Origin of the sequence: Micromonospora sp. C31, from assembly GCF_018070575.1 — a bacterium.
In the GTDB taxonomy this organism is placed as follows: domain Bacteria; phylum Actinomycetota; class Actinomycetes; order Mycobacteriales; family Micromonosporaceae; genus Micromonospora.
The window spans coordinates 1-57201 of record NZ_JAGPXN010000021.1 but is presented as its reverse complement, the minus strand read 5'-3'; the positions used below and the strand labels follow the sequence as shown (position 1 = coordinate 57201).

The following is a 57201-nucleotide window of genomic DNA, read 5'->3' as shown; positions in this document are numbered from 1 at the left end:
GGCCGGGGCGCCGTGCCGGCCGGCGCCGGCGGCGAAGCGGGCCGCCCCGGCCGACGCGTCGGCGGCCAGCGACTCCGTGCCGTACGCCAGCTCGACCTCCAGCGCCGCCGGTTCCGGCAGGCCGGCGCCGGCGAGCACCGCGGCCCGGTCGTTGCGCAGGCAGGTCTGCGGGTGCCGGGCGATCTCGGCCGCCAGCCGCTCGGCCGCCGCCCGGGACCCACCCGGCGCGACCAGCCGGTTCACCAACCCCATGGCGTACGCCTCCTCGGCCGGCACCGGCCTGCCGGTGAGGATCAGGTCCATCGCCCGGCTCTCGCCGATCAGCCGGGGCAGCCGCACCGTGCCCCCGTCGACCAGCGGCACCCCCCAGCGGCGGCAGAACACCCCGAACACCGCGTCGGACTCGGCGACCCGCAGGTCGCACCAGAGCGCCAACTCCAACCCGCCGGCCACCGCGTGACCGGAGATCGCGGCGATCACCGGCTTGCCGAGCGTCATCCGGGTCGGGCCCATCGGGCCGTCCCCCTGCGCCTCGACCCGGTTGCCGCTCGGCGTGCCGAAGGCCTTCAGGTCGGCCCCGGCGCAGAACGTGCCGCCGGCCCCCCAGAGCACCGCCACGGAGGCGTCGGGGTCGGCCTCGAAGGCCCGGAACGCGTCGGCCAGCGCCCGGGCCGTCGGCCCGTCGACCGCGTTGCGGGCCGCCGGGCGGTCCAGGATCACCGTGGTCACCGCCGCGGCGCGTTCGACGCGTACCCCCATTCCGACAGCATGCCCCCGGCGGTGCCGGCGGCGCCAGGGGCGTCAGTGCGGGGCGGACCGGGCCGGACGGACCAGGGTGGCGCCCAGCGCGGCGCCGACCACGCAGGACACCCCGGCCGCCTGCGGCCAGGCCAGCAGCTCGCCCAGCAGCACCAGCCCGACCAGCGCGCCGATCGCCGGCTCCAGGCTGAGCAGGATCGCGAAGACCCGGGCCGGCATCCGGCGCAGCGCCGCCATCTCCGCCGAGTACGGCAGCACCGACGACAGCAGCGCCACCGCCGCGCCCAGCGCCAGGGTCCACGGGTCGAGCAGGGCCGTGCCGCTGCCGGCGACGCCGAACGGCAGCACGGCCAGCGCGGCGACGGCCATCCCCAGCGCGAGGCCCCGGCTGCCCGGTACCCGGGCGCTGACCGCCTTGCCGAGCAGCACGTAGCCGGCCCAGCCCACCGCGACGGCCACGCAGCACAGCAGCCCCACGCGGTCGATGCCCGTCCCGCCGAGCCCGCTGATCAGCAGCACCCCGCCGCCGGCCAGCGCCGCCCACGCCACGTCGGCGAGCCGGCGGCTGGCGGCGAGCGACACCAGCAGCGGCCCGGCGAAGCCGATGGTGACCGCGACGCCCAGCGGCACCCGTTCCAGGGCCGCGTAGAAGGCGAGGTTCATCACCGCCAGGGCCAGCCCGAACGCCCCGACCAGCCCGGCGGTACGCCAGCCCAGGCGCAGCCCGGGCCGGGCCAGGAGCAGCAGGATGAGCGCGGCGAAGCCGAGCCGCAGCGTGGTGGTGCCACCCGCACTGGTGCTGCCGAAGAGCTGCTTGGCGACGGCCGCCCCGACCTGGGTGGAGAACATGCCGAGCAGCATCAGCAGCGGGGGCGGCACGGCCCGGGGCTGCCCCAGCGCGAGAGTCAGTCGGGTCGCCGGCCGACCGGCCGGCAGCGGGCGGGAGGAGAGTGCGTACACCCGGACCACACTGCTCCCGGAACGGGCGGCCCGCGACCGGATTTCCACTGCGTGCGGGCGCGCTGCGCCGCCCGCCGGACCGGGGCGGGCCGGGCGGCGCTACCATCGCCGCGGCACGATCATGTGAGGTGCCCCGCGCGAGCGGGGAGAATCGGGAAGCCGGTGCGAATCCGGCACGGGCCCGCCGCGGTGACCGGGGAGCCACCGTCCACGCGTACGCGCAGCCACTGGCCCGCCCGGGCCGGGAAGGCGGACGGCCAGGCATCGATCCGGAAGTCCGAAGACCGGCCTCGCGTCCGGTGCCCGCGTCCGGTGTGGCGTGGGCCGAGCGCAGCGGGAGCCTGCCTTGGATCTCTACGACGTCGTCCACCGCCGCCGGGACGTACGCGCCCAGTTCACCGGGGCGCCGGTGCCCGAGGAGACGCTGCACCGCGTGCTGTCGGCGGCGCACGCCGCGCCGAGCGTCGGCTACTCGCAGCCCTGGGACTTCGTCGTGGTACGCGACGCGGAACTGCGCCGCCGGTTCCACGAGCACGTCCACACCGAGCGGGACACCTTCGCCGCCACGCTCGACGGCGAGGCGGCCGAGCGGTTCGCCCGCATCAAGATCGACGGCGTCCTGGAGTCGACGCTGTCGGTGGTGGTCACCCACGACCAGGCCCGGGGCGGCCCCGCCGTGCTCGGCCGGCACGCCATCGCCGACACCGGGCTCTACTCGACCTGCCTCGCCATCCAGAACCTCTGGCTCGCCGCGACGGCCGAGGGGCTCGGGGTGGGCTGGGTGTCGTTCTACCGGGAGCCCTGGCTCGCCGAGCTGCTCGGCATCCCCGACGGGATCCGGCCGGTGGCGTGGCTCTGCCTCGGGCCGGTCACCCACTTCGAGTCGGTACCCGACCTGGCCCGGCACGGCTGGCGGCAGAAGCGCCCACTGGCCGAGGCGATCCACCACGACCGCTGGACGGCGCCAACGCACTGACCGCGCTGGCCCACCGGTCTCGCCGGCGTGCGTTGACCTCGTTCGTTCGCGCTGACCTCACCGGGGGCGCTGAGCTCGCTGCCGGGGCGTCCCGTTACGGGCCGGCGGCGGCCTCGTCACGTACCGCTGCGGATCCGTCACCGCCGCCCGGTTTGCGACGGCTCCTGCCGGGAAGTCGGTACGGGTGCGAGCACTCTTGACGAAGATCGAGCAGGCATCCGGTCTGGACCGGATCGGCGACCGGTTGCAGCGCGCCGTCCAGGCCACCCTCCGACCGCAGCGGGTCCGCGACCTGCTGCACGGTGTCTGGCTGGGCCATCCGCTGCACCCGGCGATGGTGCAGGTGCCGGTCGGCGCGTGGATCAGCACGGCGGTGCTGGACCTCATGCCGGGGCAGCGCCGGGCCGCCACCACCCTGTGCGTGGTGGGCACCGTCAGCGCCCTCCCGGCCGCGGTCGCCGGCCTCAACGACTGGGCGGCACTGGCCCGCGACCAGCGCCGGGTCGGCCTGGTCCACGCCGCGTCCAACAGCGTCGGCCTGGCGTTCTACGCCGGCTCGGTGGCCGCCCGGATGACCGGCCGGCACAACCTCGGCCGTACGCTCGGCTACCTCGGGCTCAGCGCCGCCAGCATGGGCGCGTACATCGGCGGGCACCTGGCGTACAAGCAGGGCGCCCAGGTCAACCAGAGCATCTCCGAGCTGCACCGGATGAGCGACGGCTGGCACTCCCTCGCCGACATGGCCGCCCTGCCGCAGCGCCAACTGATCACCCGGGAGGTCGACGACGTCTCGGTGATCCTCTACCGGCACGGCGACGAGGTCACCGTCATGCTGGAGCGCTGCCCGCACCAGAGCGGCCCGCTGGGCGAGGGTGAGGTGCAGGAGATCGACGGACACGCGTGCGTGGTCTGCCCGTGGCACGGCAGCGCGTTCCGGCTCAACGGGGGCGAGGTCGTGCACGGCCCGTCCGGCAACGACCAGCAGGTCCTGCCGACCCGCATCGTCGACGGCGTCCTGGAGACCCGCCTCCCCTGACCGGCGCTCCCCCTCCACCCGGCCTCCGGCCCCTCGGGCCGGGCCTCCGCTGCCGTCCCGCTCTCCGGCCGTGCCTCCGCTGCCGGCCCTCGGGCCGTGCGGCCGTCCGGCCCTTCGGGCCGCGCCTGCGCTGTTGATCAAGAGGTTTGGGTCGACTTCGATCTCTGTGGCTTGACCAAACCTCTTGATCACCGGGTGCGGGTGCGGGTGGGCGATGGGGCGGGGTGGGTGGTCAGGGCGGGGCGGGGTGGGTGGTCAGGGGCGGCGGTGGCGGCCGATCGACCCGTCCGTGCCCGCGCGACCATGGCCGGCGGGGTGCGCGGAACCGTGACCGGTCGGGTGAGCGGAATCCTGGGCACCGGTGGCCGTGCCGCCCGGGTCGACCCTGATCGCGCTGCCTCCTCGGGCGTCGCCGGCGCCCCGGTGCCCCGTGCCGCGTCTGGTCGTGGTGGTGCCCCGGCGAGCGAGGGTGCCACCGCGGGCGGCCGAGGTGGTCCGACCCGCGCCGGCCGGTACGTGGCCCGGGCGGCGGCGCAGGCCCAGGACCGCGCCGATCTGCGCGCCGACGATGCTCGCCACCGCCAGGACGGCGGAGACCGCGAGGGGCCGGTTCACCCGATCTGGCTCGCCGGCCCGGGCGGCTCCCACCGTCACGGTGGGGGCCTCACCGGCGTTCGTCTTCGCCGGGGGCGGCACCGGGGCCTCGGCCGCTGGCGGGGGCGGGATCGCCCGGTCCGGAGCGGCCTGCCCGGGCGCCGGTTGTGGGGCCGGTCGAGCGGGTGCGGGTGGGGTCGGGCGGGCGACGAGGCGGCCGGTGGCGTGCCGGCGGGCACCCCCGTCCTCGGCGTTCCCGGGCAGCTTCAGCAGTTGACCCGGGTGGATCCGGTCGGGGTCGCCGAGCCGGTTCAGCGCGGCCAACTCCCGGTAGTCGGCGAACTCGTCCAGGTAGCGCTGGGCGACGGCGCCCAGGTGGTCGCCCCGGGCCACCCGGTAGACCGCCGTACCCTCGTCCGAGGTGGCCGCGGCATACGAGGCCACCGACGAGGCGGCCGGCTGGGCTGCGGTGGCCGACGGGGACGAGGCGGTCGCTGCCGGCCACGCGACCTCGACAGTCGTCGGGGGCTGAGCAGGCAGCGCGGCCGACAACGGGCGGGCGGCCGAGGCGGGCCGGGCGACCTCGACCGCCGGGGCGGCCCAGGCGGTGTGCGCCGCCGCGCCCGGCCAGGCGGCCTCCACACCGGTCGCGGCCGGTGCCGCCGGCAGGGCGTACGGGCCGCTCATCGCCGTCGCCGCGCTCGCCGCCGGGCTGGCCGCGAGGATCAGCGCGACCGAACCGACCAGCGCGGCGGCGGCCCGCTGCTGGCGACTCATCCCCGGCAGCCGGGGCGCGGGCCGGCGCAGCACCTGCGCGCAGAGTTCGAGCAGCACGGAGAAGGCGAACGTGGCCCAGCCGAACCAGCCGGCCAGCGCCAGCGCCCGCAGGAAGAGCCGCCCGTCGTCGCGGCTGGTCAGCGTCGAGCCGACCTCCGCGACGGTGGGCAGGTGGTCGGGCAGCGGGTTGCCGGCGAGGGCGAGCAGCGCCACCGGCGCTCCGACCAGCACCGCGCAGAGCACGACGAGCGCGCCGAACCCGGTCAGGATTCGTCCGGTCCGCCGTACGGCGGAACGCCCCGATGCGGCCATGGCTGCCTTCCCTTCCTACGGTGCTCCGGTGAGCGGTCGCGCGGTCGCCTCGCCGGAGACGGTGACGGTCTCGTCGAAGCCGAACAGGCCGAGCATGGATCTGCGGTGCGTGACGGTGACGCGTACCCGGACCCGGGTCTCCCCGTCGACGACCGGGAAGCTGACGGTGTGGCCGGCGGCGCCGGCGGCGGCGAGGTAGCCGGCGACGGCCCGGCGGGCCTGGGGACGGTTGATCCGGGTCGGCCCGCCCTCGATGGCGGTGGCCCGGTCGATGGCCTGGCCGCCGGCGCGGGCGGCCTCCGCCGCGAGGTTGTCGGCCCGCTGCAACGTGCGCAGCTGGCCCGCGCCGTCGAAGGCCATGCCGATCACGGCGAGGACGCCGGTCATCGCCACCGCGAGGAAGATGCTCACCCGGCCCAGCTCGTGCCGGCCGGCGACGGCGGTCATCCCCGGCTCCGGTAGCGGTCCAGCGGTGACGTGAAGCTCGCCGACACACGCTTGCCCCCGGGCATCCCCGGCAGGACGGACAGGTGCAGGTCGCCGTACGAGACCGTGCACGCGATCCGGACGGTCACCGAGGCGTCCTGCCCGACCGAGCTGCGGAACGCCGCGTCGAAGCTGGTGGGGGCGCCGCGTACCGCACCGCTGAACGTCACCTCGGGAGTGCCGGCGCAGTTCAGGCCGCGCCAGTCGAGCTGCCGGCGGGCCGCGTCCCGGGCCTCGGCGCGGGCGGTGCGGGCGTCCCGGGAGATCGAGGCGGCGCGGGCGGCGTCGTGGGCGGCGGCGTCGATCGCCTCGGCGGCCACGGCGGTACGCCCGGCGACGCCGGCCAGGACGATCAGCGCGATGAAGGCGGGGGCGAGCACCGCCACCTCGATCGAGACCGAGCCCCGCTCGGCGGTACGGCTCACGGCGTGGTCCACCGTTCCACGGTTCCGTGGGCGGTCTGGCGCACCGGGAAGCTGACCCCGGGTACGACCGACAGGGACCGCCCGCGCACCGTGCAGGTCACCTCGGTCGCGGCGGTCTGGCAGCTCGGTGCGGGATCGTCCCAGCCGACGAGCCAGCCGCCCGAGGCCCGCAGGAACCGGACGGCGCGGGCCTCGCCGGCCCCCGACGGTGCCTGGTGCAGCCGCTGCGCGTTGACCCCGCTCTGCGCGGCGTTGAGCGCGGTGGAGCGGGCGACGAACCAGGCGGCGGTCTGGATCGAGGCGAAGAGCAGCAGCATGATCGCCGGCATGGCCACCGCCAACTCGACCGGGTTGGCTCCCCGGTCGGCCCCGCCAGCCGCGAGCCGCCGGACGACGGCCGGACCGAAGCGCCGGACGCCGGTCGGACCGAAGCGCCGGACGCCGGTCGGACCGGGGTGTCCGGTGGCGGTCGGACCGGGGTGCCGGGCGGCGGTGGCCGCCCGGCGTCCCGGGACGGAGTCTGCTCGGCGCACGGCCCGGCGTTACTTCGGGGCCTGGTGGGTGGGGATGTTCTTCATCCAGTCGTTGGCGGCGCCGAGGGCGGCGGCGGTGACCGCCATCGCGACGGCGACCAGACCGAAGATGATCACGGCGGTGGGTACGGGGCTGTCGCCCCGCTCGCCGTTCTCGCGCAGCTCGGCCAGACGTGTCGTCAGCGCGACGTGCAGGCGGGTGATGACGGACATGACGTGCTCCTTCTCTCGGGGCGGACCACAGGGGTCGGATCACAGGCGGGCGATGAACGGATAGACGGCGAAGCCGAGCAGGACGAAGACCAGCAGCGCCCCGGGGATGTCGAGCCGGCTGGTCACCCCCTCGGCCCGGGCCAGGTTGTCGGTGCGGATCTGGTCGCGCAGCGAGTCGGCGCGGCTGCGCAGGGTCTCGTGCACCTGCGCGCCCTCGCTGCCCGAGACGCGCATGATCGCGCCGACGTCGCCCAGTTCCGGGATACCGATCCGGTCGGCGAGGTCGCGCAGCTCGTCCCACGGCGAGTGCATCTGCATCTGCGCGATCCGCAGTGACTCGGAGATGCGGTCGAAGACCCAGCCGTCACAGACCGCCGCCGCCCGCTCCAGCGACTGCACCGGCCCGTGCGCGGCGGAGAGTTGCAGGGCGACCAGGTCGAGGTAGGCGCAGACCGCCTGGCGGAACTCGTCGCGCGCCTTGTCCGCCCGGTCCAGCACCGACCGGTGCGCGATCAGGGCGCAGAGCAGCGCCAGCCCGAGGCTGCCCAGCACGGGTACGACCACCGGCAGCCGGACCCCGACGACGAACAGGGTGACGCCGAGCAGCGTCGGCGCGGCGAGCCCGATCAGCGTCGAGAGCAGCATCGACAGGGCGTACTGCTCGGGCGTGCGGTCGATCAGGGCGAGCTGCCGGTGCGGTGGCCGCAGCCAGCGGGACAGCCCGGTGAGCCACTCCAGCCGCCGGTCGGCGGGCGCGGCGAGCTGCCCGACGCCGGCCGGTTGGTGCAGCCGGCGCAGCGCGGGCCCGAGCGCGGGGGTGGCCGGCACCAGCTCGCGGACCACCAGGAAGACGCCCAGCCCGACCGTCGCCCCGCCGCAGACGGCGACCGCGAGCTGCCAGTTGAGGACCACGGAACCGATCACGCGAGCACCTCCTCCGGGTCCGGGGCGGGCAGGAAGCGCGCGGGCCGGCGGGGCTGGCTCATCGACCGCACCCAGGCCAGCAGCCCGACGAAGGCCGCGCCGAGCGCCGCCATCACGAGCTGCCCGAAGGGCGTGCCGTACGGGCTGATGTACTCGGTGTTGAGCAGCCCGTACGCGACGGTGGCCAGGGTCATGCCGGTGAGGAAGCGGACCGCGAAGCGGGGCTGGGTGCGCTTCGCCTCGATCTCGCGGCGGGTGGCCACCTCGGCCGCCGCCGCCTGCGCGATCGAGCCGAGTACGTCGCCGAGGCGCTCACCCCGGTCGGTCACGTGCAGGATCAGCGCGGCCACCGCCTGGTCGCAGACGGGGTCGCCGATCTCGTCGGCGAAGGCGAGCAGCGCGGAGCGGGCCAGCCAGCCGGCCTGGAGGCGGGCGGCGAGCAGCCGTACCTCCTCCTGGATCTCCTCGGGCGCGGTGGCGACCGTACCGATGATCGTCTGCTGGAGCCCCTGGCCGGTGGCGGAGACGTCCTTGAGTCGGCGCGTCCACTCGCCGACCGCCTCGATGCGGGCGATGGCCCGCTGCTCGGCCTTGCCGACGGAGAACAGCCAGGGGGTGCCCGGTACGGCCACCGCGACCAGCAGGCCGACCACCGGCAGCCCGGTGACCAGGAAGGCCAGCGCGCCCGCGACCAGGGCGCCGACCAGCAGCGCCTGGTGCGCCCGCTGCTCGCGCGGGTTGGCGCTCGGGCCCTTCCACAGCCGGTCCAGGCCCCGGCCCGTGCCGGGCCGGCCGCCGGGCGGCCGGCGGGTGCCGACCAGCGCGACGACCGCCAGCAGCAGCCCCGCGACGCAGGCGGCCCCGGAGACCACCGCGACGAGTTCGACGTTGTCCAGCATCGACGTCACCGCCGTCCGAGGCGGGTGTGCCGGGGCCGCCGCCACGCGCCCGTCCCGGCCTCGATCCACCGGCTGAGCAGCCGGGCGTCGTAGCCGACCCGCAGGAGCTGGGCGCGCACCCGCTCGGGCAGGTGCCGGGGCACGGCCCGCCCGTCCGGCCCGGGCCCGAACACCTGGGTGGTGGTGATCCGGTTGCCGTCGCCGACGCCGATGACCTCCTCGACGTGCGAGACGAAGCGGTGCTTGCGCCCGCCGATCGCGGTCTCGTCCTCGACGGTGACGTAGACGATCAGGTCGAGTGCGTTGCCGGCCATCCGGCGGGCCTGGTCGACGGTCATCTCCCGGCCGTGCGCGAGCGCCAGCTCGATGATCCGCTCGCTCACCCCGGCGGGCGTACGCGCGTGGATGGTGCACATCGAGCCACGGCTGGTCGTCATGGCCTGGAGCATCGGGACGATCTCCCGGGACCGGACCTCGCCGACGATGATCCGCAGCACGCCCATGCGCAGGGAGAGCGGGATCAGGTCGGCGATGCTCACCTCGCCGGCCGGGCGGCCGTCCGCCCCGCGTTCGCCGTGCCCCTCCCGGGCCTCGAAGCTCATCACCGCCCGGTGCTTGAGCCGGCGGCGGGCCGGCAGCAGCTCCCGGCTCTCCTCCAACAGCACGTACGGCTCGTCGGCCGGGATCTCGTCCATCAACGCCCGGATCACCGTGGTCTTCCCCGCACCCGCGAGCCCGGCCACCATGATGTTCAGCCCGGCGCGCATGGACGCGCGGAGGAAGTCGCGCACCAGCGGGTCGATCATCTCGTCCAGGTCGCCCCGGCTCCCGGCGAGGTCGTCGAGGCTCACGTCCAGCGTGTTGTGCTTGCGGATCACCGCGTACGGGCGGTGGCTGACCAGGAACACCGCCGCGAGCCGGCTGCCGTCGGGCAGTTGCAGGTCGAGGGTGGGCTTGGAGGTCGACAGCGAACGCTCGGTGGCCCCGGCCCGGCGGGCCGCCGCCTGGAGGATCTCCACCAGCTCGTCGTCGCTGTCGGCGATCGGCTCCACCCAGTCGACCCCGCCGCCGTGCCGGGTGACGCGCACCTGGTCGCAGCCGAGGATGTGCACCTCCTCGATGGTGTCGTCGACCAGCAGCGTCTGGAGGCGGCCGAGCCCGGCCAGCTCGGCGGTCACCTGGTCGAGCAGGATCCGCTCCTCGCCGGCCGCCATCGGGGTGCCGGCCCGGCGCACCGCGTCGGCGTACTCGGCCACCACCGTCACCGCGAGCCGGGCGCGCTCGGTGTCCTCCTCGTCGACGGTGAACTCCCGGCCGCGCTGCCACAGGGCGAGGCGCTCGCTGAGTTCCCGGCGCAGCTCGCGGACCACCTGGAAGTCGACCCGGGGCCGGGGCGTCGGCTCGGGCCGCGGCGCGATGGCCGGCACCGGCACCGGCAGCGCGGCGGAATGGTGCCGGCCGTTGGCCGGGGCGAGCGGCGGCGCGGTGGAGGTGGCGCCGGGTGGCTGCCGGCGCGGATCGCCGGAGACGGGTTCAAACCGCATCCGGCACCCCCTGCGGCACGGGCCAGGCCAGCCGGGCACGCCGGCGTTCCAGCAGCGCCCCGACGGGCACCTCCAGGGCCCCGGCCGCGCGCATCAGAGGCCGACCGGCGCGCACCGTGCCGCCGAGGCCGAGCACCTCGGCCGTACGCGGATCGTGCGGCAACCGGGCGACGACCGGCAGCCGCAGCGCCTTGCTGACCTCGCCGCTGCCGTGGCCGTCGCCGACCAGCAGCAGCCGCAGGGTGCCCGGCGGCACCCGGTGCTCGGCGAAGTCCCGTTCGATCGTCCTGACCATCGCCCGGGTCCCGGAGAGGTCGGGGAGCCGGGCGCCGCTGACCAGCAGCACCACCGAGGCGGCGCGCAGGAGGGGCCACGGCGGCCCGACGACGTGCAGCCGCCCGCAGTCCACCAGCACGTCGTACGGCGGGTCGCCGCCCTCCAGGCTGCCGAAGAAGTCGGCGAACCGCTGCCAGAGCGGGGTGACGCTGCCGGCCTGGGCGGGATCGACGACGCCGGGCAGCAGCAGCCGCTCCCGCTTCGGCGCGTCCAGGTCGACCAGCTGCGACCAGAACGCCGACTCCAGGTTGCCGTCGCGCAGCTCGCCGACCGCCAGCTCGCCGATGCCCCGGGGGCCGTCGAGCGCGCCGCCCAGGTAGCCGGCGAGGATCGACCCGCCGGCCGGGTCGCACTCGGCCAGCACCAGCCGCCGGTGCCAGGTCAGGGCGCAGGCCAGGGCGGTGGTGGTGACGCCCGGGGAGCCCTTCGCCGACACCAACGCGATGATCGCCATGCTCAGGCCGCCTCGGTCAGTACGAGGGCGAGCCGCTCCTGGCTGGACAGGGCGACGACGGCCGGCACGTCCCGGACGGCGAGCGCCAGGTAGACCACCACCTCGTCGTTCTTGTCGGACGTGACGGCGTCGATGACCGTCGCCTGGAACCGGGTGGCGGCACCGGCCGGGCGGTCGTCGTTGCCCTCCGGCGTGCTGACGAGCAGGACCTTGTCGCCGGGGTGGAGTTTGCGGGCGGGCACCTCGGCGGGGCCCAGCCCCAGCGCGAGTTGCTGCTGGCCCGGCCCGAGCAGCGGGTCGTCGGTGAGCTGGGCCATCGTCAGCAGCGTGCCGGGGGTCAGCGACACGGCGGCCCGCTTGCCGACCACCTCGTCGAGCCGGTCGGCGGGCACCGGGGACAGCCCTCGACCGCCGGCCACCTGCACCGGGACCAGGTCGTCGGCGCTGACCTGCCGGCCGACCTCGACCGGTCGGGCCACCGCCAGGTAGCTGCCGGTGGCGCGTACCGAGGTGACCGCGAACGCCGCCCCCAGGCCGCCGAGGGCGATCAGCAGCACGGCCAGACCGAGCAGCCCGGGCCGCATCCGGCGCTGCCGGACCACCCTGGGCGGGGCGACCGGCGCGTCCACCGGCGGAGTTCCGTTGCGGGTCGCCACACTCACTGGGCCATCTCCGTTCGCGACTGCGGGGCTCGCAGGACCGGCTCACTCCTCGCGCTCACTGGGCCACCACCTGAAGTTCGTTGATCCGGACCGGCACCGTGCCCGTGGTCCGGTTGACGGGGATGACGCCGCTCTGGCCGCCGCCCTGCCAGGTCACGATCCAGTACGTCGTGGCCCGCACCCGGTAGTCGCCGGCCTTCGGGTAGCCGCTGTCGTAGCCGCAGTCGGGGGAGCGGCCGCCGGCGAACCTGCCACCGGCCTTGTACTCGGTGCCGGCGCCCTTGCAGGTCTCCTTGTGGCCGTTACCCATGTCCCAGACGATCCGGTCGAACGTCGCCGTGATCCGTACGGTCAGGCCCCGCTCGCTCTCCGACGCCTCCTGGGTCGGCCCGAAGTACTTCGCGTCGTTGTTGCTGCCCCACATCCAGACCGGCAGCCCGACCAGGCCGGGGCCCTTGCTGCGGCGGGGGGCGACCGCGATCCGGGGCGCCGCGATGGTGATCTTCGCCAGCGCCCGCCGGGCGAGTTCCTCCGGGTCGGGCGGGGCGCCGAAGCCGGGCGGCGGGGCGTCGCGCAGGACCGTGGTCTGGGCGCCGAGGTCGCCGCCGTTGCATGTGCGTACGTACCACTGCTGGCCCTCGGGGGCCTCGGGCTGCGGTTCGGCGAGCTTGTAGTAGCAGCCGTCGCCGTTGTTGAACCAGCCGAGCACGTCGTCGTAGCACTTGATGGAGCGGCCGTTCCACTGACACTTGCCGCCGCCCCCGCCGCCCGAGTCACCGCCCCCGCCGTCGCCCCCGTCGCCCCCGCCTCCGGGGCCCCCCGGGGTGCCGGGGTCGTCGTCCCAGACGCTGCAGTCGCTCTGCCCCGGCGGGCACTCCGCGCCGGGGTCCGCGCGGCCGGCGGCGATCGCGGGCACCGCCGCCCCGAGCGCCAGCAGCAGCGCCAGGCCGGCGCCCGCGAGCGACCGGCGGGCAGCGCCGCCCCGGACGGTACGGATCCGCCCCGCCCGCGTCAGCACGGCAGGTCCTCGTGGGCGGCGCCGGCGCTGATCAGCCAGCGGCCGTCCGGGTAGCGGGTGGCGGTGGCGGTGGCCAGGTGCCGCGTACCGCCGGTGCCGGGCACGACCCGCTTGTCCCTGGCGTAGACCAGTCGGTAGCCGGTGGCGTCCAGGCAGTCCTGGATCTCCACGGTTGGCGGGCTCGAATCCAGGCTCACCGAGGTCACGGTTGGGTCGGAGACCAACGTGCCGGTACGCATCGCGCCGTGCTCCTTCGCCTCGCGGATGGTCAGCCGGACCCGGGTCAGCAGCGGGTCGGCGAGGAACCGGGACAGCTCCGGGTGGTGGGGGTCGCCGCGTCCGCTCGCCCTGCGGGAGGCGGCGAGATAACCGGCGTACGCCTTCAGCGCCGCCTTCCTGGCCGCCTGTTCGTCGGCGACGCGGTGGGTGGGGGCGGGCGCGTTCCCGGCGGTCTGCGCCCCGGGGGCCGGCCCGGGCTCGGGGGCGCAGGCCGGGGCCGCGCCGAGCGCCGCGATGGCGAGCAGGCAGGTTGCCCATCGGCTGAACCGCCGTCCGCGCACGTCGTGCCTCCTCGGGGGCGACCGGGGGCCGGTGGCGACCTCCGGGCAGGCGGCGGCGTGCCCGGATGAGGCCATCCGGACCGGTCAGAAAGCGCCGTCGCATTTGCCTCTGTGCATGTCCAGTGAATGCGGTGCCCCGCTTCGTCGCGTCGTTCCGATGTGGGTTGCACCGCACTCAAGGGGCGAGCATAGGCTGACGCTCGCCGATGCAACAGAGGCAATTCATTCGATCACTCTGAGTGATGGAGGGTGGTGGCGCGGGGTGGTTGTGGCTGGTGGCGGCGGGCGGGTTGGCGAGGGGCGGTCCGACGGCCGGCGGGGCGGTGGCGTGGGAAGCGCGTGCCGTGGGCGGTGCGTCGTCGTGCGGGCCATCGGGTGTCCCGGACGTGGCGTCTGGTCCGATCCGTCCCTTGGTCATTTGCGTCGACAAGTCGTCCACGTGGGATTCCCGCCTTCGTCGACGCGTCATTCCCCGACGCGACGCCGCGCACTCCGTGGGAGGGGCGTGGGCCGTTCCACCCGTTACCGGCCCTCGCTCATGGCGCTACCCTTCGTGTTCACGTCCCACGCCGGGCCGGGAGAACGCCCGTGGCGCTGACCGATCCGCCGCCGGCGGCGGGGCCGACCGCGCCGAAACTTGCCGCGCGCGGGGCGCCGCTGCTGGCCGTCCTCGCGCTCGCCCCGGCGCTCCGGCTCGCCGTGATCAGGCACGCCGTACCGCCGGGGGTGGCGAACCGGACCGGGTGCGACGCGTGCGGCGCTCCCGTCGGGCTGACCCGCCCCTGGCCGGCGCTCGGCCCGACGGCGCGGTGCGGACGGTGCGGCGGGCGCGTCGGCCCGGCCCCCGGCACGGTGGAGCTCGCCGTCGCGGCGGCCGTCGGGGCGCTGGTGCTGCTCGGGCCGCCCGCCCCGGTGCTGGTCGCCACGGCCTGGTGGCTGGGCTGGGCGATCCCCCTGGTCTTCGTCGACGCGGCCGTGCACCGGCTGCCGGACCGGCTCACCTGGCCCGCCGCGGCCGGGACCTGGCTGCTGCTGGGGGTGGCCGCCCTCGCGGGGGCCGGTCCGGCGCCCTGGCTGCGGGCCACCGCGGCCGGCGGCGCGCTGGCGCTCTTCTTCGCCGCCACCACGCTGCTGCTCGGCCGGCGCGGGTTCGGCCTCGGCGACGCCAAGCTGGCGCTCGGCGTCGGCGCGCTGCTGGGCTGGCACGGCTGGGCCGTCCCGGTGGCCGGGCTGGTGCTGGCCCTGCTGCTCTCCGGGGTCCTCGGCGTCGCGCTGCTGGTCGCCCGCCGCGTCGGCTGGCGCAGCCACCTCCCCTTCGGCCCGTTCCTCGTCCTCGGCGCCCTCGCCGCCCTCCTCCTGCCCTGAGCGGGCAGCCTCGTCTTCGCGGCGCGCGGAGGGCGACGCGTCCAGCTCCGCCCGGGGTGGTCCGCGGGGGCGTCGTGGCGCGCGGCGGGGCGACCCGCCCAGCCTCCGCCCGGGGCGGTCGGCGGCGGCTTCGCGGCGCGCGGAGGGCGACGTGTCCAGCCTTCGCCAGGGGCGGTCAGCGGCGGGACGTCGGGGCCGCCGGGTCGTGAACGGGACGCTCGGCCCGACGGGCGCGACGGTGCAGCAGCCCGGCGGCGGGGCGCGCGAGCAGCGGCGTGAGCAGCGCGGCCAACAGGGCGCCGAGCAGGACGCCGGCGAACACGTCGTGTGGGTAGTGCACGCCGACGAAGGTGCGGGAGAACGCGGCCAGCGCCGCCAGCGGCAGCGCCACCAGCCCGACGCGGCGGGACAGCAGCAGCGTCGCCACCGCGAGGCCGCCCGCGATCGTGGAGTGGTTGCTGGGGAACGACCAGTCGCCCGCCGGCGGGCACTCGCCGGCGATGATGGCGAGTTCGGTGGCGAGCGCCCGGCAGGGGCGTTCCTGGTCCAGCACCGTCTTCAACAGCTCACTGCACCCGTACGCGAGCACCACCGGCGCCGGCGACACCAGGGCGTACGCCCGGTCGCGCGGCCCGCCCCCGAGCCGGGACACGGCCGAGACCAGCCACAGCGCGCCGAGCAGCAGGATCGCCCCCTCGGTGAAGTGCTCGGCGAACCACTGCACCGGTTGCGGGGTGTCGGCGGCGAAGTCGACGATGTCGTGGTACCAGTCGACACTGATCTCCGGAACGTCCGGCAGGCCCGCATCAATCATGATTCACCTCACGCATCGTTCATACCTCGTTTACCTCGCAGACAACCACGGAACATCTGGAAGTCGGGCGCAGTGTGCGTCGGTCGGGCGACTACCCCGACCCTCGTCTCAGTGACCTCTCAGCCCGTTCTGCTTCGATCGACCCGGTACGTCGCAACTCCTGGAGGCGCAGTGCACGACACCCCCACCGCCGATCGGCCGCCGACCGGACAGGCCACGGGGGACGACGAGGCCTGGCGGATCCGGCGTACGGAGGCGGACCTGGACCGCCTCGCCGAGACCGAGTCGATCTTCGCGTTGGGCAACGGCTGGGTCGGCTGGCGCGGCACGCTGGACGAGGGCCGGCCCTACGGGATGCCCGGCACCTACCTCAACGGCTTCCACGAGCGGCGCGAACTCGACTACCCCGAGGACGGGTACGCCTTCCCGCAGTTCAGTGACACGGTGATCAGCGCGCCGAACGCGGCCCTGATCCGGCTCTGGGTCGACGGCGAGCCGCTGGACGTACGCACCGGCACCCTGCGTACCCACGAGCGGGTGCTCGACCTGCGCGCCGGGGTCGTCGAGCGGCACACCGAGTGGACGTCACCGGGCGGGCACGGCGTACGCGTCCGCAGCGTCCGGCTGGTCTCCCTGGCCCGGCGTCAGGTGGCCGCCGTCCGGTGGTCCGTCGAGCCGCTGGACGGGGCGGTCGAGGTGCGGGTCTGCGCCGACCTGCTCGCCAACGAGCGGGTGCCGGAGCGCTCCGACGACCCCCGCGCCGCCTCCGTGCTCACCGACCCGCTGACCGCCGAGTACCGCCACTCCGAGGGGCACGACGGCGTCCTCGTCCACCGCACCGGGCACAGCGGGCAGCGGGTCGCCGTCGCCGTCGCGCACGAGGTGGCGGCCCCGGACGGCTTCGCCCCCGGCGTCGACTGCACCCCCGACCGGCTGCGCCTCACGCTGGCCGGGACGCTGCGCGCCGACGAGCGGCTCCAACTGACGAAGTTCGCCGCGTACGACTGCACCTCGGTGGACGCCATGCCCCCCGAGGAGCTGGCCCGCCTGGTCGTCGCGGAGGCCGACGCGGCCCGCGCGGAGGGCTTCGACGCGCTGCTGGCCGGCCAGCGCGCGGCGCTGGACGTCGCCTGGCAGACCGCCGACGTGCAGCTCGACGGCGACGACGAACTCCAACAGGCCATCCGGTTCTCGGTGTTCCACCTGCTCCAGGCGGGCCGGGCCGACGGCGACCGGACCATTCCCGCCAAGGGCCTCACCGGCAACGGCTACGACGGGCACGTGCTCTGGGACACCGAGGGCTACGTGCTGCCCGTGCTGACCTACCTCGACCCGCCGCTGGCCCGCTCGGCGCTGCGCTGGCGGCACGCCCACCTGCCGGAGGCCCGCGAGCGCGCGGCGGAGCTGCGGCTGACCGGGGCGAGCTTCCCGTGGCGGACCGTCGGCGGGCGGGAGTGCTCCGGCTACTGGCCGGCCGGCACCGCCGGGCTGCACCTCAACGCCGACATCGCCGACGCGGTGCTGCGCTACGTCGCCGCCACGGGCGACGAGGAGTTCCTCGCCGGGGCCGGCCTGGAGCTGCTGGTCGAGACGGCCCGCCTCTGGCACGGCTTCGGCCACTGGTCCGACACCGGCACCTTCCACCTGCACGGCGTCACCGGCCCCGACGAGTACAGCGCCCTGGCCGACGACAACCTCTTCACCAACCTGATGGCCCGGCGCAACCTGCGCGGAGCCGCCGACGCCGTCGAGCGGCACCCGGAGGCGGCGGCCCGGCTGGGGGTCGACCCGGCCGAGGTGTCGGCCTGGCGCGCCGCGGCCGACGCGGTGTTCATCCCGTACGACCGCAAGCGCGGGGTGCACCAGCAGTCGGCCGGCTTCACCGAGCAGCCGGAGTGGGACTTCGCGAACACCTCCGACGACGACTACCCGCTGCTGCTGCACTTCCCCTACCTGGAGCTCTACCGCAAGCAGGTGGTCAAGCAGGCCGACCTGGTGCTCGCCATGCAGCGCTGCCCGGGGGAGTTCACGGCCGACGAGAAGGCCCGCAACTTCGCCTACTACGAGGCGCGTACCGTGCGGGACTCGTCGCTGTCGGCCTCCCCGCAGGCCGTGCTCGCCGCCGAGGTCGGGCACCTCGACCTGGCGTACGACCTGTTCGCCGAGTCGGTGCTCCAGGACCTGGCGGACCTGGGCGACAAGACCGGCGACGGGCTGCACCTGGCGTCGCTGGCCGGGGCGTGGCTGGCCCTCGTACAGGGCTTCGGCGGCATGCGCGACGACCGGGGAGTGCTCTCCTTCGACCCCCGGCTGCCGGCGGCGATCGACCGGCTCGCCTTCAGCCTGCGCTGGCACGGCCACCGGCTGCGGGTCACCCTGACTCCCGACGAGGCCCGCTACGCGCTGCCGGACGCCGACCCGGAGACCGGCATCGAGGTGTGGCACCACGGCGAACCGCTCCGGGTCACCGGGGCCGGGCCGGTGACCCGCCCGATGCCCGAGGTGCCCGACCCGGGGCCGGAGCCGCTCTCCCCGCCCGGCCGTCGCCCCACCCGCCGCTCCGCCAGCAACCGCTGAGGTGTAAGGAAGGGCCCCTTCCTATCGTTTTTTGGATAGGAAGGGGCCCTTCCTTACACCTGGGTAGGGTGGCGCGGTGTCGGATCTCCAGCGGCTCGCCGCCCACCACGCCGCCGCGCTGCTGCGCTTCGAGCGCGAGAACCGGGAGTGGTTCGCGCGCTCGGTGCCGGACCGGGGAGACGCGTACTTCGCCGCGCGGCACGCGGGGCTGCTCGCCGAGCAGGAGGCCGGCCGCTGCCACTTCCACGTCCTGGTCGCGCCGGACGGGGCGGTGCTGGGCCGGTTCAACCTGGTCGACGTCGCCGACGGCGAGGCCGAGCTGGGCTGTCGGGTAGCCGAGCGGGCCGCCGGGCGCGGGGTGGCGACCGACGGCGTACGCCGCGTCGCGGCACTGGCCCGCCGGGCGTACGGGCTGCGCCGGCTGACCGCCGGGACCACGCTGGACAACGCGGGCTCGCTGGCGGTGCTCCGGCGTACCGGCTTCACGCAGGTCGGCGAGGTGTCACTCGACGGGCGTCCCGGGCTGCGGTTCGCCCGCGGGCTGACGGCCGACGACTGACGCGCCGGACATCCGCTGCCGGACGGTCTCCAGCGCCTCGAAGGCGTACGCCCAGTTGTGGCACTTGAAGCTGCGTAGCCCCTCGATGGCGGTGCGGCAGTCGGTGCAGCGCACCCCGGCGATCGCGTCCGGGACCTCGGTGTTGACGTACCGGCGGTCGCCCAGGATGACCGTCGCGATCATCATCCGGTCGTGCACCCCGGAGAGGGCGGAGGAGACGATGTCGTACCAGTTGACGCGCCGGCCGCACTTCGGGCAGTCCGGCTGGTCGCCGCTGACCCACAGCGGGGCGCCGATGCTGCGCAGCGGCATGCCGAGCAGTTTCTCGATCCGCCGTACGTCCGACTCCGGGGTCGTCCAGCGGTGCCGGCCGGGCAGCGAGGCGGGCGAGTCGTAGACGGCGCGGAACAGGACCGGGTCGACCTCCACTGTCTCGCGCTGACTGGTCATCGGCGTGCCTCCTCCACGGTCGGTGCCCGTACCGCCGTCGCGGGTGGGGCGCGTACGACCGGATCAACGACGACCGGGGGCCCGGTGTTGTGTCCGTCCGGCGACGCGGGACGGGCCGAGGGCTACGCCTCGCGGGGGCGCAGGCCGCGCAGCGCGGTGTCCACCACCTGGTCGGCGTATCCGTGCGTCAGCGGGCCGGTGCGCTGGAGCCACCGGTTGAGGAGCGGACCGAAGATCAGGTCGACGGCCACGTCGAGGTCGACGTCCTCGGCGAGCTGGCCCGCGCGTTGGGCGGCACGCAGGCGCTCCTTCTTCAGCTCCCGCACGGGCCCGTCCAGCCGCGTCGCGTAGTCGGCGGCCAGCGCCGGGTCGTGGACGATCTCGGTGTGCAGGGCGCGCATGGGCAGGTCGTAGCGCGGGTCGTGCAGCTCGTCGACGGTGTCCCGCAGGACCAGCTTCAGGTCGGCCGCCAGGTCGCCGGTGTCCGGTAGGGCGCCGCCCTGGCCGCCGTCGGTCGTGAGGGCGAGGAAGGCGTCGAAGAGCAGCGCGCCCTTCGACGGCCACCAGCGGTAGATCGTCTGCTTGCCGACGCCGGCGGCGGCGGCGATGCCCTCGATGCTCAGCTTCGCGTAGCCCAGCTCCCCGACGAGGTCGAAGGCGGCGGCGAGGATGGCGCGGCGCGCGGTCTCGCTGCGTCGGCTGGAGTCGGGGGCGACCTTCGGGGCGGGCACGTGACCCAATCTAGCAAGTATGAGACGAGACGGTCCGTCTTGACAGCGGGGATCCGGCGGGTAGGGTCACTCCTGTCAACAAGACGAGACGGTCCGTCTCGCAAAGGAGGGAGAACGGCTCATGGAAGCCTCAGTCACCGCCGTACCGCGGGCCTGGTTCGTCACCGGGGCCAGCCGCGGCCTCGGCCGCGCCTTCACGGAGGCCGCACTCTCCGCCGGCGACCGGGTCGTCGGCGCGGCCCGGGACGTCTCGCCGCTCGACGACCTCGCCGCCCGGCACCCCGACCGCCTGCTCGCGTTGCGCCTCGACGTCACGGACCGCGCGGCGGTCGTCGACGTCGTCGACCGGGCGGTACGGCACTTCGGTCGGCTCGACGTCGTCGTGAACAACGCCGGGGCGCTCTTCATGGGCATGGTGGAGGAGTTCACCGAGGCCGAGGCCCGCGCCCAACTGGACCTCAACTTCTTCGGTGCGCTCTGGGTCAGCCAGGCCGTCCTGCCGCACCTGCGCGCCCAGCGCGGCGGGCACGTCGTGCAGGTCTCCAGCATCGGCGCGCTCGGCGGTTTCCCCAGCACCGGGCTCTACAGTGCGAGCAAGTTCGCGCTGGAGGGCATGAGCGAGGCGCTGGCCGCCGAGGCCGCCCGCTTCGGCATCAAGGTCACCATCGTCCAGCCGGGCGGCTACTGGACGGACCTCTACGCCCGCAGCACGACGGCCGCCCCGAACCCCGCGTACGACCCGCTTCGGGAGGAGTTGGCGCGGCAGTGGGCCGAGGGGTCGGTCGACAGCGAGCCCCGGCTGGCCGCCGAGGCCCTCATGAAGCTCGTCGCCAGTGACCAGCCGCCGCTGCGACTGCTGCTGGGCAGCATGGTCTACGACCTCGCCTTCGACATCTCGAAGCGACGCATGGACGTCTGGGCCGGCTGGGAAGAGGTGAGCCGCGCCGCCGAGCAGGCGGTCCCGGCCCCGGGCACCGGGCCGACCTGAGTTCCGGCCACGCTCAGCCGGATCGCCGTACGGCGAGACGCTCGTCATGCCGGCGACCGTCGCCACGACCCTGGCGCCCGTCCACCTGACCGGGGACCTCGTCGGGCCCGGATCAGCGACGGGCGGGGCCGACCGTGGCGGAGGCGCACTACGCTCCGGGCCACCTGAAGGAGAGGGAAGATCAATGCGTAGGACTCTGCTGCCCGTCGCGGCTCTCGCCCTGGCGGCGGCGCTGAGCGGATGTGTCACGATCAACGCGCCGGCGGACGACCCGGACCCAGCGGCCTCCGGGCAGCCGACGGCCAGCAGCACGGTGGTGGACGACGAGCCGGCGGACCGGGACCCGGCGCCGTCGGCCGCGCCGGACACACCCGGAGCCCCTGCCACGCTGCGGGCCCTCACCTGCGAGCAGCTCAAGACCGCCGCGCTCGGCAACGGCAGCGAGCGGTACAACGGTTACGCCGAACCGATCCCACTGGTCGACGGCATGTGGTCCGGGGAGGACGGCACCGTCGTCCACATGCAACAGCCGTGCGCCGTCGGCGACCTGACCGGCGACGAGGCGGCCGACGCGCTGGTCCCGGTGCTGATGGACGGCGGCGGGACCGGGAAGTTCTGGCAGGTCGTGATGTACGGCAACATCGACGGTCAGCCGCACTACGTCACGATGATCGACATCGGCGACCGGACGCCGGTCGAGTCGGTCTCGATCAGCTCCCGGCGGGCGACGGTCGTCTACCTGACCCGCCCCGAGGACGCGTCCTCGGCGGAGGTCGCCGTCCGGCGTACGGCGGTCTACCGGCTCAGCGGCAGCCGGCTCGTCGAGGTCAGCCACACGGACACCCCGTACACCCCCTGAGACGTTCGACAACCCCGCGCGGTGGTGTCGTCGCCTACGCCGGTGCGGGCAGGTGCGGCGGCCGTCGGTGAGCTCCCGCGATGCGCCAAGGCCGCGTCAGGTGGGGCTGGTGCGTTCCAAACCCACCTGACGCGGCACTTCACCCGTGGAACGGTCAGGCGTGGAAGTGGACCACGCCCTTGAGCACGTTCGGGTTCTCCGGGCTCGGGTACTCCGTGCACCTGATGGTGAAGGTCGCCGACAGTGCGACCGGCTCGCCGTCAGCGCCGTACTCCAGTTCCTTGATCGTGAAGACGCCGGTCGTCGGCCGGCAGCGGAAGCGCTCCACCGACAGGCCCGGCCGCCCCGGGTCCTGCTCGCCGACGGGCTGCGCGTCGCGGTAGGTCGTGCCGACCGTGAGCTGCTCGCCCTGCGGCGGGGAGAACTCCACAATGTCGTTGAGCCGGCCGCCGGAGGCACCGAAGCGCAGGGAACTGCTCCAGAAGGTCTGTGCCCAGAAGGTGCTCGTCGCCCCGCGGTAGGTGTGTGACTCGGCGGTGCCGGGCTCCTGGTCGGTGAGAACCCACCGGTACGACAGCGGGGTCGCCTTGTACTTCAGGGTGCCGCTGACGGCGGGCTCGCCGGGCGAGCAGCGCTGCACGAAGGTCGCTTCCAGCATGTTGATCGTGCCTGCCGGGTCGAACCCGATCTGGTGGATCGTGAATCGACCGTGGACCTGGTTGCAGCCGCTGCTGCCGTGGGTGACGTCCAGGCCAGGAGCCCGACCCGTCTGGAAGCCGGCGCGCTCCGCGTTCGGGTAGTTGCCCGGGTGCAACTGCTCGCCCACCGGTGGGGCGAGCGAGATCGACCAGAACGTGCCCGCAGACGAGACGTTCACGCGGTGGATGTTCCCGTCGCGCAGGCTCTGGAAGCTGGCCGTGGGCTCGGTGAAGGTGCCGGTGACCGGCTCGCCCTGCCCGTCCGAGGGCTCGATCGACCAGGACAGGGAGCTTTCGGGGACCGGTGCCGCGCTTGCCGGTGCTGCCACGAGGAGCGCGCCGGTGAGGCCGACAAGGGACGCGGCGACGACCGCGCCACGCCTGATGGTTCTGAACATGAATTTCCCCAGCTAGGTGGACAGTGTACGGAGGGTATCGACGACCACCGACAGAAGTGAGTCATTTTCGAACCGGGGACGGGCGTAGGACGGATCACATGCGTTCGGGGGTCCTGATGCCGAGCAGGTACAGGCCCTGCCGGAGCACCCGGGCGGTGAGGTCGCAGAGCACCAGCCGGCTGTCCCGTACCGGCGCGTCGGCCCGCAGCACCGGGCAGTGCTCGTAGAACGCGCTGAACGTGGCGGCCAGCCGGTACAGGTACCCGGCCAGGTGGTGGAATTCCAGGTCGTCCGCCACCTCGCCGACCACCCTGCCGAAGCCGGCCAGCTCGAAGGCGAGCGCCCGCTCGGCCGGCTCGGCCAGGGAGATCGCCGCGTCCGACCGGGCCGCCACCCCGGCCGTCCGCGCCGAGGATCGCACCGAACCCGACATGCTCGGCCCGGGCGGGCGGGGCCAGCCACCCGGGGGCGCCACTATTCCAACCGCGGTGCGACGATCGCCGGTGATCCGCTCAACTCGGGTTGCCCCGAGGACACGAGGCCGATGATTCTCGGGCGATCACCGTCAGGACGCCGCCAGCAGCCGGATCTCGCAGCGGACGCCGCTGGCCTTGGCAAGCCGGCCATCACCAGTCACGAGTGGACAGGCCATCAGTTCCGCCGCCGTGACATACGCCGCGTCGTAGGCCGTGACATTGCCCCGCAACTGCCACATCCGGTCGAGCAGTAGCGCGATGTCAACCTCGTCTATGACCAACGACGGCAGGGTGTCGATCGCCTCCTGAGCCCGGGCAAGGCCGAGCTTCCCACCGAGAACCTTGCCTCTGATCACCGACATGACCTCGACCAGAAGATGGCCTGGCGCGGCCCAGTGCGGATCTCTGGTCAGTTCCGCCCGCGCCACGTCGCCTGACGGCCCGTCATCGACCAGGGCATCGGCCAGGACCGACGCATCCACGACTATCACGCCGCGCTTCCCCACGTTCCGCGCTGCTCTCGCTGGTCGCTCAACTCGGCGGCACTCTCCCCCGGGAGGGAGCGAGCACCGTCCGATCGGCCGGCGAAGCGGTCAAGAGCCGCCGTGTTGCGCAGCCGTCCAGCCTGCGTCTCCACCAGCTCCAAGAGGTACGCCTGGAGTGACTGCCCGCGCGCCTTGGCCTGAGCCGCCAGGGCGTCTCGTACTTCTTCCGGCACGTCCCGAATCTGGAGAGCGACCATGCATTCATTATGCATGCAGCATCGCTTGCTCCGTCAGGAGAGGCTTGCACCCCGATCAACGGGTTCGCCTGGTGATTGCGGCACGGCGAAGAGTCGTAGTCCAGGTTGAAGGAGACGGCCTATCTGGTGGCCAGCCCCGCCAACGCGCGCCGTCTGAATGAAGCCGTCGAAGAGCTGCGTGACGGGGGTGGGGAGATGCGCGACCTGATCGACCCCGACGCCAGTTCAGGCGAGGCGTCGACAGCGTGAAGGTCCAGTTCGCCGGCCGAGGCTGGGAAGACTATCTGACCTGGCAGCGAGATCGCCAGATGCTCAAACGGGTGAACGCCTTGATCGAGGACATCCGACGCATCGGCCACCAATACATCGGCAAACCGGAGCAACTCCGCGAAAACTGGGCGGGATTCTGGTCGAGACGCATCGACCAGGAACACCGCCTCGTATACCGGATCATGGACGACACAGTGCAGATCGCGCAGTGCCGTTACCACTAGGAATGAGGTAGAGGACCACGCCCTCCGCCGAGGACGTGGCCCTGCGGCGGCTGCGTGCCGTCGTCATACGACTCGCCGTACGACAACATCCCGGCCCGTCCAGCACCGCGCCGCCGCGGCCAGCCACAGTCCGCGTCGAGAAGCCGAGCCAAGCGTCACGATGCGTCGCGGTCAACTGGTTCGCATGAAAGATCAACAAAGTGGGCCGGAGGTGCCACCATGCGAACCGCGCCGCCACGATCGCAGGCGATCCACTGACCCTGAGCTTGCCCCGCTCACGGATCCTTGGGTCTGCGCGATGATTCCGACCCGACCCGCCGGGCCGCCGGCCAGTCGCCGTGGCCTGGAACTCGTCGACCTCTCCTGTCGGCGAACAGGCAGCCCGGATGATGCCGGGAGCTGGAACCGTAGAACATATGGTTCTACACTCGTGTCCATGGAACGCATCGGTGTCCGGGAGCTGAACCAGAACACGAGCCAGGTGTTGGCTCGGGTGAGTGGCGGCGAGACCGTCGAGATCACCGATCGCGGACACCCGATCGCCCGACTCGTTCCAGTAGGCGACGACAGGTCGATATTGGCCAAGTTGGTAGCGGCAGGACGAGCCGTCGCCCCCACCGGTGGCGGCTCTGTGCCACTGCCACCGAAGCTCGGTGACGAAAATGTGGACGTGGCCGCCTCGCTCGCCGCGATGCGTGACGAGGAGCGCTGGTGATTTATCTCGATTCAGCTGCCGTCGTCAAGCTGGTGCGGCAGGAGGTGTGCAGCGCCGACCTTGTTTCCTGGCTCAACCAGCACGACGACGTGCCGCTGGTCTCCTCCGCTCTCGTCGAGGTGGAAGTGCCCAGAGCGCTGCGCCGATCAGCTCCGCAAGCGTTGATCGGAGTGCCGGCCACCGTCGGACGCCTGTTCCGCCTGGAGATCGACAGTACGATCCGTGCGACCGCAGCCGCGTTCGCCGAGCCGACGCTCCGCAGCCTCGACGCCATCCACCTGGCCACCGCCCAGGTGCTGACCAACGAGTCCGGCACGGCACTCACCGCCTTCGTCACCTACGACCGGCGGCTGCTCGAATGCGCCAAAGAAGCAGGACTACCCGTAGCGAGCCCTGGCCAGAACTGAGCCACACATCCACCACTCCGGCGCGGAGTCGGTCGCCATACGGCAGCGCGGCCATGACATCGGCAGCGACCTTCGCGTCTCTGTGACCTTGAACCCCTCCGTCTGGGTATCCGTTTCGAGTGGGCCGGAGGTACCACCATGCGAACCAAACCGCCACGATCGCCGGTGATCCGCTACCGCTGACTTTAACCAGCTCACGGGCATCGGTTGGTGCCCGATGAACCTGACCCGCCCGTCCAAACCGCCGGTGCGGTTCGCCGATGCGGAAGAGATCAACCCGTTCCAGCTCCTTTTGGATCTTCGTGACCATGCCGTCGTTTGGACGGCGGAATCCGGACGCGTTGCCACACTGACGGAGCTGGCGTTGTCCGCTGCAGTGGTTTCCTGGTGGACTCGCTGGCAACCATCGATGAGCCACGCCGCTCTGCGGGCGGGCGCGAACCTGACGGACATCGCCGAAGCGACCGGTCTCGACGCGAGCGACGTCGTCCGGCGGTGGCGGCGATGGGCCGATGTCCAGACGCGGCTGGACATCGGCGGACGTCCGCCCGTGGACTCCGCCGAGGTCCAGGCCATCGAGCGACGGATGGGTTCCGGGGTGGTCCGATGACGCCGACCCGGCTTGCCCGAGACGTGAGCACTGTGGCGGTGGCCGGGATTGCTGCTTGGTCGTCCTGGAGTCACATGGTCGCCGTGGCGTTGAGGTTCGGTGAGCGTCCCGAGGTCGCCTACGTGCTGCCGCTGTCGGTCGACGGGATGCTGGTTGTCGCGTCGGCGGCTATGGTCGAGGACAAACACGCCGGTCGGAGGGTGCGCTGGTCGGCCCGGACGGCTTTCGCGGTCGGGGTGGCGGCCAGCGTAGCGGCGAACATCGCCGCCGCCGAGCCAAGCCTCGGCGCGCGGATCGTGGCGGCGTGGCCGGCGGTGGCGTTGTTGCTGGTCGTGGAGATGCTGACCAGATCGCAACCGGCGCCACGCAACAACCCTCGAACGTCGGACGTCACCCGCCAGCAGGAGCCGCCTACTGCCAGCGCCGCGTCGATACCAGCACCGGGGTCAGACCCACCGGTTTCCTTAACTCAGGCGAATGGAGCGCAGCGGGCTGGAACCACCGCTGGTCCGGCGACGAGTGAGGTACTTGCACCTCCACGGCGCGGCAACTTGCGACGCAGGCGGACGGCGGTGCGCCCAGAGCGGACCGTTGATGCCGTGGCCCGGCTGCGCGCCGAGCGTCCCCAGGCCAGCCCGGCAGAGCTAGCCTTGGCTGCCGGTGTGTCCGAACGTCATGTCCGACGCCTTATTGCGGGCAAGCCCGAGGATGCGGGTCAACAAGAACGTGGTCTTTGAAGTTACTGATGACGCGCCCAAGGCGCATCCCGCTGGTGTCGGGCGCGGTCTCGTTCATAGATCACATCGACCGGGTTTGACTGAGGACGAGCGATGGCGGTGTGGAACGGACGACGGTCCCGTACCCGCTCATTGAGGACGCCCTGACCACGATGGGTGCTGTCGCCGAGGGGAGTTATGCCGGTTCGCTAGGGCCATGCCTGACGAGCCATTCGGTGTACCGGGTCAGGGCTGGCGGTACTTACGACGGTAGCCACCCATGCACAAGAGCGCCCCGCTCAGCCGAAGGTGAACGGGGCGCTCTTCATGCTCTGAGTCAGACGTCTTGCAATTCCCGCAGGTTCCGGTCAGTTGCCACGTACTGTGGCCAGTCGTCTGTGTCGCACTCGGCCGCGTGTAGCGCGGTACGTATGTCGACTAGCAGTGTGTTGACCGCGCTCTCGAAGTTGAGCGCCTCGATGCTCGAGGCGAATTCCGCAGTGCGGTCGGCGAGGCTTGCGGCGATCTGCACCTCGCAGCCGAGCTCGTCCAGGTGCTCCTGCACTGCGTCGAGGAACTCTTCAAACTGCTCGTCGGTGCCGTGCGGCGTGCTTTCGAACGTCATCTGGATCGCGATCCGATGCTGTCGCATGATCAGTCGTCCTCCCAGCACGTGGCTCGCTTGAGCTGACCGGTCAAATCTCTCAGATAGTTCGGGTTCGAGGGGGTGCATTTCACTGTTTTGAGGTGTTTTGCGGGGCAGGGGCAGTACATCTTGAAATACTTGCGTCCCCCTCCGGTGACCTTCCAGCCCCGTCGCTCGGCTGTCCGGAGGAGATCCTCAAGCTCCTTCACTGTGTGCCTGGAACGTGACACGTAGTAAACGCTCCTTGCCTCTTGAGGTTACCTAGTTAGAAGATCGACTAACAGGCGCAGTTGGTCACAGCCGGGTCAACGGGTGAACAAACCCAGATCGGGCATCTTAAGAGCGCACAGCGGCGTACGATACGGCCTAGTCAGCAACGCGACAGGTAATTTGTCGCGATGACGCTCTGCTGGAGCTGGCTGTCCGCTGCGGGGTTGCGCTGGACATCGGCGGGCGTTCGTGGATCCCGTCGAGGCCCGGACCATCGAGAAGACGGATAGGTCCCGAGGTGGTCCGATGACGCCGACCCGGATCGCCCGTCGCTTCAGTGCTGCAAGCACCGCACGGGCAGGTGTTCAGCCCGACCGGCGGCGTGTGGCCGCATGCGCGGCGGCGAGGAGCTCATGGTCGGGATGCTGTAACGCGACGGCGTCGAGCGCACTGTTGGCTTCGAAGGGCTGGTCCGCCAGTGCCTCGGCGAGTGTTAGGGCTGCGGCTACGAACCCGCGCGTCACGAGGTCGCGGTGCGGCGCGAGCCACAGGTGCCCGGCAAGGTCCGCGAGTTGCCCGCGGTAAACGTCGACTGCACGCCGCAAAGCGGCGACGCGGACGGATGACACACCTGACTCGGTGGCGCGTTGCGCTGCGGTGACGGCTTCCGCATGGCCCAGAGGCCGACGTCCAAGGCGTCGCGATTGAGGGTGTAGCGGTGTCGCTTTCAGCTGCAGGCTGGTGTTCTCGCCGCCGACGAGGGTGCAGATTCGGCGCAGTTGTAGGTGTAAAGGCGTGCGCGGCCAGCCGGCGCGGCGGCTCGGGGATGAGGTCATCCCGGATCTCGTGTTGGTATGCGACCCGCCCCGCACGACGAGGTAGACGAGAATTCGACTGCATGTGGCCGGACCCGTTGTCCGTCGGGGACGTCGAGGATCGCCGGTGGGCCGAGTACGCGAACCTGTACCCGCTTGGCTCCGACGTCGACCTGCTTGTCGAGGCGGTGGCGGGTGTCGTGGGCCTCCGCTCCATCCGCGGCGCCGCCATCGACTGCGGCAGATCCTTCGGATCGGGGGGCGTTCATAGTCGAGCGCGATCCGTGCTCGACCTCATACGCGAAGGCTCGTGGCTCATTGTCAAAACGGTACAGATCACGTCGGCCACTACGGACCCCAGCAGACCGGTGCCACTCATGGGTTGGCGCGCTCCACGGCCGCAGTGTCGGCACCGGCCAAGGGGGATGTCGTGGCCCTTCGCAACACACACCCTTGGTTCGGGGCGTCCCTAGGGCGGGGCCAGAGGCAGCACAACGATCGAACGCCTCAAGTAATGATCCGGCTACGCGCGGCTAGACGAGGCCGATCCCCAGCGATAGCCTGGCCGCGCTGAAACAGCAGCCCGAGTTCTTCACCGGAGGCAACTGGATGGCGCGTAGGTCTCCCTCGCCGAATGAGTCGGAACGCTGGCAACGCCAACAGATACGAGAACTCGAGCGGCAACAGCGTGCCACCGCAGCTGCGGCCAAGGCCGCTGATCGGGCGAAACGAGACCAGCACATCGCCGACCAGAAGCGCGAGACCGAGCTACGGACTGCCGAGGTCGAGACTCGGGCACGGCAGCTCCAGGCGATCCTCACCTCCGGCCTGCGCCACACCGCTCGAATCGACCTGACCTCGCTCAAGCGTCAGCCCTCGCCGCAGCCGTTCAATCCGGGCGACCTCGCCGCGGTTGCCGCGCTGCCGGCATGGGGGCAGTTCGAGCCACCGCAGCCCGGTATGGTCAGCCGGCTCCTCGGCGGGCAGAGCCGCTACCAGCAGCAGCTCTCCCATGCCCGCGCCGCCCATCAGCAGGCCATGCAGGCATGGCAGGTCGCCGACGCCGACCGGCGGCGGCGGCTTGACGCGGCACGCAGCAATCATGACGAGCGGGTCCGGCAACATCTGGCGGAGGTTGAGGAGCACAACCGACACGTCGAGCAACTGATCACCAGCTACCGCGCCCGAGACCGAAAGACCGTCGAGTCGGTCCTCGGGCTCACCCTCAACCAAGTACCTCTGCCAGACGACTTCCCCCGGCGCGCGGAGATCACCTTCAGTCCCCAACAGGCGCAGATCGTCGTACGCATGCAGCTCCCCGGCCGCGAGGCTGTACCCACCGTGCGTGGATACAAGTACGTCCAGACGCGCGACGAGATCCAACCGGTCCCACGACCCACGAAGGAGACCAGCGAGCTGTACCGATCGCTCGTCGCCCAGGTAGCGCTCCTGACGTTGCACAACCTGTTCGAAGCGGATCCGCAGCTTGCCAGCATCGGGTTCAACGGCCACGTCGACGCGATCAACCCCGGCACCGGGCAGCGCGAATACCCCTGCCTGATCAGCCTCAACGTCGAACGTGAGTTGTTCGCTCAACTCGTCCTCGCCCAGGTCCGTCCCGAGGTGTGCCTGCGCCACCTCAACGCCCTCGTCTCGCCGCACCCGTACGAGCTGGAGCCGATCACTCCGATCCTGGACTTCGACCTGACCAAGTTCTCCTTCGTCGACGGCTTGGACGCGGTCTCCACGCTCGACTCGCGACCCGACCTGATGAAGATGAGCCCTACCGAGTTCGAACACCTGGTCCGGCAGATCTTCGAGGCGATGGGCGTGGAAAGCTGGACCACCGAGCAGAACTACGACGACGGAGTCGACGCCGTCGTCGTCAACCGCTCGGCCCTGCTCGGCCGGCTGAGCATCGTGCAGGCCAAGCGCTACAAGGATGCCGTGGGCGTCAGCCACATCCGCGAACTCGCCGGCGCCATTGAAGAGAAGAAGGCCGGACACGGCATCCTCGTCACCACCTCATGGTTCACACCACGCTCCTGGCAAAAGGCCCGCGAACACGGACGGATCGAACTCATCGACGGTAACCGCCTCACCTACCTGATCAAAGAGCACCTCGGCAAAGACGTCCTGATCGGCATCAAGCGCCCTCGGACCGCGACCACCGGACCAGACGGTGCCAGCGCGGCAACCGCCAGTAGCTGAGACAGGCGAGGGAACGGCGCAGTCCAGATCGAGCAGTCGCATCAGGGCGTGGTGAACGGGCACGCCTTGTCGCCGATAGAGCGCTGCTCTTGGTCCGACTGTCAGGGTTGTCGCTCCTCCCGCGGTGACCCAAGAGCGGCTTGGGAACAGAGTTCAGCGGCATAGCGGCAGGCTCATTTGGTGACGGGAAGTACGCACTGTGCGTGGGTGAAGACTGTCTCAGCCGTTGACCACTGGATCCAACAATGGGCTGGGTGCACCGTGCCAAGTGATGGCTAGTACGTCTCGGGCACGGGTCGCAGCGACGAACAGCAGCGACCGGGCCTTCCGTTGCTCGAGCTCGTACCGCTGCGGGTCGGACCGGCGGTATCGTTCGATGTAGGGACGTGGGATCGCACCCTTGCGCACTCCGATAATCGCCAGCCGCTGATACTCAAGGCCTTTGAATCGGTGCATCGTCCCCACGTGAATCTCGCCGTCGCCACGCGGCCCGTCCTTAGTGAGCTCGGCGCAGGTCAGGCCGCCCTGTTTCTCCAGGTACTCGATGACCTGGGTCAGCTGTTCGTGATCCGCGACCGCGACCGCGACGTGGCCGGACGGGTCTTGGCGGGCGCCATCGTCGTCCGTCGAGAGTTCGTCGCGCCATCCCTGTAGCAGTGTGCCGACGCCGGCCAGTTCGCCCGGCCAGTTCTGATATCCCAGGAAGGTCGGTGTGGGGCCGTGCAGCACGGACCGGTATCCCGAGAGGTTGTCGACGCCGTCGTCGAGATCGTCGTAGACGGTCTTGTTGCCCTCGGCGATCCGGAGGGCGTGTTCCAGGATCTCGCGGGTGGTGCGGTAGCTGAGTGTCAACCGACGTGAGCGGCCCCGAATATTGATGCCCAGAGCACCCAAAGAGACCTGGTGGTCATAGATCCGCTGGTGGGTGTCGCCGGCGATGAAGAGGTCATTCGGGCCTGGCTCGACCATGGCGCGCAACATCTTCCAGTGAGCGGCGCGCAGGTCCTGGGCTTCGTCGACGACGACGTGCCGGTACCGGTACGCGAAAGGCCGAGAGCCGGAGCTGTCGTCAGCCGTCGCAGGCGAGCTCCGGTACCGCTCCGCTGCGGCGGCGCGTTCGATCTCGAAGCGGGCGGCGCGTTCGGCGGCCTGGCCCCAGGTCTCGGCGCCGAGCTTGTCCAGACGAGCGGCGAACTGCTCGATAAGCTTCCAGATCTGGCTGCGTTCTGGGCGGGTGAGTGCGCGGCCACGCCCGCCCCGTCGGGCGCTGAAGTAGTCCGACCGGCTTGTGAGTGCCTGGCCGAGAATGACCTGCTCCCATTCGTCGAGGAGAAAGTCGGCCTCCCAGCGCTTTTCGTCGAGCTCGAGGAGGAGCTGCCGCATCTCCATCATGGCTGCCTGATCGCTGATGCGCTTGCGCCGGTTGCGCTGGTCGGTGTTCTCACCGATGACGCGGGCGGCAAGCTGGTCGATGTGCATGACGTCAACCCTCGCCAGCAGCTCCGGTTCGCTTATCAGGGAGGTGAGGCGGAGCCGCAGGTCGGCGGCGAGGTTGGCGGTGAAGGTTGTGAGCAGGATCTGCACGCCGTCGTCGGTCAGCTGCTCGACGAGATACTTGACCCGGTGCAGCGCGACGACGGTCTTGCCGGTGCCCGGACCACCGGAGACGCGGGCCGGGCCGGTGTATTCACGCCGAGCGGTTTTGGCCTGGGTCGGGTGCAGGTAGTGCTTCCAGCTACGGAAACTGCCCTCGTCTAGGGCAGCCTGCACGTCGTCGTCGATCGACGAGACATTGGTTCGGCTGACCGCGGTGGAGATGTCGGCGAGGTCCGGCTCAGTTGGCAGTTTCACCGGGCGGGTCACCTCTTCGAGCACTGAGTCGATGCTCATCCCTGCCGCGAGTCCGTAGAGCACGTCCTTGGAAAGCAGCGGTGCACCCGAGACGAGTCGGTCGAGTTCCTCATCAGTAGTGACAGCCAAGGCCAAGTCGATGAGCTGCTCGGCAACGCCGAGGTCGCGGAGTTGGTCGGCCGTGTAGGCACCGAGTAGGGGCGGCCGGTCTGGAACCTGATCGGGCTCTCGAATGGGAGCCGGCGTTGGAGCTACATCATCGGGCTCGGCCGGGGTGAGCGTGATCCCGGCACGCTGCAGGGAGCTGTCGCCCATCACGGCGAGGTCGACGAACTCCAGCTCTCCGGTGACGCGGTTGACCGCGACCTGGAGTTCGTCGTAGACGTCCTTGCGATGCCGGACCGCGATGATCAGCCAGTGCTGGCGGCCACGCTCGTCGGTCTCGACCGGAATGAGCAGTGCCCGATACGACTGGTTGATCTTGGCGCGGTGGATGCGGGAGTCGCCCTTGAGCTTCTTCAGATCCAGGCCGGGCTGATCTGGGTTCTTCCGAAACCGGTGGCAGAAGTCGTAGAACAGTCCCTTGACCGTCCGGTCGAGCTTGTAGAGCTCTTCCTCGGCCTTGTAATGCAGGCTGAGTCGCGCGGTCATGACTCGGAGTCTTCCATGTCGGGCAGCAGGTCTTCGAGTTCGTCGAGGTGTTGGAGCCACTCGGCCGCGGTTCGCATCGTCCAGCCTTCCTCGGCGTATGCCTCGTCCCGGTGCCGTGCGTCGGTGTCATCACCGTGCAGGGCCACTACTGCGATCTTGAAGTTTGGCAGGAGCCAGGCGAAGTCGACCTGCCAGCGGCCGGCGCCGAGTTCATAGCCGAACACGGGTGCGCGTTTGCCCCGGTCGGCCAGCCTGCGGGCGAGAACACCGAGGTCACCGCCGTGTTCCGGCTCATCGTCGAGGATCTCCAGGATCTCGTCGTCCCACTGCTGGTCCCGCGGTCCGGACGTCGCCGCAGCGGGTTTGTCGACGCTGACCGTCGGCTTCGGCGGCGGCGGGCCGTTCAGCGAGTCGAGTTCACCGACGCCGCCGCAGACGAGGAGGGTGTCAAGGTCGAGTTCGGCGGCGGTGCTGTAGGCGACTTGGGCTCCGTCACCGCCGGCGTACGCGAGGAACTGGGTGAGGTTCGTCCAGTAGAGCCACGAGCGCCAGCGCCGCCAGTGGCCATCGCCGGTGAGTGCGTCGTCACGGTCGTCGAGAGCCGCGAGCGCCGTCCAGCGCGGATGGTCCGGATCCTTGGCGTCGAGGGTGACGATGATCGGCAGCCCGCACTGATCGTGCGCCCGGAAAGCGTGCAGCGTGGCGTCCGGGTCCCCGGCAGGCGGGGGCTGTTCGGGTTGACCAGCAGTGAGCCCGTTGAGTTCGGCACGGAGCGTCCGGGCCAGTTCCCGGCGATCGGTCGTCGCCGTTAGTAGAGCGGTTCCTGGCTCGGCCAGCAGTCCGGTCACCATGGCGCCCGCCGCTGACGCCCACCGCTGCTCGTCGGGGTCTCGCAGGTAGGCGATCAGAGAGCTCACCGGGTTGGTGTAGATCATGCCGGTCAGCTGGGCCCGGTTGCCGTCGAACTCCTCGTAAGCGTCTTTGGCCTGTTCCTGCGCCGTTCCTGAGTACGGCGGCCAGACCGGCCGGGTGGAGGTCGGCCGCTGCTCGAACAGCTCGATGTCGGACCAGGTGACCTGGAAGACACGGTGGCCCTCGGCGCGTAGGACGGTCCGCTGCCGGGCGTCCGACGCGATGCGGTTGTGCTCAGGGGTGGCGTGGAACCGGAAGCCCTCTAGGTAGACGGTGACACTCTGGCTGGGACCGTCTACTCGATTGAAGGTGAAGTCGGTCCTGGTCCGGCGCAGCTGCTGCTGGGCAGTCATCCGCCAGTGGACTAGGTCGGTGCCGCGGGCAAAGCGCAGGTGCCCGCTGGCGTGGCCGTCCTCGTCGAGCGATACGTCGTTGGTAACCGACACCCAGCCGCGCAGCAGGTCGAGGAAGCGCTGCTCGAGGTCGGATTCGAGCTGGCCGTCCAGTCCGATCTTCCGGGTGTTGGCGACAGGTTCGGTCTTCCACCCGTCGTCATCGAAGAGCAGCGAGCTGATCATCCGGAGCGCGGTGTTGCGGGAGACAAGGTCCTGCTGCGGTTCGGGGGTATACCGGTGCAGGCAGCGATGGCAGGCCCGGCGCTGCTCGTCCTTGCACTTGCAGTCGAGCAGCGCGGTGTGTGCCTTCAAGAGCACCTTCTGGAAGTCTTCGGCCTTCGTGAGCCGGTCCAGGTAGCCGGTGCCTCCCGGAAGCCGGTCGTAGAGAACCAGGAACCAGCGGCGTTCCCCGCTCGCCTGGTCCGGCATGGAGGCGACGGTGGTGTCCAGGTGCTGCGGGTCGCCGCCGAAGTGCAGGTCTACGCCCATCCGCAGCGCGGCCCGGAAGGAGTACACCCGGGTGTCGACGTCGGCAGCCGCAGCCGGAAGGAGGATGCGTAGCGCCTCTGTCCGCAACTGGTGGGCGAGCAGGACCTTCTCCTGCGTGATGTTGTCCGGCTTGCCCCGGCGCAGCGGGCACCATGGGCGGTGATTCTTCAGCTGCGGGTTACGTGCCTGGGAGGAGGTGAGAGCGTCCGATTCGAGATTGAAGACCGGCTGGCCGTCCGCGCTCGTTGCCCCACATCCGGTGCAGACGTGGAATGGATTAATCCGTACGGTGTGGCCGGCGAAGTCGTCCCGCGGCGGCGCGTCATAGCGGGCCGGCCCGACGTTGATGCGCCGGATCATCGCGCGCCGGCAGTAGTCGACGCCGAAGGTCTGGTGCGCGTGCCGCCACGAACCGGGGGCGATCTCGTCGTCGGGAAAGTCGACCGCGTCAACGACGGTGTAGAAGCGACGGTCGCGCTCGTCCTTGTCGTCCCGGATCCGGGCGTCTTCCCGCAGGTCACGCGAAGTCACGGTCGACGGCTCGACGACCTGGAAGAGGCAGCCGTCGTCAGCGATGTAGGTGCTGTCGCAGCGGGGGCAAGCAGACCGGTCGTGCACGGCGTCTTCCGTGCGGATGTACCCGCAACCCGGGCAGACGCGCCAGTGATGCCACTCGGGCCGGCCAGACGTGATGATGTCGATGCCGGTGATCTGGTGACGGTAGCCGTTGACGTAGAAGGTGTTGCCGGGGGCGAACTCCTCCAGGGCGTATCGGCGGGGCCGCTGGTAGCTCACCTGACTCGACCTGTACCGGGGCGTCTTGCCGTCCTTCGGGCTCACACCGTCCGGCCCGTACAGCGTGGCGTTGAGGGTGGTGACCGTGTCGACCAGGGCGTAGTTGGGCAGCAGGCCCAGATCGCACAACGCACCCTGCGCCGTGGTGTTCCCGAGGTCCATCAGCCGTTTGCCGAGCGCACGCCGCTCGGCATCCAGCATCGCCTTCTCATCCGCCTCGTCAGGGTCGGAGTCGTGCAGCTCGTCGTAGGCCTCGCTGATTATCCGGATCCGGGCCCGCAACCCTTCGTCCTGGCGTCGCCACTCCCGCTCGGCTTCCTCCAGCGCCGCCCGCAGGCCATGTGACGCGTACTCGATAAGATCGTTACGTGCATCTTCGGTGACACCGCGTGGCAACAGGTCGGCGCCGTCGTCGCGGGGAAACAGCCGGAGGAAACCCGCCACGAGTTCGGCGGCCTGGGTGATGGCGACCTCGATCAGGTCGACGAGATACCCGGACGGCCCGAACAGCGCGTTCACCCGGTCCGGCAGCGCCCGCAGTACGACGCCGTCAGGGCGGGCAAGGCGTCCGGCCGCGGCCAGGTCGAGAAGGTGGGCGAGGTACTGCCGGCGCAGGATTTCCACCGCGGACAGGTAACAGCCCGGCGGCACGATCATCCCGGCGATGAGTTCCTTCGGCTGATCCAGGAAGTACAGGTCACGCCGAGAGCGGTCGGCGATGGTCAGCAGGAACGCGTTGCCGGTACGCCGTCCGGCACGTCCGGTCTGTTGGGCGTAGCCGGCCGGGCGACGGGGCAGCGCGGCGAGTACCACAGCGGAGAGGTCCCCGATGTCGATACCCATCTCCAGCGTTGGCGTGCAGGACAGGACGTTCGGGTTCTTGAACGCCACTACGCCCGTCTCGTCGGGCTTGCGGCCCTGCTTGAACGCCTGCTCGACCCGTTCCCGCTGTTGGCGGGTGAGCATGCCGGTGTGTTCGGCGGTGTTCACCTGATAGGTGCCCGCCTGCCGGTAGAGCCGGCGGTAGTAGTCCTGGGTGTAGTCACGGTCACGCTGGTGGCGCCCGAGTTCCATCGGCCGGTTGCCGGCGATCAGGCGGCCGGTGCGGCACCGATAGGCCGGGCACCGCTGGCCGTGCCACTGGTCGAGCAGCGACGGATGCACCGTCTGCTCCCAGAAACAGACCGGGCAGCGTACGAAAGCCTCCCGCACCTGGCCGTCGTCCAGCAGCAGGGCTTCGATGTTGCCCGGCTGCAGGCCGTAGATGCGGGCGGAGGAATCATTCGGGGTACGAACGGACAACAGCCCAACCGAGGCCAGCTCAGGCAGCAGCCGGTGCCAGAACTCCGGGATGACCTCCCGCGACAGGTCGAGGGTGCGTCCCGCCCACCGCTCGTACCAGGACAGCCGGCCGGAGGCGACGTCGAAGTCACTGCCGTTCTTCGGCGCCGCGAGCAGGAACTTCGGCGCCGCGACCCGGTTCGGGAACGCTCGCATGCCCTGCGGACGCTGTCCCCAGATGAAGTACCGGCTCGTCCCAGCCTCGTCGATGTACTTGCTCAGCCACTTGTGCGAGACAGCGCCGCGGCTGCGAAGCCGTTCCAGAAATACCCGGACGAAACCCAGGTAGGTGGCGTCGTCGGCCTCCATGATCGGCAGGCCGTCCCGGCCCAGATCGAGGTGGATCTCCTTGACCATCGCCGTGACGGCGGCCGGATCGGCGAGGTGGATGTGCGCCGCCGCGGTGCGGGTGAGCTCCAGCGTGCGGCCGTTGCGGGAGCGGAACCCGAACTCCATCAGCGTCTCGAACGCCAGCCGCTGCCCGATCAACTGCCAGGTTGCGATATCGCCACCACGTCCGCGGCCGGACAGCAGGCGGTCGACACCGAGCAGGCCATGCAGATCCGGAGGTACGACCGCAGCGAGGGTCTGCGGATCGGTCGTCGCCGACACCACGTCGGCGATCAGGTCGTTCAGAGCGGTGGCGGACTCCTGGCGCAGGTGCGCGGCGAGCAACGCCCGCAGCGAGAAGGTGTACGACCGGTTCGCCACGAAACCGGCCCGGTGCGCCGCGTCCTGGACCGAGTCGTTGAACATGAGGGTCTTGTCCTCGAACGCCTCCTTGTCCAGCTCACCAGCGGTGAACAGCTGCGTGATGGCCGCCGCGGCCAGAGCGGCCGCACCGGTGCCGAGGAAGCGGATGGCGTTGCGCTCACCGCACGCCGGGCACCAGTCCTCCGCCGCGGCCGTGTTGGCCGTCGAACCAAGGTTGACCAGCAAAAAGGTCGAATCCCGCGCGGTCAGTGCGGGCTGCCCGTCCTCGTTGTAGTCGGAGCCCGGGTCCGGCAGCCGCAGCCGCTGCCGGACGGCGTCCAGCACCATCAGCGTCCCACCAGGGCCCTGTGACGCCAACGGTGCTCCGACACGCTGGCCGGCGTCGCGCATCGTGTTGCGGCCGGCGCCCTCGGCGGCCTCCCGGTCGGTGGCCGCAATCAGGTAGCGGATCCGGACCTTGTCCTGCCCCGTCGAGGCCCGGCGGATCTTGTAGCTGTCGAACTGGACATCCCAGTCGTCGCTCTCCGGCGAGAAGACCGCCCAGCCGGAGCGACCACACTCCCGGCAGTAGACCGCCGGCAGGAACAGGTTCGCGGCCTGCCCGGCGGTCGCGGTCGTCACGGGTACCGTCACGACGCCCTGATCGGTGCCGGGATCGCGGGTCCCGGCGACGTCCCACCGGAACTCCGCCTTCGGCCACGGCAACACCCCACGCAACAGCCGGGTCACCGCCCGAGCCCACTGATGCACCTCGACATGCACGAACGGCCGGAGCTCGCCGGGCGGAGACTGAGGATCACGGGCGTACGAGAGCAGCGCCACGAACCTGGCCAGCGCCGCAGCGGCCTTCTCCGGCTGCCGAGTGATCGCCGACGACCAGCTCTGCGCGCCGGCACGCCACATCAGCCGCAGCACGTCCGGGCCACTTTTCACATCGCCCTCGAGAGCGATGAGCAGCGCCTTCGTGAACAGGTGCCGCTTGAGGCGTTTCCCGAGTTCGACCTGATTTAGGTCTTCGACACCGGTCACCGCGTTAGCCAGCAGCAGTAACGCATCATCGCCGGTGGTGGGGTCCGGCAAAGCGAGCAGCTCGTCAGGCGTCGGGGTCGGTAGGGGCTCGATGTCGTGAAGAGGGATGAAATCGTCGATGGTGAGCCGGTTCTCACCGATGATCGCCTCGGAGGTGAACTCCGTGCCGAACACCGCGGTCGCGACCTTCAACAGGTCCTCCGTGGCTCGCTCGTCTGAAGCCGAGGCGAGCGTCGCCGAGGTAGCCACCGGGCAGATCGGGCCCAGCGGGCGGCCCTCCTCGCCGGCGCCCACGACGGAGGCGAGCCGGCGCAGCAGCATCGCGACGTCGGTGCCCTGCGCGCCGTCGTAGGTGTGAAACTCGTCCACCACTACGTACCGTAGGTCCGCGTCCTGCCACAGTGGCGCGTCGTCGACTCGTTGAAGGAGCAGATCGAGCATCTTGTAGTTGGTGATCAGGATGTCCGGCGGGGTCAGCTGGATGTCCTGCCTGCGGGTGTAGACCCGCTCGTACTGGATCGCGGCCCGGTCACCGATGTAGAGACCGGCCGTCAGGGCGCCCAGCTCGTCGCGGTGCCCGAGAAGCAGCTCGTTGATCCGCTGCGCCTGGTCGGTGGCGAGCGCGTTCATCGGGTACAGCAGCAACGCCTTCACCCCGGACCGCCCGGCCGCCCGCTCCCGGCGACAGTGATCGAGGATCGGGTAGAGGAACGACTCCGTCTTACCGGAGCCTGTGCCCGTGGTGACCAGCGTCGGCTCCGGCGCGTGACCATTCGCCGAGCTCAACCGGGCAAAAGCCCGAGCCTGATGGGCGTACGGCGTCCAGCCCTCCCGCCGCCACTCCAGATGCTGCTCCCAACCCGGCGCCGCCGTGGTGAACGGAGTCCTGATCCGCAGGAACGGCCCACGGAACATCCCCGACGTTTCGTTGCCGAGGAATCGGTGCAGCGCCTCCCGGGCACCTTCGTCGGCCAGCGCGTAGGTGGTCGACAGGTACTGCAGCAGGCTCTCCTTCAGCCCGCGCGCCTCCAGGGTCGGCCTCACTGCTTCGCCGCCTTCCGCGCGACCGGATCCCACTCGCCGCGAGCGATCGCCGCATCCAGCCGAGCCTGGAACACCGCGTGCGCCGCTGTCATCTCAGCCACCCGGTCCGCCTTGTAGAACGGCGGCGTGAAGCCCTCCGGAGGTGCGACAGTCTTCGGCTCGGCCTTGTCGTTCTGGTAAGCCTCGAACTGTGCCCAGGTTTCTTTGGTTTGTCGCTGACCGATTGTCCGGGCATAATCGGCGAACTTCCAGCCGTTCGCATCGAACCAGCTTGCCGCTTCGAACTTTTGAAGCACTGGGAAACGCCCGCGGTAGGCGGCGATAAGCGCGTCAGCGCTCATTCCCAGCCACACAGCCACAAGAGCGTCGATCTCTACCAATGCAGCCCGCCGGTCTCGTTCACTCCGCAACGGCGTTTTCGAGGTCCATTCCGGGTCGACCTCGGCCAGCGGGCTTGCCCCAGCCCAATCCAGCGCCCAAGCCTCGTTGCCTTCCCACTCCGAGTCGTAGATCTCAGCCCAAAGGTCACGGTACGCCGAGGTCAGGCAGTTGAGCCGAAGCGTCCGAAGGAGGAGAGCACGGGCAAACGGATGATCCTCGTCGGGTGCCGGCAAAGCCTTGGCGCCAGCGACGCGCAGGTCTCCTCGACCGGTCGCCCGGAGGAAATAGTCAAGCGGCAAAGACGCCCAAAATCCTCCCACCAGGACATTGAGACGGTTATTCGGCATCGTCAAGGTGTGCATGGCGTCGATATGGGCAGGCCCCGGCGGGAGGAGGGCGGCGTAGAGGGCACGTTCGCTGTTCGGGGCAATCTGGCGACGCCAAGCTACCCGGTGAAAGTCGACGTACGGTCGGCGCGACTTCTGGATCAGGATGGCGTCCACCTTCTCCGGGTCGACGTCCGACTCAGGGATGTCCTCCACCTCGGCTATCAATGCCCGTGCGTCGCGGAGAGCTTCGACATCGGAGCGGAGCCGTGCCAACTCGGAGTGATCAATCCAACGATCGTGGGCTTGCCGATAAGCCTCCGCGCGTTCGGCCACCCTCACATATGCGGTGTCGGGTATGTAGTCCGGCGGTAAGCTGACGAGGTTCACACCGTATGGGTCGTTGGTGTTGGCGTCGTGTCGTTTGAAGACGGGCGTGGCGGGACCCAGTTGGGTCCCCTTCAGGATGACTTCACTCCAACTACTCGGCTGATACGCGAGTCCGGTGTGTACGTCTTCCCTGTTGTAGTCGATCAGTCTTGTCTTCTTGGCACCGGCTTCATCGAAACCTCGAGAAATCTGCGGTTCAAGCGACCCAAGACGGAGTGGATAGGCGGCTAGGGCCTCAATCGCCGATGCCTCGGCGGTACTTACCGGGAAGAGCAGACGGGCGTGGCTGAGCAGCCGCTCTTCCTCGTCAAGCAGTTTGCGCCAAACAGTGAGGACCTGTTCGTTCACGGTGACGACCCGGGATCGATGCGGTCGCTCATCGAACTCGCGGTTCATGAACCGGATACCCGGCACCTCACCAGAGCCGTCATGATCGGCGGAGAGCCGCAACGCGTCCGCCGATACCAGCCACGACAGGTGGTCGAACCTGATCTCTTGGGGCTGCCCATAGATGTGAACGCCGAAGTGAGCGGTATGGCCCACCGGCTCCGGAAAGAAACGCTGACCGGCGTTCACGAAGTCTCCGTGAATGCGGAGTCGGTGGTAGGCCGCCGCGCGCAGCGGTCCTTCCTTCTCGCCAGCGAAGTGGGTGTCTGGGTGCAGCATGCCGGAGGTTCCGAGTGGAGAGGTATGCGCCCACACCTGGCACATGAAGGCGCGGTAGAGGTCCGGCTGGGTGCCCGCTAGCAGCGGATACGTCTGTGACGAACTGGTGAACGCCACCGTCGCGCTGTTGCTGGTCAACTCGTCGAGAACGAAGGCCTTGACCGGAGGCCGCTGAAGGAGTTGCCGCCGTTGGCGCTCCTTGTCGGACTCGGACGGGCGGTCGGCAAGTTTGAACCAAGGCTCGTACTCGGCCATCACGGCGTCGGAGTCCCAACGGGGCCGGACCCACGGCGGGTTACCTACCTGAAGGTCGAAGCCGCCCCTCTCGGCAAAAATCAGCGCGAACTCTAGCTCCCAGTGCAGGAAGCCCTGCCGCTCAGCGATGTCCCGGACGACCCGCAGCCACGGGAACCTGTCTTCCGGCGGCTTGGTGTCCATGTTCAAGAATCCGGACAGGGACTTCTCGAAATCCTTTAGCTTGTCGAGCGTGTCGTACGCGTCGAGGAAACTGTTCTGCGGGACGTCGGCGGTGCCGAGGACTGCTTCGAGGAAGTCGAGCCAGTCGTCGAGATTCTTCAGGGGGATGGCTCTGCGCAGTGTCGGTGCCGAGGACTTTGGGGCCTTCGGCGCCTTCTTCTGGGGCTGCTGCGGCACGTGCGCCGGCTCGGGCTCCAGACCCCAACCAAGGTCGTCGAGGCTCGTCTGATCGCCGTTCATGGGAAAGAGCGTCATCGGGCGCGAGATCATGCGCCGGGCAGCAGGCGCCGAGGGCGCGACCGCAGCGTTTGGTTCCTGCTGCGGCAGCTCGGCTGGTGGTTCGGTTCCCGGGACTGTGATGTTGATCAGGCTGGCGAGGCTGTCACGGACGATGCTGCCGCTGATCTCGTACTCCTCGTCGGTGCCGTCGAGTAGCCCGGCCTGGTCAGCCGGCCAGAACCAGAGGGCACACCAGGCGTCCATGACCAGCTTCAGTCGCCAGTACGGGGTGTCGACTGCCTCGAAGAGGTCCCGGAGCACGTCCTCCTTGGGTGTTGATCGCTCTTGCCGGTGCAGGAAGCCGTACTCGGGATCGTCCGTCCCAGCTCCCCAGATCGGGATCCGCCGGGCGATGTTCTGCTCGGACATGTCCATCCGCTTGACGACCGCGGCCCAGAGAAACTCGACTCGCCGGGCGGCGTCGCGGAGCCGGGTGAACTGGGACGGCTTCTCCTGCTGCGGCTGCTGGGTGCGGGCGACCAGTTTCGGGGTGCCGTCCGCCTTAAGATGTGAGATGTTCCGCGTCGGCCGCTGGAGGATGCCCTTCTTCCAGTCCGCGAGCTTCTTGTTCTGGTCGGTAGAAAGCTGTTTTGCCTCGGTGTTGCCGGCGACAGCGGCCCAGCCCGGCGTGGGCAAGAGAAACTGGTGCACAGCGTTGGCCGGCAGCGGCTGAGGGTTGCCGTACTCATCGCGCATCGGCAGCGGAGTCGGGGCCAGGGTTCCCTTGGCCTTGAGCCACTCCTTTGCGGTGGAGCAGACGTCGTCGGCAGCGTAGATCGAGCGCCGGGCGCCGATGAGCGAGTTCCCGCGCCGCAGATGCAGGCCGAACCAAGGCGCGAGCATGCCCGGGTGCATGGTATTGAGCCACAGCGAGACCTCGGCCAACTCGACGCCGGTCGGGTTGAGGTCGACGCCGTATGCGTTGTGCAGAGCGATGTAGGCCTTGACCCGCTGTTTCTCGGTGAGCACCTGCCCGGACGGGATGGACCGTCCCAGTTCGTCCTGCCGGCGGCGCAGGTATTCTTCGGCGACCTGGTTAATCGCCTCGTTGAGGAACGCGCCGGAGCCGAGCGCTGGTTCGCAGAGCCGGTACGACAGCAACGCCGCCGCCCGGGTCTTGATCGGGTGGCCGCCCGCGTCGCGTTCCTGGTCGAGCCGCTCCTTGAGCGCCAGCTCAACCGTGACCTTGGTCAGTGACTCCGGCGTGTAGTACGAGGCGGAGGTCTCCCGCTCACGGCCGGATAGCCGGTAGACGAACGAGCCCTTTGCGTACTTCTTGACGCCGCGCAGGCCGTGCCGGGCGTCGGCCTCGTTGTAGCGGACCAGCGTCTCGTCCGGGTAGTCCTGCTGGCGGTGGGCGGGCACCAGCCACGAGCCCTCGTCTGGGTTCCCTTCGCGGGCGACCTCGCAGAGTTCCTCGTCGGCGATGATGCCGGTGTAGGACATCAGGCCCTCGTAGACGGCGCCGAGCTGGTTGATGCCGAGGTTACGGTAGGAGACGAAGCCGCCGCGCTCGCCCTTCTTGCCCTGTTTCATGGTGAGCAGGCGCAGCACTTGGTGCAGGGCGGCGTTCCGGGGCCGTAGGTCGAGCCAGCGCGGATCCTCATCCTCGTCGCTGCGCGGGTCGAGGGTGCGGGTGCCGATCAGCCGGATGGCGCCCGGTTCGAGCAGGGTGCTGCGCAGCGCTTCGAACCGCAGTCCGTGATCTTCGCTGCGGCGTTCGGCCTTCTCCTTGCGGGTCGCCTCGTCATCGCCGGGGAGGTCGTCGTCGGGTTCGGTGCCGTACTGCCGGTGCCCGAAGTTGACCTTGTTGAACAACAGATCGAGGGACGCGTACAGATGGAAGCCGTTTCTCGATTCCTCCTCGACGAGCTCTTCGTCGAGGGCGCACAGCTCCCGCAGCCGGGCCATCGAGTAGCCGCTCTCGTAGCTGTCGTCGTCGGTCGGCAGGATGCCCAGCTCGGGCCGGGCCTCGGCGTAGAGCAGGAAGAGGACCCGGTAGAGGTACCGCAGGCACTCGCGGGTCAGCTCCCGGGCGAACGGCAGCTTCGGGCTCTCGATGTCCTCCGGGCGTACGTTGTTGCCCGGCTCCGCCATGCGGAGCAGAACCTCGTTGGCGAGGATCTCGACGGAGCGTTGCAGGCCGTGCCGCAGTTCCTTGGAGACGCCGACGGCGTTGGTGCTGGAGTTCTTCAGCAGTACGTCGATGCGGCGGGTCGGATCGTTGTCGCCGGGGCGCAGCATGTCGCGGCTGAACAGAGCGGCGATGGTCGACAGTTCGCCGGTCTGGGTCCGGTCGTAGCGTTCCAACGCCGTGTCGAGGTTCGCGGCGAGATAGCGCCCCTCGGCCCAGGTGCCGCGGTCGGCGAGGATGATCACGCCGCCGTGCAGCAGCAGGACGAAACGCGGGTGGGTGCCGCCGGGACCGCCGATCTCGCTCTGGAACAGCCACGACGCGAGCGCGGCGCCGCTCTCGTACTTTTCTGATCCGCTGACGTGCAGGGGATGCAGCAGGCGCCCGGCACCGTTCGGGTCGAGGGCCGCGTCGGCGTTGCCTGTCCAGCCGCAGTCGATCGCAATGATCTCGTCGGTGTGCAGCGCGACGGTGACGGTGTGGTCGCGGCCGGCCCGATGCGCGACGAGTTCGACCGGTGCAGGGTCGAAGCCGAGGGCTCGCAGTATCTCCTGGTGCCACTCGGTCAGGCGTTTGCGCCACTCCGGGTTGTTGTAGGTGGCTAGACGGATCGGGCCGCCGCCGTCGGCCTCGGCCACAGCGGCGAAGTAGGACCGCCCGTCCTCGCCGAGGTAGCTGCCGCGCAGACCACGGATCAGCTCGCGCGGCGTACGGCGGGGGTCGTTCTCGTCGCCTTCGCGCCCGGTCCATACCGCGAAGATCCCTTTCCGCAGGTCGGTGTCCAGGTCCTCGGCCAGGTAGTGCGCGGAGAGGTACTCGCCCCGGTTGGTGAGTGAGTCGTAGTCGCGGCTCATCCCTGTGTCCCCTTCACCCCGTCGGCGAGCGGTTCCAGCACTGCTAAGAGGCGCAACATCGGCGCCCCGACCGATTCCAGCGATGCCACCAGCTGAATCAGGCGCTCGGCGGTGCTGTCGACCTGCCGGTGATCCGGTCGCGGCCCGGCGAACAGCGCTTCCTGCTTCCATTTGCCGACCTTGTCCCGGTAGGGCTCCAGGGTCCGCTTGATGTCGGCACGGTAACCGCCCTCGATCTCGCCGAAGTAGCGGCGCGCCTCCTCGATCGCCTCCGGCACCATCTTCGTCAGCCCGTCCAAGTCCCGCGGGACGGCGCGGGCCGGCATCCGTGGCCCGAGACCGAACTCGGCCAGCAGCTCAGGAGTAATCTCGACGGTCCTGGGGTCATTTGGCAGGCCGGTGGCCGCCATCCACTTGACGATGGTCGGCCGGCCTAGCCGGTTCGAGGCGATGCCCTGCACAAGGAAGACCGGCTCGGTCACGGCTGCAGCCAGGACCGGCGCCTCGTGCCGGCCGACCTCGACGAGCACCTTGTCGGTGAGCCAGTCCAGCACCGGATGTACGTCGGTCACGTAGGAGACCGTCGGCCACTGCGAGTCTGAACTCTCCCGCGCCACCGTCAGCCGGGCATCGGCGAGATCCTTGGAGAAGGTTATACGCAGACGCCCGGGAGAATCCGGCCCCGGCAGGATCTGCTGCTCCTTCAGGTACGACCTGGGCAGCGACCGCAGCCGGTAGAGCAGATCAGCTGGCGGCTCGAAGGCGATGGTGGCGTTGTCGTCGCGGTACAGCGACAGCTGGTCCTCAGGGTTGGGCCGGCAAATCTGCCGGAGACCCTCGTCGAAGTAGTCCGCGGTCGAGGAAAAGAGCGTCAACACCTCCGCTCTGAGGACTTCCTTGCGCTCCGGGACCGCGCCGACCTGACCGACGAGCTTGGCAAGGAAACCGGTCCGGCCCGCTCGGGACTTCTTGATCGACTGCTCCACGGTCCGGCCAGCGACCAGATCCTTGATCAGGCGATCTTCTTCCTCTTGCGCCCGGTATAGGCCGGTCACTGCCTCTGCCGAGCCCTCGATCTTGTGGGCCTCGGCCTCGCGGGCCAGCAGCTTCTCACCGACCAGGCGGTCGTCCAGGCTGCGTGCGGCGCCGGACTCCGGATCGGTACGCCACGGCAGGTTGCTGGTGAGCACCAAGGCCCGGAATTGCGGCGAGTGCTTCTGCCCGTAGCGGTCGATGCGGCCGTTGCGCTGCTCGATTCGGATCAGTGACCACGGCAGGTCGTAGTGGATCAGGATGTGGCACTGCTGGTGAAGGTTGACGCCCTCGGAGGCGATGTCGCCGGTGAACAGCATCCGGACTGGGGCGTCACGCAGGCCGAACGCTTCGACGATGCGCTGTTGCTCCTCATCCGAGGTCGACTCGCGGTGCATGACCTGCACAGCGCCATTGAAAGCCGTCCAGGGTTTGCGATCGGTGACCTCGGCGGTGGCTGGAAACCCGAGCACAGCGGGAACGGTCTCGGCCAGCCAGATGAGCGTCGGGATGCGTTCCGAGAAGATCACAACCCGGGTGTCCGACCCCGGTGCGACGCCGAGTTCACGCAGCTGCGCCACCAAGGCGGTCAACTTCGACGCGTCGTCGTCCTGGATGTGCCCAGTCAGTTCCTGCAGCGTCAGGAGCGCTGTCCGCTCCGCAAGGCGCGCCTGATCGCCCGGCTTCTCGGCCAAGGACGTGGCGATCGTCTTCAACCGCGTCCGGATTGTCGCCAGCAACGCCCGGTGCGAGGAGAGGAACGACTTGAGCAGCTGATACGGCACCAGCTGATGTGTGCTGACCGAAGTACCGCCCTCGGCCGGGATCCACCGCTCGATCAGTTCCGCGAAGACTGCGGTCTCTGCCGCGCTGGCCTGAACGTGCACTGGCGTCGACGGCCCGCGATCCGGCCAGGAACCGGTCAGCGAGTCGCGCACCTCAGGCGAGGTCTTCGTCCGGCGGATGTAGAGATGCTCAAGCTGGTCGACATCGTAGTTGCTCGGATCGGCGATCGCGGCCTCGTCCAGCATGTGAATGAGTTCGGCGAACGACTCTGCTCGGCCGTTGTGCGGCGTGGCTGACGCGAGGATCAGCGCGTCGGTCTTGCGAGCGAGCAACCGGGCCAGCTCGTTGTTCTGGGTGCCCCGGTTGACCAGGTTGTGCGACTCGTCGATGACGACGGCGTCCCAGTCGGTCTGCTCCAGGTGATGGGCGTAGACGGCGCTCTTCAGCGTGTCCACCGAGATGATCGCCCGCTTGAAGTACGCGAACGGGTTGCGTCCCGCCGGAATCTCACGCTGCACCCGCTGGATGCCGGTCGAGTCCAATCGGACAAGCGGGATGGCGAACCGCGTCCACATCTCCCGCTGGAACTGCTCCAGGATGTGCTGCGGCGTCACCACGAGGATCCGCTCGCCGCGACCGCGTCGGATCAGTTCGGCCAGCAAGATACCGATCTCCAGGGTCTTGCCCAGGCCCACCACGTCCGCGATCAGGATCCGAGGCTGCGGATTCTTCATCGACAGCGCCAGCTCAGCCGGCCGCAGTTGGTGCACCTGCGGATGCATCAGGAACCCGTCTGCGAGCGCGAGCCCGTGCTCGGTCTGGGGCAGCGCAGTCTTGCGGAATACCGCCTCCAGGAACAGCCGGGCCCGCCGGTGGTTCGCCGAGTCGTCTGCCACCAGCTTGGTCTCGCGCGGATCGAGGATTCGGATGTCGTCGAGGCTCTGATAGAAGATGGCTTCCTCGCCGCGGACGAACGGCGACACCCCAGTGACCTCGATCATCCATCTGTCGCGCCTGGTGAACGTGCTCTTGCGTATCAGCCACTGCTCGTCACGTACGAGTACCTGCGACCCTGGCGGGAAGCCGGCCGACACCTTTCCCTCGCCGGTTGCGGTCTCGGCCTCGATATTCACCCTTTGCCCCGCTCCTCGTTCTGCTGTTCGACCGCCCTACACCCTGCTACAGGGTCGGTTGGGCCGCGTAGGCGGCTCGCAACTCCGCCGCCACCCGGCTGGACGCCGGCCGTCGCGATGGACGTTCCCGAGGCCGAACCGGTGGCTCAGAGGCCTCGGGCTCCGCGATCTCTGGCCCCCCCACTTCCACAGGTTCGGGAGTTGCCGGCGGCACATCGAGCGGCCCATCCGCATCCGAGCCGCCCTCGGTACTCAGCTCGTCGAGCCTTGCTTCGATCGACGGCGACGGCACTTGGCCCTCCCGCAGACTCGGATTTCGGCCGGCGGTCCTGCCGATGAGAGCCAACCGTGCGTCGGCCGGGCTGATGGAGGCGTCCGCCAGCAGTTCGGCACAGGCGGCAGCCACGTCGGAGATCGTCGGACGTTCCTCGGCCTTGAAGGCGAGCATCTTCCGCAGGAGTGGGAGCAGACGGGCGGGGACCCCAGTGAGATCCGGTTGGATCTCGGGGTTCGTGATCTGCCAGATGATGGCCTGCCACGACGGCCCGTCGTACGGGTAGTGTTCGGCCGCCGCGTACAGAAGAACTGTGCCCAGCGCGTAAACGTCGGCCGCCGCGGTAACCCGCGGGTTCCCGCCGGCCTGCTCGGGCGGCATGCACCGCACCGAGCCGATGATCATCCCGCTGGTCGACAGGGAGTCGTGCGACGACGAGGCATCGACGAATGCCGCCAGACCAAAATCGATGATCACCGGGCCGTCTGCGCCGAGTATCACGTTCTGCGGCTTCAGGTCCCGGTGCAGGAGGCCGGCACCGTGCACCGCCTCCAGGCCCTCCGCGACGAGCGCGCCAAGGCTCGCCACCAGAGCCACGGGCAGCACCTCGTGCTCGCGTACGTACTCCTGCAGGGTGTAACCCGGGACGTACTCCATCGCCAGCCAGGGACGGTCCGCGTAGGGGTCCGCTTCCAGGAATCGGGCGATGCGATTCGTGCCGATCACCGTCCGGGCGACGGCGGCCTCTCGTTCGAACCGGGCGCGGGTGACCGGATCCAGCCGATCACTTCGGATGACCTTCACCGCCACAGGCGAACCCGCCGGCGAGTACGCGAGGAACACCTCACCCATACCGCCGCTGCCGAGCTTACGACTGACCGCGTATCGGCCGATGCGAGACGGGAGCTCACTCATTCGGCATTCTGCGCTTTCCGCCCACCGTGCACCCAGATCCACTCTGGCCAGTGTGCCGAAACGGCGCACCGACCGCGAGCCACGACGCGCTCCGTGGCCAATCAGTGACGTCGCTGTAGCTGAAAAGCCGACGTTCACACCTCTTCAGTCCCTTGACGTCGTCATAGCCCCGTCGCTGCGCCGGCTGATCGAACGGAAGATGCGTGAGGTCCCCAAGCGCAACGTAGTTCGGCACGAGCGCTCCTCCCCAAATGGAAACCTGATGAGCAGCTACATGCGCCAGCAGCTGATCATCGTGATGCGGTTCCCACTCGTGAGACCTCCGCCAACGAGCGGGCTCCGGGAGGGGCAGCAGCAGGCGGCCGCCCCGCGGTGACACGCGGCGGCCGGCTACCCCGTGCTGGCAGCTACCGCCGCCGAGGTGGCAAGCGAGCTCGCCAAGACTCTTCCGATGCTGGTGGCGTCTGGCTGCGCATTCCTCGACCTGGTGCGGTAGCTGTCGATGGCCTGGACGAGAGGGCGCGGCCAGCGGGGACGAACCAGGGACCTGGGCAGACCCGGGGCGCGGCAAAAGGCTGCTGGCGCGCTGACGGCAACGGTCGGCGCCCTCCGTGACACCGCAATCGAGTCCGCTCGAGAAGGCATCACCAAGGTTAGCGAGAAGGTCGGGAAGGTGGCAGGCGCTGGGATAGCTGTGGCAGCCACCGCGGCAGTCGATGCCGCGGGCCACCAGCCCTCACCCTTGGTGGCGGTGGGTGCTGCGTACGCCGGCATGAAGGTCGGTGGCCTGGTCGGACGGGCCATGAACGCCGGACTGGATCGAATCACTGCCGGGCGGGATGGCGGTCCGATCGGGTCGGTGATGGCGGAGTTGAGCATGGTGCTGCAGACGCTCGATCAGGTGGGTCGTGGCATCGCCGAGGTCGTCGACTCGGTGAACAAGGCTCAAGCCCACTTTCAGAAGGTCAGCCGGGGCGGGGGCAACAACCTGCTGAACAGCGCGGTGCGTGCGTGCCGGCAGGCTCCTGTCCGACTGGAAGAGGGCGTGGACGAGGTCAAGCAGGCCCAGGACCTCGTCGGCAAGCACTTGGTGGCGGTGGCGACGGCGGGTGGCTGAGCGCCGGCCGTCGCCACCGCCACCACGCCATAAAGGGGTTAGCCAGCCGCCGGGTCGCGCGGTGCCGGGTCGTCGGCTGGCGGGAGCCGGTGAGGGCCAGGCCGGCGGGGACCAATGTCGCTCTGCTCGTCGTGAATCGGCTCGGCCTTCCGCTTGCCCTCGGTCGGCTGCCGTGGCGGCATGTCGATGCCGATTGCTCGGGCGTACTCGGCGAGGATGCCGCCGGCTTCGGCGAGCAGCCATGAGCCGTCGCGGAGTTTGACGATGCCTTGGGCGTAATTGCCCAGTGCTCGGTTGACCAGGGGGTTGGTGGCTCCGGTGGTTAGGGCGCGGAACTCGGCTCGAGCGTTTTCGGCGTCCTGGATGACGACCTTGGTCAGGTCCTGCTGTTGGCCGATGGAGACGTGCAGGTCTCGGAGCGCGGCGGCGATGTCGGGCAGGGTCACGGTTGGTACCTCCGGGTGAGGTCGGCTGCGGGATCGGGGCCGGCGGTGATGCGGCGGGCGTTGATGAGTTGCGGTCGGGTTGCGCCGGGTGTTCGTCGGGGTAGGCGGCCGTAGCGGGTGAAGGTTGCGGCGGCTTGTTCGTTGGTGGGGCAGGGGCCGATGAGCTGGCAGCGCAGGCAGTAGCCGGTGGCGCTGGAGGTGACGTGCTCGTCGAGTGCTCGCTGCGCGGTGGTGAGCTGGTCGAGGGCCGCTGCGGACAGGTAGACGGTGGCGGCCATGTCAGTCCTGCGGCTGTGGGAGGGCAGCGATGCGGGCAAGGACGTGTCGGAAGCGTCCGGTTCGGCCGGGCGAGGGCATTTCGATGCCTTCGAGCCACACCCACTGGCCGTCGTACCAGAGGCTGAGGTCGAGGCGGACGCAGACGATCCGCAGCCGTAGCGGGCCGCTGCCGTGCTGGTAGTCCTGTTCGCGTAGGTGCACGACGTCGCCGGGCGCGACGGCGACTACAGGTGTGATCGGCGTGGGGGTCACAGTCCGCTCGTCCGACTCGTCCGACTCGTCCGGCCGGGATGCGGGCGGGATCTGCGGCCTCCGCAGTCGGGGCAGTTCAGTGCCGACCCGCACCGTCGGCACCATCGGGACTTGACCTTGAACAGGAACAGTCCGGCGGCGAAGCCGAGCATCGCGACCACCGCTAGGACGAGGGATGGGACCACTGCGCTGCCTCCCTGACTCGGCCTCTCGGCAGGGACGCAGCCCGCTTCGGGTGACGGGCTGCGTCCCGTCGAGAGGCGTCCGAGGCCGGACGGGCGGTGAGCCCCTGGGAGCGCGAGCCCACCGCCGTACCGCGCGGCTTTGATGAGCCGCACCGACCTGACATGCTCATGCCCATAGTGCCTATGCACTAGTGAGAATGCAAGGATTGCATTCGCATGTACGTCACTTGCCTGGCCTGCCTGGAGGTTGCATCCGCACGGCGGGCACACTCTGACTACGACAGGAGCGAAGGGACATGGAGTTGTCAGCTCGACGGCAACCGCCCACCGTGCGCCTCCGGCGGCTCGCGGCGGAGCTGCGCAGCCTGCGCACCGCCGCCGGCCTCACGCGCGATGAGGTCAGCGAGCAGACCGGCATCAATCCCGCCACCCTCTACCGCATCGAGACGGCCAAGGTCCGCCCGCAGCGGCGCACCCTGATGGCGATGCTGGACAAGTACGGCGTCACCGACGAGGACAAGCGCAGCGAGCTGATTGCCCTGTCCCGCCAGGCCGCGCAGCTGGGCTGGCTCCAGGCGTACGAGTCGGAACTGCCGGAGCTCTACACCACGTACATCAGCTTCGAAGCCGAAGCCCGTTCGGTCCGCAACTATGAGTCGCTCTTCGTCCCGGGCCTCCTGCAGACCGAGAACTATGCCCGCGCCGTGATCCGGGGTGTGTTGCCGCTGGCGACCGACGCGGACGTGCAGGCCCGGGTGGAGGCGCGCATGCAGCGGCAGGAGTCGCTCCGCAAGGCAGAGCCGCTGCGCCTCTGGGCGATCCTCGACGAAGCTGTCCTGCACCGGCTGACTGGCGGACCAGCCGTCATGGCCGAACAGCTTGACGCCCTGGTGAGCGCGGCGGGCCAGCCGAACGTCACGCTCCAAGTCATCCCGTTCACCTCGGGCGCGCACGCCGGCATGCCCGGCTCGTTCGTCGTCATGGACTTCCCCGACCCAGCGGACCCCGCCCTGGTGTACGTCGACAGCATGGCCGGCGACCTGTTCCTCGAACGGGAAGCAGACGTCCGCCGCTACACCAGCACGTTCGAACACCTCCGCGCTACCGCACTCGACCCAACCAGCTCGATCAAGCTGATCCAGGAACACGCCGCGGCAATCAGTGAGGGAGGAGGTACGGGATGACCTCAGTCGACCTGTCCCGCGCCCAGTGGAAGAAGAGCACCCGATCCAGCGGGAACGGCCAATGCGTCGAGGTCGCCGACCTCGCCGACGCGGTGGCTCTACGGGACAGCAAGGACCCGACCGGCCCGGCTCTCCTGTTCTGCCGGGAGGATTGGACCAGCTTCCTGGCCGGCACCAAGCAAGACCAGTTCACCCGCCGGTAGGCGTATGCGTCCGTCGGCAACCATGAGCGAGCTTCTGCGCGTGCCTGTTATTTGCGCCACCAGGTGGCGCGTCCGCGCATGCCGTGGTGCCAGGTGTCGGCCTGAAGTCGGGTCGCGTCGATGGCCTGTTGGTCCTGCTCGGAGCGGTACTCGCGGTGGGGCTGGTGTGGGCTCCAGTCGCCGATGAAGGGCCGGAGGTCGTCGGCCTGGGGGCGATGTCGAATTCGATGCCGGCGAGGGCTCCGTCGCCGCAGGTGGGATCAAGGCAGTCGGCTGCGGCTCGCGCCCAGCCGATCCATCGGGCTCGGTTATCCAAGTCGTCCGGCCTATCGGGGCCGGCTACTTCGAGGGCGTCGCAAAAGGCGCGGATCTCGTTGGCGGAGATCCAGGAGTCGTACGCCCGCCGGAACGCCTTCTTACGCAGAAGTTCCGCGGCCTGGGGACGGGCCTCGTCGAGGGCCGCCTGCCAGCGGCGACGCTCTTCGGCCTCTCGCCGATTCAGCTCGGCGACGTATTCGTCGTGGGCCCGCTGGGCAGCCAGTTTCGCTTCCTCGTCGGCGGCGATGCCGGCTTCGACGTCGCGGATGATGCGGGGGAGGTGCTTCTCCAGGGTGGTGCGCTTGTCGTCGGCCCAGGTGTCCTTCTTGTCCCAGCCAGCGCGGGCGATCTCCATCCGCAGCCGGCCGGAGGCGACCCGGTCGGTCTTGGGGAGCACCATCCACCGGTTGCGCCGCAGTTGCCGGGCTTCCTGATCGGTGGGGACTTGGGGGATCTCGTCGCACTCCTCGATCAACCGGACTCTGCGACGGGTCTTGTCGACTTGGAGATAGACCGACGGGTTCTTCGTCTTGGTGTTCACCCCGACCCGGTAGCCTCGCCGCCGAGCTTCGGCGGCGAGGCCGCGGATCAGGTCCAGCGCCCGGGGAACGGATGCCTCCGTAACCTCCAGCCCGGCCGGGTTCTTCTCCAGCGCGCGGAGAACACGAGATCGGGATCGGTGGTGACGCGGCGGGTGTTGAGCCGGATCCGGTTCCAGTCCGTCTCGTTCGGGTCGTCGTCATTGGACAGGCGGATGATGAGGTCTCCGGCGGCGCGGCCGGTGTGCTTGAGGTGGAACCCGGCGGGCACGAGACCGTGCTGCTTAGCCGCGTGAATGACCCGCCGCCACCGGGCCCGTTCCTCGGAGTCGGGGCTCTCGACCCGCACCGTTCCGCCCTCGGCCTGGAGTCGCTCCACGAGCTGCCGGGCCTGCTCCACCATCGCAGCGGCCGGGGTACCCGCCGAGCCGGCCGCGGTGACGGCGCCACCGGCTTCCCACCTGGCCGAAGCCGACTCACCCCGTTTGGCGGCGTTGACCATGCGGGCTCGCTGGCGGGGAGCCGCCGCGCCGCCCAGGAGCCGGTCAGGATGGATGCCGTTGTCGAGGTAGAAGCGGCCGGCGTCAGTGATCTGCGCCCGCCACACGCCACCTCGGCGGCTGACGTCGACGAGCCGGCGGTTCTGCAACGCCCGAGCGGAGAGACGCTGATCGACGCCGTCGGGGCCGCTGAGGTCGTCACCGTCACCGATGCGCCGCAGCAACAGCAGCTGGTGTTCCTTCAGCGGATCCCACTTCTGCACGCTCTCGACCTTCGACGGCTACGACTCGATGCGCAAGGAACGACACCCCACCGTCGAGTGGACGCAGGTGGACTGAGGAGCACTGGGGATAATGGAGGCGAACGCAGAAGCACAGAGAGACACAACCGTCAAGACCCGTTATCTGATCGTTACCGACGATAGGCTTGACCCGGTGCGGGTTGCCGGGGCGTACTGAATGAGCGTTCCCCGCGCGGCCGGCCTGTCCGGTCGCGTCCCGACGCAGGCGGCACCCCTTCCGGTGGCGCCTGTCGTCGTTCACGGCACACGTCGCCGGGACGGGGCGCTGGGTGATAGGAGGACCGCTGATGAAGGACCTGACGCCGGCGAGTTAAGCCGCCGCCCACGACGGGGCGCTTCCGCTTCTGTCGTGGTAAGTCCCTGCCGACGAGCACCGGGGCGCCGTTTGGGCGCTGTTAAAGATCGTCGGCATGTCGCGTGCTCGACTCCGCCGCTTATCCCTGTTCGCATCGACGGTGACCTGCCCTGTCAGGTCGTCGCGACCACTGCTGCTCGAATCCGGTCGGCCCCTCGCGGGGCTGACTCGTTCGTTGACATCTCCACAGTGACACCTGATCTCTGCATGTCAAGGTCCCGGCCGGCGTCACCCGGTGCAGACCCGCTCTGCCCGTTGTCCGGCGACATCCGCCTCGCACAACCCAACAAGAAACCCCTTCTCACCTTGGAGTACATCCTGTTCACGCAACGATCCTCACCGCCGCTGGCGGCTACCGCATCTCCGACGTCTCCCGCTGACAGCGGCGGGCTTGACCTCCCGTTGCGGGTCCCGCCGGGTCTCCTACTTGGCGTCCCGCTTCAACAGGACCCCCGAACGGACCCTCTGGTTCGACTCACAGCCCAGCTCAGGGCCGCTGTCAGCACTGTCTGTCGTGTTGCGACAGACCCTCCGACTGGGTCTCTCCACCTGGGAACGGTGGTGGCGCATGCCTGATCCGCTGCTTCGGGTGCAGGCTCAGCTCACCGACCGGGACCTCGTCCTGCTCGGCTGGCTGGCCGACCACGGCGTGCTCACCTCCTTCCAGATCGCCGAAGCCCTCTACCCGTCGGTCGACTACGCCCAGGAACGCCTACGCGCCCTGACGCACAAGTTAGGGGTGCTGGACCGGTTCCGGCCGCAGAAGCCCGACGGCGGCTCCTACCCCTACCACTACGTGCTGGCGCAGCTCGGCGTCGAGGTCGTTGCCGCGCAGCGCGGCGAGGACCTGCCGCGTAAGGATCAGGCCCGGCGCAGGCGTTGGCACCTGACCAGGCGGGCGAACCTGCCGCACCTGCTCGGGGTCAACGGCTTCTTCACCGCCCTGGCCGGTCACGCCCGCACCCATCCCGGCAGCAAGTTGGCGCGCTGGTGGCCGGCGGGACGCTGCCAGCAGATGGGCGCCTTCGCCGAACCCGACGACGACGTCACCGTCCGCATCTACCGGCCGAGATCACGGCCGGACGGACACGGCATCTGGGCCGACGGCGACCGCAGGGTGCCGTTCTTCCTGGAGTACGACCTGGGCACCGAACGGCCGCTGTCCCGCCTCGTCGACAAGATCGACGGATATCGGGAACTCGCGCACGTCACCGGCCGGATCTGGCCGGTGCTGTTCTGGCTGCACTCGCCGGACCGAGAGCGGCACCTGCACCAGGAACTCGCCGCGTCCGGGACCATCTACCCGGTGGCCACCGCCGTGCACGCCGACGTCACCGGCATCAACCCCGCCGAAGCCGTGTGGTGGCTGCACCGCCACCACGGGGCGCCGATGCGCCTGGCCGACCTCCCCGCCGCCGACAGCCGCACCGAACAGGCCACCTGACCCACAACGGCAACCCACCCCTGGTGACCGGACACGCGCCCACACAGGCGGCGGCAAGGGCCACCATGCCGCTGGGCCTCGCGGGCCAGCGGGCGCGACGGCTGCTTCCCGAACCGCGATGACGGCGGCGGCCCCCTGTGTGTCAGGGTGAGTTGAGGCCAGCGGTTCATAGCGAGTCCGCCGAACAGGGCGAGTTCAGGATCGAGAAACGTTGAATACTGCTGTTGGCGTGGTCACGGCCCAGGATGGGGTCATGAGTC

50 protein-coding genes, 1 pseudogene and 1 riboswitch (1 of these 52 only partly in view) are annotated in these 57201 nt (G+C 70.2%); of the genes and pseudogenes, 18 read left to right on the top strand and 33 right to left on the bottom strand.

Going from position 1 to position 57201, the window contains the following annotated elements; genetic code table 11:
- Both KBX06_RS23555 and KBX06_RS23550 read right to left on the bottom strand, forming a co-directional pair.
- Window positions 1-759 carry the 5' portion of a crotonase/enoyl-CoA hydratase family protein gene (locus tag KBX06_RS23555; protein WP_210838716.1) on the bottom strand. 6 nt of this gene lie to the left of the window's left edge, so 759 of the gene's 765 nt are visible here — the first part of the coding sequence; it begins with the start codon at window positions 757-759; the stop codon falls past the left edge of the window.
- A 42-nt stretch (window positions 760-801) separates the two neighbouring features.
- Window positions 802-1719 (bottom strand): DMT family transporter, encoded by a 918-nt coding sequence (locus KBX06_RS23550; protein ID WP_210838714.1) that lies wholly within the window; start codon window positions 1717-1719, stop codon window positions 802-804.
- Window positions 1720-1828: 109 nt separating this feature from the next.
- Window positions 1829-2027, top strand: a riboswitch (cobalamin riboswitch).
- 38 nt (window positions 2028-2065) lie between these two features.
- Between KBX06_RS23550 and bluB the strand changes: the two genes are divergently transcribed.
- Both bluB and KBX06_RS23540 read left to right on the top strand, forming a co-directional pair.
- Complete coding sequence (bluB, locus tag KBX06_RS23545; protein ID WP_210838712.1) at window positions 2066-2695, top strand: 5,6-dimethylbenzimidazole synthase; 630 nt, start codon at window positions 2066-2068, stop codon at window positions 2693-2695.
- A 184-nt stretch (window positions 2696-2879) separates the two neighbouring features.
- Window positions 2880-3731, top strand: a complete 852-nt coding sequence (locus KBX06_RS23540; protein ID WP_210838711.1) for a Rieske 2Fe-2S domain-containing protein — start codon at window positions 2880-2882, stop codon at window positions 3729-3731.
- 255 nt (window positions 3732-3986) lie between these two features.
- Here KBX06_RS23540 and KBX06_RS23535 read toward each other — a convergent pair whose 3' ends face one another.
- The 12 genes from KBX06_RS23535 to KBX06_RS23480 are packed head-to-tail and all read right to left on the bottom strand — an operon-like array spanning window position 3987 to window position 13468.
- Window positions 3987-5414, bottom strand: a complete 1428-nt coding sequence (locus tag KBX06_RS23535) for a LysM peptidoglycan-binding domain-containing protein (RefSeq protein ID WP_210838708.1) — start codon at window positions 5412-5414, stop codon at window positions 3987-3989.
- 15 nt (window positions 5415-5429) lie between these two features.
- Window positions 5430-5861, bottom strand: coding sequence for a pilus assembly protein TadG-related protein (locus KBX06_RS23530; RefSeq protein WP_210838706.1), 432 nt, complete (start codon window positions 5859-5861; stop codon window positions 5430-5432).
- A complete protein-coding gene (locus tag KBX06_RS23525; protein WP_210838705.1) occupies window positions 5858-6337 on the bottom strand; it encodes a TadE/TadG family type IV pilus assembly protein in 480 nt (159 codons plus the stop codon). The genes KBX06_RS23530 and KBX06_RS23525 overlap by 4 nt, the downstream gene beginning before the upstream one ends.
- Window positions 6322-6858: a TadE family protein gene (locus tag KBX06_RS28780; RefSeq protein WP_210838703.1), complete on the bottom strand. Its 537-nt coding sequence runs from the start codon at window positions 6856-6858 to the stop codon at window positions 6322-6324. The genes KBX06_RS23525 and KBX06_RS28780 overlap by 16 nt, the downstream gene beginning before the upstream one ends.
- Window positions 6859-6867: 9 nt before the next feature.
- Entirely contained in the window at window positions 6868-7071 is a 204-nt protein-coding gene (locus KBX06_RS23515) for a hypothetical protein (RefSeq protein ID WP_210838701.1), read from the bottom strand.
- Window positions 7072-7110: 39 nt separating this feature from the next.
- Complete coding sequence (locus tag KBX06_RS23510; protein WP_210838828.1) at window positions 7111-7983, bottom strand: type II secretion system F family protein; 873 nt, start codon at window positions 7981-7983, stop codon at window positions 7111-7113.
- Between the two features lie 8 nt (window positions 7984-7991).
- Window positions 7992-8894, bottom strand: coding sequence for a type II secretion system F family protein (locus KBX06_RS23505; RefSeq protein WP_210838699.1), 903 nt, complete (start codon window positions 8892-8894; stop codon window positions 7992-7994).
- Window positions 8895-8899: 5 nt separating this feature from the next.
- Window positions 8900-10438, bottom strand: a complete 1539-nt coding sequence (locus KBX06_RS23500; RefSeq protein ID WP_210838697.1) for a CpaF family protein — start codon at window positions 10436-10438, stop codon at window positions 8900-8902.
- Window positions 10428-11228 carry a ParA family protein gene (locus KBX06_RS23495; protein WP_210838695.1) on the bottom strand — a complete coding sequence of 267 codons (801 nt, stop codon included), beginning with the start codon at window positions 11226-11228 and terminating at the stop codon, window positions 10428-10430. The genes KBX06_RS23500 and KBX06_RS23495 overlap by 11 nt, the downstream gene beginning before the upstream one ends.
- A gap of 2 nt (window positions 11229-11230) precedes the next feature.
- Window positions 11231-11890 carry an SAF domain-containing protein gene (locus tag KBX06_RS23490; protein ID WP_210838693.1) on the bottom strand — a complete coding sequence of 220 codons (660 nt, stop codon included), beginning with the start codon at window positions 11888-11890 and terminating at the stop codon, window positions 11231-11233.
- A 55-nt stretch (window positions 11891-11945) separates the two neighbouring features.
- The gene (locus tag KBX06_RS23485; protein WP_374225670.1) at window positions 11946-12908 is read right to left on the bottom strand and encodes a hypothetical protein; all 963 of its coding nucleotides are present in this window, start codon (window positions 12906-12908) and stop codon (window positions 11946-11948) included.
- Entirely contained in the window at window positions 12902-13468 is a 567-nt protein-coding gene (locus KBX06_RS23480; protein WP_210838691.1) for a hypothetical protein, read from the bottom strand. Before KBX06_RS23480 ends, KBX06_RS23485 begins: the two co-directional genes overlap by 7 nt.
- 657 nt (window positions 13469-14125) lie before the next feature.
- Here KBX06_RS23480 and KBX06_RS23475 point away from each other — a divergent pair.
- Window positions 14126-14833, top strand: coding sequence for a prepilin peptidase (locus KBX06_RS23475; protein ID WP_210838823.1), 708 nt, complete (start codon window positions 14126-14128; stop codon window positions 14831-14833).
- Between the two features lie 175 nt (window positions 14834-15008).
- On the opposite strand, the gene KBX06_RS23470 is transcribed toward KBX06_RS23475, so the two are convergent.
- Complete coding sequence (locus tag KBX06_RS23470; protein WP_210838689.1) at window positions 15009-15647, bottom strand: phosphatase PAP2 family protein; 639 nt, start codon at window positions 15645-15647, stop codon at window positions 15009-15011.
- Window positions 15648-15818: 171 nt separating this feature from the next.
- Between KBX06_RS23470 and KBX06_RS23465 the strand changes: the two genes are divergently transcribed.
- A complete protein-coding gene (locus KBX06_RS23465; RefSeq protein WP_210838687.1) occupies window positions 15819-18224 on the top strand; it encodes a glycoside hydrolase family 65 protein in 2406 nt (801 codons plus the stop codon).
- A 76-nt stretch (window positions 18225-18300) separates the two neighbouring features.
- On the top strand, window positions 18301-18783 hold the full coding sequence (locus KBX06_RS23460; protein ID WP_210838685.1) for a GNAT family N-acetyltransferase: 483 nt from the start codon (window positions 18301-18303) through the stop codon (window positions 18781-18783).
- Here the strand turns inward: KBX06_RS23460 and KBX06_RS23455 are convergent.
- Together KBX06_RS23455 and KBX06_RS23450 are read right to left on the bottom strand one after the other, a co-directional pair.
- Complete coding sequence (locus KBX06_RS23455) at window positions 18727-19233, bottom strand: hypothetical protein (RefSeq protein ID WP_210838683.1); 507 nt, start codon at window positions 19231-19233, stop codon at window positions 18727-18729. The genes KBX06_RS23460 and KBX06_RS23455 overlap by 57 nt on opposite strands.
- 122 nt (window positions 19234-19355) lie before the next feature.
- Window positions 19356-19964, bottom strand: a complete 609-nt coding sequence (locus tag KBX06_RS23450) for a TetR/AcrR family transcriptional regulator (RefSeq protein WP_210838681.1) — start codon at window positions 19962-19964, stop codon at window positions 19356-19358.
- Between the two features lie 121 nt (window positions 19965-20085).
- On the opposite strand from KBX06_RS23450, the gene KBX06_RS23445 reads away from it, so the two are divergent.
- Both KBX06_RS23445 and KBX06_RS23440 read left to right on the top strand, forming a co-directional pair.
- Window positions 20086-20952 carry an SDR family oxidoreductase gene (locus tag KBX06_RS23445; protein ID WP_210838679.1) on the top strand — a complete coding sequence of 289 codons (867 nt, stop codon included), beginning with the start codon at window positions 20086-20088 and terminating at the stop codon, window positions 20950-20952.
- Window positions 20953-21136: 184 nt separating this feature from the next.
- Window positions 21137-21811, top strand: coding sequence for a hypothetical protein (locus tag KBX06_RS23440; RefSeq protein ID WP_210838677.1), 675 nt, complete (start codon window positions 21137-21139; stop codon window positions 21809-21811).
- Between the two features lie 154 nt (window positions 21812-21965).
- Here the strand turns inward: KBX06_RS23440 and KBX06_RS23435 are convergent, their stop codons facing one another.
- The 4 genes and pseudogenes from KBX06_RS23435 to KBX06_RS28045 all read right to left on the bottom strand — a co-directional run bounded on the left by KBX06_RS23435 (window position 21966) and on the right by KBX06_RS28045 (window position 24125).
- Window positions 21966-22907, bottom strand: coding sequence for a hypothetical protein (locus KBX06_RS23435; protein ID WP_210838675.1), 942 nt, complete (start codon window positions 22905-22907; stop codon window positions 21966-21968).
- Between the two features lie 94 nt (window positions 22908-23001).
- Window positions 23002-23328 (bottom strand): annotated as a pseudogene (locus KBX06_RS23430) (DALR anticodon-binding domain-containing protein); the annotation flags it as partial.
- A gap of 144 nt (window positions 23329-23472) precedes the next feature.
- Window positions 23473-23889: a type II toxin-antitoxin system VapC family toxin gene (locus KBX06_RS23425; protein ID WP_210838673.1), complete on the bottom strand. Its 417-nt coding sequence runs from the start codon at window positions 23887-23889 to the stop codon at window positions 23473-23475.
- Window positions 23871-24125, bottom strand: a complete 255-nt coding sequence (locus KBX06_RS28045) for a hypothetical protein (RefSeq protein WP_247686534.1) — start codon at window positions 24123-24125, stop codon at window positions 23871-23873. The genes KBX06_RS23425 and KBX06_RS28045 overlap by 19 nt, the downstream gene beginning before the upstream one ends.
- A 105-nt stretch (window positions 24126-24230) precedes the next feature.
- Here KBX06_RS28045 and KBX06_RS23420 point away from each other — a divergent pair, with 105 nt between their 5' ends.
- The 6 genes from KBX06_RS23420 to KBX06_RS23395 all read left to right on the top strand — a co-directional run bounded on the left by KBX06_RS23420 (window position 24231) and on the right by KBX06_RS23395 (window position 27088).
- On the top strand, window positions 24231-24374 hold the full coding sequence (locus tag KBX06_RS23420) for a hypothetical protein (RefSeq protein ID WP_247686533.1): 144 nt from the start codon (window positions 24231-24233) through the stop codon (window positions 24372-24374).
- Entirely contained in the window at window positions 24371-24619 is a 249-nt protein-coding gene (locus KBX06_RS23415) for a Txe/YoeB family addiction module toxin (RefSeq protein WP_210838671.1), read from the top strand. Before KBX06_RS23420 ends, KBX06_RS23415 begins: the two co-directional genes overlap by 4 nt.
- 436 nt (window positions 24620-25055) lie before the next feature.
- Window positions 25056-25334, top strand: a complete 279-nt coding sequence (locus KBX06_RS23410; RefSeq protein ID WP_210838669.1) for a type II toxin-antitoxin system Phd/YefM family antitoxin — start codon at window positions 25056-25058, stop codon at window positions 25332-25334.
- Window positions 25331-25741, top strand: coding sequence for a type II toxin-antitoxin system VapC family toxin (locus KBX06_RS23405; RefSeq protein ID WP_210838667.1), 411 nt, complete (start codon window positions 25331-25333; stop codon window positions 25739-25741). Before KBX06_RS23410 ends, KBX06_RS23405 begins: the two co-directional genes overlap by 4 nt.
- Before the next feature lie 217 nt (window positions 25742-25958).
- Window positions 25959-26351 (top strand): hypothetical protein, encoded by a 393-nt coding sequence (locus KBX06_RS23400; RefSeq protein ID WP_210838665.1) that lies wholly within the window; start codon window positions 25959-25961, stop codon window positions 26349-26351.
- Window positions 26348-27088 carry a DUF2637 domain-containing protein gene (locus tag KBX06_RS23395; protein WP_210838663.1) on the top strand — a complete coding sequence of 247 codons (741 nt, stop codon included), beginning with the start codon at window positions 26348-26350 and terminating at the stop codon, window positions 27086-27088. Before KBX06_RS23400 ends, KBX06_RS23395 begins: the two co-directional genes overlap by 4 nt.
- 316 nt (window positions 27089-27404) lie before the next feature.
- Here the strand turns inward: KBX06_RS23395 and KBX06_RS23390 are convergent, their stop codons facing one another.
- Together KBX06_RS23390 and KBX06_RS23385 are read right to left on the bottom strand one after the other, a co-directional pair.
- A complete protein-coding gene (locus KBX06_RS23390) occupies window positions 27405-27719 on the bottom strand; it encodes a hypothetical protein (protein WP_210838661.1) in 315 nt (104 codons plus the stop codon).
- 569 nt (window positions 27720-28288) lie between these two features.
- Window positions 28289-28759: a hypothetical protein gene (locus KBX06_RS23385; RefSeq protein WP_210838659.1), complete on the bottom strand. Its 471-nt coding sequence runs from the start codon at window positions 28757-28759 to the stop codon at window positions 28289-28291.
- Between the two features lie 588 nt (window positions 28760-29347).
- On the opposite strand from KBX06_RS23385, the gene KBX06_RS23380 reads away from it, so the two are divergent.
- Complete coding sequence (locus KBX06_RS23380; protein WP_210838657.1) at window positions 29348-30949, top strand: restriction endonuclease; 1602 nt, start codon at window positions 29348-29350, stop codon at window positions 30947-30949.
- 219 nt (window positions 30950-31168) lie between these two features.
- Here KBX06_RS23380 and KBX06_RS23375 read toward each other — a convergent pair whose 3' ends face one another.
- Genes KBX06_RS23375 through KBX06_RS23355 form a run of 5 tightly spaced genes read right to left on the bottom strand, consistent with a single transcriptional unit; the run spans window position 31169 to window position 49817 of the window.
- Window positions 31169-33451 carry a UvrD-helicase domain-containing protein gene (locus KBX06_RS23375; RefSeq protein ID WP_210838655.1) on the bottom strand — a complete coding sequence of 761 codons (2283 nt, stop codon included), beginning with the start codon at window positions 33449-33451 and terminating at the stop codon, window positions 31169-31171.
- A complete protein-coding gene (locus KBX06_RS23370; protein WP_210838653.1) occupies window positions 33448-40203 on the bottom strand; it encodes a DEAD/DEAH box helicase in 6756 nt (2251 codons plus the stop codon). The genes KBX06_RS23375 and KBX06_RS23370 overlap by 4 nt, the downstream gene beginning before the upstream one ends.
- Window positions 40167-45677, bottom strand: a complete 5511-nt coding sequence (locus tag KBX06_RS23365; RefSeq protein ID WP_210838651.1) for a class I SAM-dependent DNA methyltransferase — start codon at window positions 45675-45677, stop codon at window positions 40167-40169. Before KBX06_RS23365 ends, KBX06_RS23370 begins: the two co-directional genes overlap by 37 nt.
- Complete coding sequence (locus KBX06_RS23360; RefSeq protein ID WP_307854736.1) at window positions 45674-48628, bottom strand: DEAD/DEAH box helicase; 2955 nt, start codon at window positions 48626-48628, stop codon at window positions 45674-45676. Before KBX06_RS23360 ends, KBX06_RS23365 begins: the two co-directional genes overlap by 4 nt.
- Window positions 48629-48674: 46 nt before the next feature.
- Window positions 48675-49817 (bottom strand): serine/threonine-protein kinase, encoded by a 1143-nt coding sequence (locus tag KBX06_RS23355; protein ID WP_256442461.1) that lies wholly within the window; start codon window positions 49815-49817, stop codon window positions 48675-48677.
- 688 nt (window positions 49818-50505) lie between these two features.
- On the opposite strand from KBX06_RS23355, the gene KBX06_RS23350 reads away from it, so the two are divergent.
- Window positions 50506-50934 carry a hypothetical protein gene (locus KBX06_RS23350; protein ID WP_210838819.1) on the top strand — a complete coding sequence of 143 codons (429 nt, stop codon included), beginning with the start codon at window positions 50506-50508 and terminating at the stop codon, window positions 50932-50934.
- A gap of 38 nt (window positions 50935-50972) precedes the next feature.
- On the opposite strand, the gene KBX06_RS23345 is transcribed toward KBX06_RS23350, so the two are convergent.
- From KBX06_RS23345 to KBX06_RS23335, 3 genes are read right to left on the bottom strand one after another with little or no spacing between them, the layout of a single operon-like run.
- Complete coding sequence (locus KBX06_RS23345) at window positions 50973-51380, bottom strand: hypothetical protein (protein WP_210838648.1); 408 nt, start codon at window positions 51378-51380, stop codon at window positions 50973-50975.
- Window positions 51377-51658 carry a hypothetical protein gene (locus tag KBX06_RS23340; protein WP_210838646.1) on the bottom strand — a complete coding sequence of 94 codons (282 nt, stop codon included), beginning with the start codon at window positions 51656-51658 and terminating at the stop codon, window positions 51377-51379. Before KBX06_RS23340 ends, KBX06_RS23345 begins: the two co-directional genes overlap by 4 nt.
- A gap of 1 nt (window position 51659) precedes the next feature.
- On the bottom strand, window positions 51660-51911 hold the full coding sequence (locus KBX06_RS23335) for a hypothetical protein (protein ID WP_210838644.1): 252 nt from the start codon (window positions 51909-51911) through the stop codon (window positions 51660-51662).
- 481 nt (window positions 51912-52392) lie between these two features.
- On the opposite strand from KBX06_RS23335, the gene KBX06_RS23330 reads away from it, so the two are divergent.
- Together KBX06_RS23330 and KBX06_RS23325 are read left to right on the top strand one after the other, a co-directional pair.
- Complete coding sequence (locus KBX06_RS23330) at window positions 52393-53280, top strand: helix-turn-helix transcriptional regulator (protein WP_210838642.1); 888 nt, start codon at window positions 52393-52395, stop codon at window positions 53278-53280.
- Window positions 53277-53483, top strand: coding sequence for a DUF397 domain-containing protein (locus tag KBX06_RS23325; RefSeq protein ID WP_210838640.1), 207 nt, complete (start codon window positions 53277-53279; stop codon window positions 53481-53483). The genes KBX06_RS23330 and KBX06_RS23325 overlap by 4 nt, the downstream gene beginning before the upstream one ends.
- Here the strand turns inward: KBX06_RS23325 and KBX06_RS23320 are convergent.
- Together KBX06_RS23320 and KBX06_RS23315 are read right to left on the bottom strand one after the other, a co-directional pair.
- Complete coding sequence (locus KBX06_RS23320) at window positions 53470-54342, bottom strand: hypothetical protein (protein WP_210838638.1); 873 nt, start codon at window positions 54340-54342, stop codon at window positions 53470-53472. The genes KBX06_RS23325 and KBX06_RS23320 overlap by 14 nt on opposite strands.
- A gap of 47 nt (window positions 54343-54389) precedes the next feature.
- Window positions 54390-55103, bottom strand: coding sequence for a hypothetical protein (locus KBX06_RS23315; RefSeq protein ID WP_210838636.1), 714 nt, complete (start codon window positions 55101-55103; stop codon window positions 54390-54392).
- A gap of 962 nt (window positions 55104-56065) precedes the next feature.
- On the opposite strand from KBX06_RS23315, the gene KBX06_RS23310 reads away from it, so the two are divergent.
- Window positions 56066-56941 (top strand): replication-relaxation family protein, encoded by an 876-nt coding sequence (locus KBX06_RS23310; protein ID WP_210838634.1) that lies wholly within the window; start codon window positions 56066-56068, stop codon window positions 56939-56941.
- Window positions 56942-57201 lie beyond the last annotated feature (260 nt).

Coding starts and splice junctions, on each gene's coding strand:
- KBX06_RS23535 (WP_210838708.1), bottom strand. CDS start 5,414: ATGGCCGCATCGGGGCGTTCCGCCGTACGGCGGACCGGACGAATCCTG.
- KBX06_RS23530 (WP_210838706.1), bottom strand. CDS start 5,861: ATGACCGCCGTCGCCGGCCGGCACGAGCTGGGCCGGGTGAGCATCTTC.
- KBX06_RS23515 (WP_210838701.1), bottom strand. CDS start 7,071: ATGTCCGTCATCACCCGCCTGCACGTCGCGCTGACGACACGTCTGGCC.
- KBX06_RS23505 (WP_210838699.1), bottom strand. CDS start 8,894: ATGCTGGACAACGTCGAACTCGTCGCGGTGGTCTCCGGGGCCGCCTGC.
- KBX06_RS23500 (WP_210838697.1), bottom strand. CDS start 10,438: ATGCGGTTTGAACCCGTCTCCGGCGATCCGCGCCGGCAGCCACCCGGC.
- KBX06_RS23495 (WP_210838695.1), bottom strand. CDS start 11,228: ATGGCGATCATCGCGTTGGTGTCGGCGAAGGGCTCCCCGGGCGTCACC.
- KBX06_RS23470 (WP_210838689.1), bottom strand. CDS start 15,647: ATGATTGATGCGGGCCTGCCGGACGTTCCGGAGATCAGTGTCGACTGG.
- KBX06_RS23455 (WP_210838683.1), bottom strand. CDS start 19,233: ATGACCAGTCAGCGCGAGACAGTGGAGGTCGACCCGGTCCTGTTCCGC.
- KBX06_RS23445 (WP_210838679.1), top strand. CDS start 20,086: ATGGAAGCCTCAGTCACCGCCGTACCGCGGGCCTGGTTCGTCACCGGG.
- KBX06_RS23440 (WP_210838677.1), top strand. CDS start 21,137: ATGCGTAGGACTCTGCTGCCCGTCGCGGCTCTCGCCCTGGCGGCGGCG.
- KBX06_RS23435 (WP_210838675.1), bottom strand. CDS start 22,907: ATGTTCAGAACCATCAGGCGTGGCGCGGTCGTCGCCGCGTCCCTTGTC.
- KBX06_RS28045 (WP_247686534.1), bottom strand. CDS start 24,125: ATGGTCGCTCTCCAGATTCGGGACGTGCCGGAAGAAGTACGAGACGCC.
- KBX06_RS23410 (WP_210838669.1), top strand. CDS start 25,056: ATGGAACGCATCGGTGTCCGGGAGCTGAACCAGAACACGAGCCAGGTG.
- KBX06_RS23400 (WP_210838665.1), top strand. CDS start 25,959: ATGAACCTGACCCGCCCGTCCAAACCGCCGGTGCGGTTCGCCGATGCG.
- KBX06_RS23395 (WP_210838663.1), top strand. CDS start 26,348: ATGACGCCGACCCGGCTTGCCCGAGACGTGAGCACTGTGGCGGTGGCC.
- KBX06_RS23390 (WP_210838661.1), bottom strand. CDS start 27,719: ATGCGACAGCATCGGATCGCGATCCAGATGACGTTCGAAAGCACGCCG.
- KBX06_RS23385 (WP_210838659.1), bottom strand. CDS start 28,759: ATGACCTCATCCCCGAGCCGCCGCGCCGGCTGGCCGCGCACGCCTTTA.
- KBX06_RS23380 (WP_210838657.1), top strand. CDS start 29,348: ATGGCGCGTAGGTCTCCCTCGCCGAATGAGTCGGAACGCTGGCAACGC.
- KBX06_RS23375 (WP_210838655.1), bottom strand. CDS start 33,451: ATGACCGCGCGACTCAGCCTGCATTACAAGGCCGAGGAAGAGCTCTAC.
- KBX06_RS23365 (WP_210838651.1), bottom strand. CDS start 45,677: ATGAGCCGCGACTACGACTCACTCACCAACCGGGGCGAGTACCTCTCC.
- KBX06_RS23355 (WP_256442461.1), bottom strand. CDS start 49,817: ATGAGTGAGCTCCCGTCTCGCATCGGCCGATACGCGGTCAGTCGTAAG.
- KBX06_RS23340 (WP_210838646.1), bottom strand. CDS start 51,658: ATGGCCGCCACCGTCTACCTGTCCGCAGCGGCCCTCGACCAGCTCACC.
- KBX06_RS23330 (WP_210838642.1), top strand. CDS start 52,393: ATGGAGTTGTCAGCTCGACGGCAACCGCCCACCGTGCGCCTCCGGCGG.
- KBX06_RS23325 (WP_210838640.1), top strand. CDS start 53,277: ATGACCTCAGTCGACCTGTCCCGCGCCCAGTGGAAGAAGAGCACCCGA.
- KBX06_RS23310 (WP_210838634.1), top strand. CDS start 56,066: ATGCCTGATCCGCTGCTTCGGGTGCAGGCTCAGCTCACCGACCGGGAC.